This is a genomic window from Marinobacter sp. LM1 (assembly GCF_042763285.1).
GTDB lineage: Bacteria > Pseudomonadota > Gammaproteobacteria > Pseudomonadales > Oleiphilaceae > Marinobacter > Marinobacter nauticus.
Genome location: NZ_CP114373.1, coordinates 2,699,496 through 2,757,166, shown reverse-complemented (window position 1 = coordinate 2,757,166; position 57,671 = coordinate 2,699,496). Strand labels below are relative to the sequence as shown.

The window sequence follows — 57,671 nt, the reverse complement described above, 5'->3', positions numbered from 1 at the left end:
GGTTACCATGACAATGCGGTCTTTCAGAAGATCGGCGGGTGCCTGGTAATCTTGCATAACCTGTCTCCGTAAATCAGGCCGGACCAGGCCTTGCTCAGGCCGGTCGAAAATAATTGGGCGCTATTGTAACAGCTTTGTCAGGTCGCTGACGGTATCGGCAATCCGGTCGGCTTGCCACAGGTCAACCGTCTCCGGTTGCTCTATATAGCCGTAACGTACTGCGATGGTGTGCATTCCGGCGTTCCGGCCCGCTTCAATGTCCCGTTCGTGATCACCGACATAGACAGATTTTATCGGCTCCACCTGAATCTGCCGGCAGGCCAGCAGCAGTGATTCCGGGTGCGGCTTGCGTTCGGCCACGTGGTCCGGGCAAATCAGAGCGGCACAGCGTTGCGCCAGGTCCAGGGCTTCGATCAGGGGCACCGCGAAGCGTGCGGGCTTGTTGGTGACGATGCCCCAGGGAATGCCCCGGCTCTCAAGGCTGCTCAGCAACACGTCCATGCCCGGGAAAAGGGTGGTTTCAACGGCTACACCGAGTTCATAGAGATCGAGAAAGGCTGTGTGCTTTTCCGGATAACCCTCGTGTTCCGGCTCCAGCCCGAATCCCACCCGAATCATCGCCCGGGCGCCATTGGAAACCGAGCGCCGGATCTGTTCTGCGGGCAGTGCCGGCATGCCGTGTTGCTGTCGGAGCTGGTTCAGGCAGCGGATGAAATCCGGGGCGGTGTCGATCAGGGTGCCGTCCAGGTCGAAGAGCACCGCCGCCGGTGTCTGCTCAGTCTTCACGGGTATCCCGGGCATGCATCAGGTAATTGACGTCGACATCCCGCCCAAGCTTGTACACCTTGGTGATGGGGTTGTAAGTCATGCCGGTGAGTTCGCGGACTTCCAGCCCGGCATGGCGAAGATGGTCGGACATCTCCGAGGGGCGGATAAACTTCTTCCACTCATGGGTGCCCTTGGGCAATAGGTTCAGAACGTACTCTGCACCGACAATGGCGAACAGGAACGACTTCGGGTTGCGATTGATGGTCGATACGAACATGTGGCCACCGGGTTTCAGCATGCTGGCACAGGCTCGAATAACCGATGCCGGGTCGGGCACATGTTCGAGCATTTCCAGGCAGGTAACCACGTCATACTGACCGGCATGTTCAGGATCCCGCGCCAGTTCCTCGATGGTGGTCTGGCGATAGTCCACTTTCACGCCGGACTCCAGGCCATGGAGCTTGGCTACCGACAGTGGCGCCTCGCCCATATCGATACCGGTAACATGGGCGCCCCGCAGTGCCATGCCTTCGGACAGCAGCCCGCCGCCGCAGCCAACATCCAGAGCCCGTTTACCGGCCAGCGATACGCGTTCGTCGATGTAATTCAGCCGCAACGGGTTGATGTCGTGCAGTGGCTTGAACTCGCTGGTAGGGTCCCACCAGCGGCTGGCGAGCGCCTCGAATTTGGCAATCTCGTTCTGGTCTACGTTCTGGTTGTTCATGTTCGGGGTTACTCCGGATAATCAGCTGAGAATCTGTTTGCGCCATTCGTTCACCCGCAGAACCAGATCTGGTACGTCGATGCGGGTAAGTCTGCCATCCTGTAATTGTGGTACGCCATGAATCCAGCTGTGGCTTACTGCCCGGCCGTGGTTGCTGTAGACCAGGTGTGAAGCGGGATCGTAGACCGGCTGCAGATAGGGGTCGCTCAAATCAACGGCGATCAGGTCCGCCAGTTTGCCTGCCACCAGGGAGCCGATGTCCTGATCCCGCCCCAGGGCACGAGCACCACTGAGAGTTGCCATCTCCAGCGCCTTGTGAGCCGACAGGGCAGCGGCATCGCCGGCCACAGCCTTGGCTACCATTGCGGCGGTTTTCAGTTCGCCGAACAGATCCAGATCGTTGTTGCTGGCGGCGCCATCGGTACCGATGGTGACATTGATATCGTGATCCAGCAGTTTCTGCACCGGACAGAACCCGCTCGCCAGTTTCAGGTTGGACTCCGGGCAATGGACAACATGGGCGCTGGTCATTTTCAGATGAGCCAGGTCGGATTCGTCGATCTGGGTCATGTGTACGCATTGCGTATTGGCACCGAGAACACCCAGGTCTGCCATACGCGCCAGTGGTCGTTGCCCGCTGGCTTTTACCGCTTCCGCTACTTCAAAGGCGGTTTCGTGCAAATGCAGTTGAATGGCTGCGCCGGTTTGCTGCGCTAATTCCACGGCGGCGCCCAGAGGACCGTCGGAAACGGTGTAAGGGGCGTGGGGCCCAATGGCTGGCATGATGTAGTCATCCCGCTGCCATTGTTCAATTAGGTCCGCACCTTTGCGCAGGTATTCTTCTGGCCCTGAACCCCATACCGTTGGCATATCCATCAGAGGAAAGCAGATCTGTGCACGCATGCCGGTGTCGTGGGCTGCCTGGGCAGTCACTTCCGGGAAGAAGTACATATCCGAAAACGTGGTGGTGCCGGTGCGGAGCATCTCTGCCATGGCCAGGCGCGTGCCGTCTGCCACGAACTGCTCGCTGACAAACTTGCCCTCTGCAGGCCAGATATGATCATTCAGCCAGGTCATCAATGGCAGGTCGTCAGCCAGGCCCCGGAACAGGGACATGGCGGTGTGGCCGTGCAGGTTGATCAGCCCGGGCAGGACAACATGCTGGTTCAGGTCGAGGGTTTCCCGTGTGCGATAACTCTGGTCTGCCTCAGCCTGCGGCACGATCGCCAGAATTCGGCTGCCTTGAAGGATCACGGCCTGGTGTTCAAGGACAACCCCGAAGGGTTCGACGGGAATCAGCCAGCGGGCGTTGATTCGGGTATCGGCTGCGGTGATGGTTTCTGCCGTCATTAACCTGCCTTGCGGGTTCGGGGCACCGGAGGCGCCTTGAAATTCAATGGGCAAGTATAACCAGCGCGGTCAGGCAGAACTACCCCGGTGGCGGCCGCTGCGCTGCGATTTTCCAGACATTCATCAAGCCTCTTCAAATCAGGGCAGTCAATCTGGTTTGATAGGGCTATACTCGCTGTTTTTCTTTGGTTCGGGAGTTGTTTATGGCAGGTCGATCTTCCAATCGTTCCATCGGGACGGTAGCAATGCGCTGGCACGGAGACAGGCTTGAATTGCTGGATCAACGCCTGCTCCCGGCGGAGGAGCACTGGATTGTTGCGGATGGCGCGTCGGCGGTGGCCCAGTGCATAACGGATATGGTGGTGCGCGGGGCACCAGCCATTGGCATCAGTGCTGCCTACGGGGTGGCCCTGGCAGCCCGCCACGCAGGCGGAGGCGATTGGCAGGCCGAGATCAAACAGGCTATTCGAGTGTTGGCGAAATCCCGGCCTACGGCGGTGAACCTGTTCTGGGCGCTGGAGCGCATGGAAAAGGTGTTCCACGCCTGCCATTCTCTGGACGAAGCCACTGATCGGCTGGCGGCAGAGGCTGTTCGTCTGCATGAGGATGACCTGGCGGCCAACCTGGCCATGGCGGATTATGCGCTGGAGGTGATGAATCCCGACAAGCCTATCGCAGTGCTGACTCACTGTAACACCGGTGCACTTGCCACCGGAGGATACGGTACCGCGTTGGGGGTGATTCGCCGTTTGCACGAGGAAAAACTGTTGAAGCGGGTCTATGCCGACGAAACCCGGCCCTGGCTTCAGGGCAGCCGATTAACCGCCTGGGAGCTGACCCGTGACCATATTCCCGTTACGCTCAATGCCGATGGCGCGGCAGCGGCCATAATGGCTTCCGGCAAGGTTAAATGGATTGTGGTGGGCGCCGACCGGATAACCGCCAACGGTGATGTGGCGAACAAGATTGGTACCTATAACCTGGCGGTTCTGGCGCGGCATCACAAGATCGGGTTTATGGTGGTGGCTCCCTCCAGTACTGTCGATATGTCGCTGGAGTCCGGCAAGGATATTCCGATCGAAGAGCGGGAGGGCACCGAGGTTCGTGAAATCCGCGGGATTCCCCTGGCGCCCGCCGGCGTTCAGGTCTTCAATCCGGTGTTCGACGTGACACCGGCCAGCCTGATTGATGCCATCGTGACCGAGAAGGGCGCAGTGCGTAACCCCAACATTACCGGAATGCGCGCGCTGTTTACCTGATATTCCGTTTTGCCCCGGAGCTGGTTGCCGGCTTGTCCGGCGCTGGCCCGGCGGTCTTCATGCCAGCTTTCAGTTCTGCCACTTCCTTTTCCTGCTGTTCTATAAAATGCAGTGACATTTCAAAGCTCTGGCGGGTGAATTCCAGCACTCTGCGGAAGCCTTCATCCGACAGGTTTCTGGCATCGTCGTGCCGGCGGAAGATGTTAATGAATTCCCGTTCCCGCTCGAACTGGAGCGGAATCCGGCCTATGCCCCAATCGTTGAGTATCTGCCACACCTCGGGGTTATAGTTACGGGTGGTGCGCATGATAAACGGGATCGGATCGTTGCGGGCCACCAGGGCGGCGAGTCTCAGAATCAGCTCGAAGGAGAGGGTGGAGGTGCCATTTTCAATGGCTTCCAGCAAAGACTTGTCTTTGAGGTTCAGGGCTTCACTCATTTCCGAGAGCGTGAGGCCCGCAACTTCCCGTATGTCTTTCAGCGATTGGCCGGCTGTCAGCATGGCCCGCAACTGATCCTGAGAATTAATCAGGGCCCGACCGACCCGCAGGGAGGTGTCGGTTGCCCGGGCGCCCAGACGAAGTGCCGAACCCGTCAACCCGGCTATACGTTCCAGCATACCGTCTGGGGTTTTATCTTTCGGGCCAGAGGATTCCAAGCCCTCAGCTTCGTCCATGGAATACATGGCGTGCAGGGCGTCCAGTAGCATGTCCCTGAACACCCGGGCACGCTGTTGGGTACTCTGACCGCTTTCCCCGGACGGCTGCCCAGCCATGATTTATGGTGCCTCAGTCTTGGCCGCAAACTGGGTGGGCATCAGAATGGACGCCATACGTTGATCCAGCTCCAGCAAGTCGGCCATGATGTGTCCGCCTTCCTGGATGACGAAATCCAGTTCTTCGTCAGTGTTGTCCAGATCTGCCGCCTGTTGATCCTGCCAGTCTTCCAGAGCTTCCAGGTCTTCAAACGGTTCTTCGCCTTTCAGTTCCCTGCGGGCATTGGCGATGGTCAGGCGGGTCTGCTCGATCTGGTTGTGCTGGTTCTTGCGCTCGTCCACGTTAAGGCTGACGTAATCCATCTGTCGCTGGCGATTAAGGAACTCGATTTCCTTCTGCAGCAGCTTGAACTCCGGGTTGGTGGCGAACCGCTCTTCGTGGCGATTCCGCAGTTCGTCAATCACGCCGGTAAAGTCGAAATAGCGGGCATGGGGAACGGCCTCAATCTGGTCCCACGGCAGGGCGTGGTCCAGAGCGTCCTCACCAATTCGGGTTTTATCGATGCGCGACGGGATTTCGATGTCTGGAATCACCCCTTTGTGCTGGGTGGAACCGCCGGAAACCCGGTAAAACTTGGACTGGGTGATTTTCAATTGACCGTGGTTCAGTGGCCGAACGGCCTGAACCGTGCCTTTGCCGAAGGTTTGGGAGCCAACCACCAGGCCTCGACCATAATCCTGGATAGCGCCGGCGAAAATTTCAGAGGCGGAGGCACTCATCCGGTTGACCAGCACCACCAGAGGGCCGTCGTAGACCACGGACGGATCCTCGTCTTCCAGTACCTGAACATCGTTGTTGGCGTTACGGATCTGGACCGTGGGGCCTTCGTCGATAAACAGGCCAACCAGGTCGTTGGCTTCGTGCAGTGCGCCACCGCCGTTATTACGAAGATCCATGACCACGCCATCCACGCCGCTGGCCTTGAGTTCCTCAATCAGTTTACGCACGTCGCGGGTGGTGCTTTTGTAGTTGGGATCGCCAGCCTGCATGGCCTGGAAATCGGCGTAAAAGGTGGGGATGTTGATGACACCGATACGATAGGTCTCGCCGTTTCGATCCAGTTCAATCACGTCTTTGCTGGCGCTTTGTTCCTCCAGCTTCACCTCATCCCGCTTGATGGCGATGGTTCGCGTGATGGTCTCGTCACTGGCGTTGGCCGGGATCACTTCCAATGTCACGGTGGAATTGCGAGGGCCGCGGATCAGGTCCACCACCTCGTCCAGGCGCCAGCCGATCACGTTCACTGGCTTTTCATCGCCCTGGGCAACAGAGACGATGCGGTCGGCAGGCTGCAGCTGACCCTGCTTGGAGGCCGGGCCACCGGGTACCAGACGCACTACCTTGGTGTACTCGTTATCGGATTGCAGTACCGCGCCGATGCCCTCCAGCGAGAGGCTCATGTTGATATTGAAGTTCTCGGAGGTACGGGGCGAAAAGTAAGAGGTGTGAGGGTCCCACATACCGGTAAAGGCATTCATGTAAGCCTGGAATGCATCTTCGCTGCGGGCCTGGTAAGCGCGTTTGAGCTGGCCTTCATAGCGGCGGCGCAGCGTCTCTTCGATCGCGTCATCGTCTGCGCCGTTCAGTCTCTGGGCCAGAACCGCGTTTTTAATACGCTTCGTCCAGAGCTCGTCCAGAGCGGCTTGGTTTGCCTCCCAGGGCGCCTCGGAACGGTCGACGCGAATCCTGTCATCGGCAGTGAAGTCGAGTTGCTCAATACCGTTGTCGATGAGCCCCAGGGCGAACTTCAGGCGTTCGATAACCCGCTGTTGAACCAGGTTGTAAATATCAAAGCCCGGCTGGAGTTGGCCGGTTTTGAGCGCTGACCCCAGGTGTTTCTTGACCCGGGAAAGGGCGTCAATGTCTTCCTGGGTCAGGTAGATTCTCTGGCTGTCCAGGTAATTCAGGTAGGCATCGAAAACATCGCCGGACAGTTCGTCGCTGATGCCGAGATTGCGGAAATGAGTGAACTGCAGCTGCCGGGCAATCAGAATATTGGCGCGGGCCTGGTCAATAGTGGGCGCAACCGGCTCATACCTGGCGGAGTCATCAATCTTTGCGTAGGCGCCGGAGACAAGGAGGCCCAGGGCCAGAGCCGTGACCGCGCCTGCTTTCCGGGTGAGGGAAGTCAGGGAAGGGCGCTGCATGGAGTTTTCCGCAATGGTCATAAATGCATACCTGAAGCTGCTGGGAATCGCCACCAATGAAATTGGGGTGAATACCCGTGACTGTTCAATTTATTGTAGGCAACCGCTACACCTGTTGCCATAGGCCAGGGGTATAGCTTCGTGACAATATGTCCATATACGTTTCAGCCTGAGGCTAACTATGGGGGCGTGTGACCGGAAGTAAACTGTCGGGAGTGTGAGGGTAGAGGTGGCCGGAGGGTTTGGGCCCTCCGGCCGGCAGGGTCAGCTAAAGGTTTCGTTGCGTTCGGCTTTCTGAAGCAACAGCGATGGCGGCGTGAATCGCTCACCGTACTGGTCTGCCAGCTGCTGCGCCCGCTCCGCAAAGGCCCGAACGCCATACTGGTTGACGAACTGGATGGCACCGCCGGTCCAGGGCGCGTAGCCAATACCGAAGATGCTGCCAATGTTGGCGTCTTCCACGGTTCTCAGCACACCCTCCTCAAGACAGCGGATGGTCTCGATGGCCTGCATGAACAGGATGCGATCTTTCAGATCCTGCAGCTTCACACGGCGTGCCTTGTCCTGGTCCACGAACAGGTTCTCCAGTTCCGGCCACAGGTATTTTTTGCCCTTCTCCGGATACTCGTAGAAACCGGCACCGGCGGCTTTGCCCTTGCGTCCGTGAGTATCCACCATGGCATCGATGACGGCTTCGGCCGGATGCGGCTGCCAGGTACCGCCGGCGGCTTCCGTGTCTTTCTTGCTTTGGGCGCGGATGTGCTGCATCAGGGTCATGCTGACTTCGTCGGAGATGGCCAGCGGCCCGACCGGCATGCCGGCCAGCAGTCCGGCATTCTCGATGCTTGAGGGGTGAATGCCCTCGGCCAGCATGCTGATACCTTCGTTCACGAAGGTGCCAAATACCCGAGAGGTAAAGAAGCCGCGGCTGTCGTTCACCACAATGGGAATCTTGCCTATCTGCTGCACGTAATCGAACGCCCGGGCCAGGGTGTCATCGGAGGTTTTCTCGCCGACGATGATTTCCACCAGTTGCATCTTGTCCACCGGGGAGAAGAAGTGCAGGCCGATAAAGTTGTCCGGCTTGGCCGAGGCCTGGGCCAACTGGGTGATGGGGATGGTTGAGGTGTTGGAGGCAAAGATGCCGTTAGCGACCATTTTCGGCTCGGATTCCCGGGTAACCTTTGCCTTCAGATCGCTGTCTTCAAAGACTGCCTCGATGATCAGGTCGCAACCTTCCAGGTCGTCGGCAGAGGCGGTGGCGTTGATGCGGGCCAACACTTCGTCTTTCTGGGCTTCGGTCATGCGGCCGCGACTGACTTTCTTCGCCAGGAGATTTTCGGAATAGCGTTTGCCTTTCTCGGCGTTTTCAACCGAGACATCCTTCAGCACCACCTCAATGCCGCGGCTGGCAGTGGAGTAGGCGATACCGGCGCCCATCATGCCTGCACCCAGTACCCCGACTTTCTTGAAGCTTTCCTTTTCTACGCCATCCGGGCGACTGCCGCCGGCCTTGATGGCGTTGAGCTGGAACCAGAAGGTGCCCGTCATGTTCTTGGCCACCTGGCCGGTGGCCAGCTCGGCAAAGTAACGGGTTTCAATCAGGCTGCCATTGTCGAAATCCACCTGGGCGCCTTCCACCGCTGCTGCCAGAATCCGTTCCGGTGCCGGATAGCAGCCTTTGGTCTTCTGTTTGAGCATGGCCGGTGCAATAGCCAGTTTCTGGGCCATGGCCGGATGATGCGGAGCTCCGCCGGGGAAGCGGAAGCCTTTCTGATCCCAGGGTTGCTGGCACTTGGGATTGGCTTCGATGAAGGCCCGGGCCTTGGCGATCATGTCTTCCGGTGAGCTGGCCAGCTCATCCACGATACCGGCCTTCAGAGCGGCTTTTGGATTTACCTTCTTACCCTCCATCAGGAACGGGAAGGCGGCTTCCAGGCCAATCATCCGGGGCAGTCGCTGGGTGCCGCCACCGCCGGGCAGCAGGCCCAGGGTGACTTCCGGCAAGCCCAGTTGGGTCCGGTCATCATCAATGGCAACGCGATGATGGCAGGCCAGGGCGAGTTCCAGGCCACCACCCAGAGCGGTGCCGTTGATGGCAGCCACCACAGGTTTGCCACAGGTTTCCAGCGTACGCATATCGGCCTTCAGGCCGTTGACCATGTCTTCAAACTCTTTGGCCTGTTCGCGGGTCACTGTGTACAGCTCATTCAGGTCGCCGCCGGCAAAGAAGCTTTTCTTGGCGGAGGCAATGATAATGCCTTTGACATTATCCAGGTCGCTTTTGACCTTGTTGACGGTTTCGGTTAGTGCAGTTCGAAACTCGCCGTTCATGGTGTTCGCAGACTGGCCCGGCATGTCGATGGTCAGGGTCAGAATCTGGTCTGAACCCAGGTCGTATTGGATGGCACTCATGGTCGGTTCCTTTTTTTGAAAGTGGTGTTCAGACGCGCTCGATGATGGTGGCAATGCCCATGCCACCGCCCACACACAAGGTGGCCAGGCCGTAGCGCAGTTCACGGCGTTCCAGTTCATCCAGCAGGGTGCCGAGGATGATGGCGCCAGTAGCACCCAGCGGGTGGCCCATGGCGATGGCGCCGCCGTTTACATTCACTTTCTCGTCCGGAACGGACAGTTCTTTCTGGAAGCGCATCACCACCGAGGCGAAGGCTTCGTTCACTTCAAACAGGTCGATCTGGTCCACCGTCATACCGGCTTTCTCCAGTGCCTTGCGGGCAGCCGGGGCAGGGCCGGTGAGCATAATGGTGGGGTCTGTGCTGGTAACCGCAGTGGCAACGATGCGGGCGCGTGGCTTCAGGCCGAGTTCCTTGCCCTTGGCTTCGCTGCCAATCAGCATGGCGGTGGCACCGTCGACAATGCCGGAAGAGTTGCCGGCGTGGTGCACGTGGTTGATCTTCTCCACGTAGTGGTATTTTTCCCGGGCGACGCCGTCAAAGCCCATCTCGCCCATCATCTGGAACGAGGGCTTGAGGCCTGCCAGGGATTCGACGGTCGTGTTGCCGCGCACGTGCTCGTCCCGGTCCAGGATGACAACGCCGTTCTGGTCGGTAACTGGCACGATGGATTTGGCGAAGTACCCCTTTTCCCAGGCATTGGCGGCTTTTTGCTGGGATTTCACCGCAAAGCCGTCGACATCTTCACGACTGAAGCCTTCCAGGGTCGCGATCAGGTCTGCGCCAATGCCCTGGGGCATGAAGCCGGTGTGCAGGTTGGTTTCCGGATCGGTGGCCCAGGCGCCTCCATCGGAACCCATGGGTACGCGAGACATCGCCTCGACACCACCGGCAACCACCATGTCTTCCCACCCGGAGCGCACTTTCATGGCGGCCAGGTTCACGGCTTCCAGGCCGGAGGCGCAGAAGCGGTTCAGGGTTACTCCGGCGACTTTCTCATCCCAGTCAGCGGCCAGTGCCGCCGTCTTGGCGATATCCGCGCCCTGGTCACCCACGGCGGTGACGCAGCCCATGACGACATCATCTACCTGAGAAGTGTCGAGCCGGTTACGCTCTTCCAGAGCCTTGAGCACGGTAGTGAGCAGCGTGATCGGCTTAACGCTGTGCAGTGAGCCATCTTTCTTGCCGCGGCCGCGGGGGGTGCGAACGGCATCGAAAATGTACGCCTCGGTGGTCATATCTGTTCCTCTGATTGTTATCCGGGCTTGATTTCAAAGAGTGATAACCATAGCGGTTCAGTGTAGCCCCCGGTAATGACAGCCGCTGCCAATCCCATTGGCAAAATTGCTCAGGGACAATGACACAAACGCTTGTGACTTCTATCTTGAATAAGGATTGATCCTATAAAGCAGGCAGGTGTAACCATGTCTCTGAGAGATGCTATCGATAATTTCTACGAAAGGCTGGTGCTGGATGCGATCGATGCAACCCGGGAGGAGTCGGACACAGCGGATTATCTGACCGACGTGATGTGTGTGGCTCTGAATCGTTTGCCGGGCAGGTACTATCGGCACACCATCGATATGATGTTCTACCTTGCCGACGAGGAATTAAAGGAAATGAAGGAAAAATCCCTGGCTGCGGTCAGGCAAGCCAGGGATTTTGTACGACAGCACCAGAGAGAATGATGCTTTAGTGCTGCAGGCGGCTTTCCAAAGCCTGAACCAGTCGACCAGCGTGTTCTGCGCTCTGTTCGTTCATCTCCGGGTGCAGGCACCAGAGTGCGATCAGCCTTTCCAGTTCCTGCTCAGGTGAGGTTTGATCGCCACCACCCAGACCTTCGGCCAGACGCTGAACCTGGATTTCCATACGCCGTCCCTGGTCTGAGTCCGGAGTCTCCTGGCCGGCAACGATCTCCGCCCTGATCACCAGGTCTCTACCTGTAAGAGAGGTCGCGCCGTTAACCAGATTCTGCCAGTTTGAAGGAACCTGTTCCGGGGCAAGGGCGCCACTCACACGCTCTTTGATCAGTGTCTTCCAGTTATCGAGTCTGGCTTTCAGCTTTTTGCGCTGCCCCAGCTCTGTCAGATGCTGACGAAGGTCTTGTACTTCGCCCCTAACCGGTCGTGAGAGCGGCATATCGGCTAACGGCTTGAGCTCGGTCTTGGCTTCATTGATCAACGCTTCGTCAGCCTCTGTTCCGAGATCGCGGTACTTGGCAACCACTGCGCGAGCGTCGGCGTCAGCCTTCTCAGTCGCTTGTTGCTGTGCAGACCGCTGGGCATCGCGTCGCTCGAAGATCTGGTCGCAGGCTTGGCGGAACGCCTGCCAGAGCTTGCGATCTTCGCGGTGCCGGGTGATGCCGATACGCTTCCATTCCGATTGCAGGGCTTTGGCCTGATCCATGGCCTCCTGAAGAGGTTCATGGTCAATCAACGCCTGAGCCCGCTCGACAATCGCCTGTTTGGCGGCCTCGTTCTTCTGTCGCTCCTCGTCCAGGGGCCGCTCCAGGTTCTTCAGCAGGTCGTCAAACCGCTTCTGTACCTGCCGGTTATCCCGGAAGTCTACCGGCCAGGCCGCTTTCCATTCCTGACGGGCGGTCTGATGAATCCGTTCGGCACCTTTCCAGTCAATACTGGTCCAGTCTGCCTGCGCGAGGAATCGTTCGAGTTCCTCGCAGATGGCTTCCCGTTTGTGCAGGTTGGCCTGTTTGAGATCGGCTTTTGCCTCGAAGTAGGCTTTGCAGGGCTCATAGGCCTGATCGGACGCTGCTTTGAAACGATTCCAGAGGGTTCGGTCGGACGAGCCACCAAGTTCTCGCCATTCGTTCTGCAGTTCTTTTATTCGCTCTGCCTTGGCCTCCGGCTCCATCGGTTGTTCCGCCAGATATTCCATCTGTTCGCACAGAGAGACCTGTTTGGGCTCGGTGGCGAATCCCTGCCAATCGCTCAGTTCCCGGAACTGGCCGGCAAGTAACTGCATCTTCGCCTGGACGTTCTTGCGGTGACGATCATCAAGCGCCTGAAACTGGTTCTGGGCTGTTTTCAGGAGCTGGCGGGATTCCCGGAACTGCTTTGCTTCCAGCGCGGCTTCCAGTTTGGGCAGGGTGGTATTAAGGGCGGCCACGTTTGCCTGCTGCTGTTCCCGGGTTCCGTCTGACGCAGGCTGTGTGCGTGGCTTACCGGCCAGGGCCCGCAGATCGGCCAGGGCCTGGGGTAGCGGGAATTCCTGAGGCCAGGCCACTTCCTGCAACAGGGCTTTTGCGGCAGCCTGAGCGCTGTCGGTGTCGTTGCTTTCCAGTTCGCTGATTTGCGGCCGCGCCAGGTTCAGGCGCCGCACCGCGCCAAGATAGTTGCGTAGGGCCAGCATGGCTTGCTCGTATTGCTTCTGCTCCTGTTTTTCCACCTGGGTGTCCCGCGTGGCTTCCAGCCATCGGTTTTCCTGGGTTTTCTGCAACGCATCGAGGGCAGATTCCGAGGGAAGTCCAGAGGGCACTGCGGCTTTAAGCTGGTTCAGGGTTTGCTGCAGCAGTTCCAGTGTTTCCTGCCGTTGCTGCTTCTGATCGAGGTGCCGCTGCTCTTCCTGGCGCGTCTCATCCAGTTGCTTCTGGCGTTCACGAATCTGGTGGACCGCTTGCAGGAATTGCTGGGTCTGCTCTGCGCTGGCCTTGTTTTCAACGCTCTGCCAGTGGTCCTGGAGGGCGTTCAACCGGGCTTCGTAGAGTTTGGTGTCTTCGCTTCGGGCCTGGTCCTGTGCCTGGCCAACCAGCTCGGTGATTCGATGCTGGGTGGCCGCTTCGCTGGCTTGCTGTTCCTTCAGAATCTGAAGTGACTGTTTGACAGTCTGGTAAACACTTTTATCGCGGCCTTTTGCCTGTTTCAGCACCGCCTGCAGGTGTTCTTCCTGGTTAAGCTGACTCGCCGCCTGCAGTCGAATGGCGGAAGTCACACCTTCTATGGCCAGCGCTGCGAGTGCCGATGGTTCAGGGCTGGCGCCAAGCTGGCGTTCCTGCTGCTGGCGTAACTGCTGTCGGTTGTCTTCTTCGGTTGGCTGGTTGCTTTGTGGTTTTTCGGATGCCTTCTGGCTTTCGAGTGAGACGGTTTTGCGGTTCTTGAACAATTTCTGAATGAATGCAGCCATAAACGGTATCCTTGGGATTGCAACCAGTTTGCGGTGGCGGCAGAGTATCTCCGCCTTCCGGCCCGATCAGGTGTCTGTTTCGGGTAGTGTGTTTGCGGGGGTGCCCCGGGACGCTAAGTCTATCGTTTTGCAAGTCATCGCGGAAAGGGCCTGTATGGCAAAAGATCAGAAACATGACGATCCGGAATACCAGGCTCGTTCGGTAGCGCTGCGCCTGTTGGCCCGCCGGGAGCACAGCCGGTATGAGCTCGCGATCAAGCTGCGGCAGCGCAAGATTCCACCGGATGTTTTTGATCCGGTGCTCGATGAATATGAGCGTGAGGGCTGGTTGGATGACGACCGGTTCGCGGAGATCTATAGCCGCCAACGCATTGAAGCCGGCTACGGACCACTGCGAATACTGGCCGAGCTGCAGCAGCGTGGTGTGAATCAGGCGCCGGAGTGTCTGTCGTCCGTCGCAGAAGAAGAGTGGTGTCGGAGAGCGGTCCGGGCCCGTGATAAACGGTTCGGGCTGGCGGATGTGCAGGGGGATCTGCCTGAAAAACTCCGCCAGGCCCGGTTTCTGGCCCGGCGAGGGTTTTCATCCTCCCAGTCCGAGCACGCCTTGAGCGCGCGATCGGATGATGTTTGAGTCAGAGTGTTGGTGGTATCAACCGTAATTCCGGAGGCAGGTCTGCGCGCAGATCCGGCTGAGACTCTTTGGCTGGGGCTTCGGGGCCGGCCTCGTTGTCGCCAAGCCAGGCCAGCTGGTCCTCAAGCCCGGATGCCGACGGTGCGTCCGGTTCCGTAATCCGGACCAGGACGTCGTAATACCGCCGGATATTCTGTACGTAGACAACCGGTTCATGCCCGCGTGCGTAACCGAACCGGGTTTTGGTGTACCACTCTTTCTGGGCCAGCAGAGGCAGGAATTCCTTTACATCCATCCACCGATCCGGATCTTTCCCGGCGGATTCCGCCAGGCGTCGGGCATCTTCCAGATGTCCAAAGCCGACGTTGTAGGAAGCAAGCGCGAACCAGGTGCGATCCGGTTCCGGAATTCGGTCCGGGATTCGCCCGTGCACCATCCGGAAATAGCGGGCGCCGCCCTCAATACTTTCCTCGGCATCCAGTCGGTTATTAATACCGATGTAATTGGCGGTGGTGCGGGTGAGCATCATCAGACCGCGAACCCCGGTGGGGGAGACGGCGTTGGGGCGCCAGTGGGATTCCTGGTACCCGATGGCGGCCAGCAGGCGCCAGTCCATACCGGATTCTTGGGCATAATCCTTGAACAGCGACTGATAGCGGGGCAGGCGGTTCTCAACGTGGTGCATGAAGGTGCGGGCGCCAACGTAATTGAGCCGGTCCAGATGACCGTAGAACCGTTCGGCGAGCTGGGCCATGGTCCCGTTGTTGTTCACCCTTTCCATGAAAGCTTCGGCGGCATTCACCAGAGTGTCATCCTGAGCAGCTGGAAATAGCCAGACAAGATCACTGGGTTCGTTCAGTGCGAACGCTTCATAAACCTTTGGGAAGAAGACGTGGTTCAGATCCAGTTCATTGGAGGCCACCGCCGCATAGCCGAATTCCCCGCTTTCCACTCGGGCAAGAAGACCGGCTGCATCCAGGCCGGGATGTTTCTGAATGATAGGGCCAGCCTCATTCGCAGGGTCGGCAATAAGGTGCTCATGGTTGCTGTCGGCCAGCATATGGATGGTTTCGGAAGCCAGATCTTCCAGTGATTCCGGTGCCGGAACTTCCTTGTGGTAGACGATCACCGACTGCGCGGAAACCCCGATGGGCACGGAGCGGTACTGATTGTCAAAGTCCGGACGTTGTGTCAGGCCGGCGAGACCAACGTGAGCGTAATTTCTGGATAGGACAGAGAGGATTTCAGAATTGTCGTCGGCGACCCGAACCCGCAGTTCAACGCCGAGTTCGTTGGCAAACAGTCTGGCCAGTTCGTAATCGTAGCCGGTGTCCTGTTCCCGGTCCTGGTAATAGATAGAAGGCGCAACCCGGGTAATGACGTGCAACACGCCTTCTTCCCGGATTTCCTGCAGCGTGGTGGGCTGCGAGCAGCCGGTGGCAAGGATAACTGCCAACACAATGCTCAACTGCGCACTACTGCTTCGGAAAGTGCTGATAAATCGTGACAAATCCCTGCTCTCCGCTACACGCTCAATGGTCAGGATGGTCCGGGAGGTGCTCCCATGCTCCTGCTTTTTGATGCTTCTTGCTTTCCATGCATAGTTTCAATGATCACTGCTGAGGGCGAAATGGTCAATTGGTCTGGTTAATAACTGTGCAAAAGAATGTCAATTTTACACTGCGGAAAGAGGCCAGCTTCCGCTGTAACCTGAGGTCGGTTTCAAGTATCATTGCGGCCTTTCAGACGTCCCCCGATTCGCGCGATACAGGTTGATATCATGCTTGAACTTCGCGGCGCGCCAGCGCTCTCGCCTTTTCGTTCCCGCAAACTGCATTCCCGTATACAGGAAATGGTGCCGGGTGTAGAACATGTGTATGCCGAGTTCATGCACTTTGTGGATCTTGATGCCGACCTTTCCGATTCGGAACAGGCCATTCTCGATCGGCTGCTCACCTATGGTCCCAGTGTCCAGGTTGAGGAGCCGGATGGAATTCTGTTCCTGGTGGTACCGCGACCGGGCACCTTGTCGCCCTGGTCGAGCAAGGCCACGGATATCGCCCGCAATTGTGGCCTCCGGCAGATCCGCCGAATTGAACGTGGTATTGCCTACTACGTCAAGGCCAGCAAGAAACTGGGTCTGGAACAGCGTGAGCAGATTGCGGCGCTTCTCCATGACCGCATGACGCAGAAAGTATTTCACGAGATGGGCGGTGCGGAACTTCTGTTCAGCCACGAAGAGCCTCGCTCTCTCGGACGGGTGCCGGTGCTTTCGGGTGGCCGGGATGCTCTGGTGGAAGCGAATGGCCGGTTAGGCCTGGCGTTGGCGGACGATGAGATTGACTACCTGGTCAAATCCTTTGTCGGCCTGGAGCGGGATCCGACGGATGTTGAGCTGATGATGTTCGCTCAGGCCAACTCTGAGCACTGCCGCCACAAGATTTTCAACGCGTCCTGGGATATTGATGGGGAAGGCCAGGAAAAGTCCCTGTTCGCGATGATTCGCAATACCTTCGAGATGAATAGCGAGGGCGTGCTGTCGGCCTACAAGGACAACGCCGCGGTGATCGCCGGCAGCGAAGCCGGTCGCTTCTTCCCGAATCCGGACTCGGGTGTCTACGGCTATAACCGGGAGCCGGTGCACATCCTGATGAAAGTGGAGACCCACAACCACCCAACAGCGATTGCCCCTTTCTCTGGCGCGGCCACAGGTTCTGGTGGCGAAATCCGGGATGAAGGCGCGACCGGTCGTGGTTCCAAGCCGAAAGCCGGTCTTACCGGTTTCACCGTGTCCAATCTGAATATTCCCGGTGATGAGCAACCCTGGGAAATTGGCTATGGCAAGCCGGACCGGATTGCCTCTCCGCTGGATATCATGATTGAAGGCCCCATCGGCGGTGCTGCGTTTAACAACGAATTTGGTCGTCCTAACCTGGCCGGTTACTTCCGGACCTTTGAAGAAAAAGTGCCGGGTGCTGCCGGTGAAGAGGTTCGTGGGTATCACAAGCCGATCATGATTGCCGGTGGTCTGGGTAACATTCGCGAGCAGGACGTCGAGAAGGGCAATATTCCGGTCGGCGCCAAACTGATTGTGCTGGGTGGCCCGTCCATGCTGATTGGTCTTGGTGGGGGCGCAGCCTCTTCCATGGACTCCGGTTCCAGTAACGAGAATCTGGATTTTGCCTCGGTACAGCGCGATAACCCTGAAATGGAACGCCGTTGTCAGGAAGTTATCGACCGTTGCTGGCAGATGGGCGAGAAAAACCCGATCTGCTTTATTCACGATGTGGGAGCTGGCGGCTTGTCCAATGCCATGCCGGAGCTGGTCAAGGACGGTGGCCGTGGTGGCAAGTTTGAGCTCCGGGATATTCCCAGTGATGAGCCGGGGATGTCGCCCCTGGAGATCTGGTGTAACGAATCCCAGGAACGTTACGTGATGGCGGTTGCGCCTGAAAACCTGGATCTGTTCGATGCCCTGTGCCGTCGCGAGCGCTGCCCGTATGCCGTGATTGGTGAGGCGACCGAGGAGCATCATCTGGAGCTGGGCGATTCCTACTTCAACGACAAGCCCGTGGATCTGCCGATGGAAGTGCTTTTCGGCAAGCCTCCGCGCATGCATCGCAGTGTCAGCCGTTCCTCCTTTACCAAGCCGATTTTCGATTCCACGAAAATCGATCTTCACGATGCGGTTCGGCGGATTCTGCGTCTGCCGTCGGTTGGCTCCAAGAGTTTCCTGATTACCATTGGCGACCGCACCATTACCGGGCTTGTGGCCCGGGACCAGATGGTGGGCCCGTGGCAGGTACCTGTGAGTGATGTGGCGGTCACCGCAGCATCGTTTGATGTGCGTACCGGTGAAGCTATGGCGATGGGTGAGCGTACGCCGCTTGCAGTGATTGATGCGCCGGCGTCAGGCCGAATGGCCGTAGGCGAAACCATTACCAACCTGGCGGCGGCACCGATTGCGAAGCTGTCTGATATCCGGCTCTCGGCAAACTGGATGGCCGCCGCAGGTCATCCGGGCGAGGATGAGAACCTTTACGAAACCGTTCGTGCGGTGGGTATGGAGTTGTGCCCGGCGCTGGGTATTACCATTCCGGTGGGCAAGGACTCCATGTCCATGAAAACCGCCTGGGAAGAGGACAATGGCGAGCAGAAGAGCGTGACCGCGCCTCTATCTCTGATTGTCAGCGGCTTCGCTCCGGTTACCGACGTTGCCCGCACCCAGACACCTCAGCTGCGCACTGATGCCGGTGAAACGGATCTTATTCTTGTTGACCTGGCCGCTGGCCAGAACCGTCTTGGCGGATCTGCGCTGGCGCAGGTTTATCGTCAGGTGGGTGCTGTGGCGCCGGATCTGGACGATCCCGAGGACATCAAGGCATTTTTCGCGGTTATTCAGGGCCTCAACGACGATGGCAAGTTGCTGGCCTATCATGACCGTTCCGATGGCGGTCTGTTCGTCACCCTTGCGGAAATGAGCTTTGCTGGCAGAACCGGTGTCGATATCAAGCTGGATGGCCTCGCGGAAGACGAATCCCAATTTGCCCGCGAACTCTTCAATGAGGAACTGGGTGCGGTTATCCAGGTGCGCCGTGAAGACACTGATTTCGTTCTCCAGCAATTCTCCGGTGCCGGGCTGGGAGATCACACCAGTGTCATTGGTACTCTGAATGACAAGGATCGGGTTCGGTTGTTGTTTGCCGGAGAGCCGGTTCTGGATGAGGCGCGCACAGATCTGCAGCGCCTCTGGGCAGAAACCAGCTACCGCATTCAGTCTCTTCGCGACAATGCCGACTGTGCCCGGGAAGAATTCGAGAACCTGCTAGATGCCGAGGATCCGGGGCTGAGTGCTGATCTGACCTTTGATCTGAATGAAGACGTCGCGGCACCATTTATCAATACCGGCAAACGGCCGAAAGTGGCGGTGTTGCGGGAGCAGGGCGTAAACGGGCAGGTTGAGATGGCGGCAGCCTTCGACCGAGCAGGCTTTGAAGCGACGGACGTTCACATGAGTGACCTGCTATCCGGTCGCATCAGCCTGGAGAAGTTCCAGAGTCTGGTGGCTTGTGGCGGTTTCTCCTACGGTGATGTGCTGGGTGCTGGTGAAGGCTGGGCCAAGTCCATCCTGTTCAACGACCGGGTGCGTGATCAGTTTGCTGCGTTCTTTAATCGCCAGGATACCCTTGCCCTTGGTGTCTGCAATGGTTGCCAAATGCTATCCAATCTGCACGAGCTGATTCCGGGCAGTGAGGGCTGGCCCCGCTTTGTTCGAAACCAGTCAGAACAGTTCGAAGCGCGCTTGGTGATGGTTGAGGTTACTTCCTCACCATCCGCCTTCCTGGATGGCATGACTGGCTCCCGTATGCCGATCGCGGTTGCCCACGGTGAGGGGAGGGTTGAGTTCGCTTCCGGCACGTCAGCCAAGGCGCTGTCGGATAACGAATTGGTTGCTCTCCGATATGTCGACAACCGTGGCCGGGAAACGACCCGTTACCCCTATAACCCCAACGGTTCAGAGTCTGGTATTACCGGTATTACCACACGGGATGGTCGCGTGACCATCATGATGCCCCATCCAGAGCGGGTGTTCCGGGCCGTTCAGCACTCCTGGCGCCCGGATACCTGGCAAGAAGATGGTCCCTGGTTGCGCATGTTCCGCAACGCCAGAAAGTGGTTTGGTTGATTCGCTGAATCGCAGCTGAAAAGAGAAGTGAAAAGCCAGCCTCCGGTCTCTGTTTCCAAGAGAGTCGAGGCTGGCTTTTTTTATTGTAGATTGGTTAAGCCTGTACCTTTGATGTCAACCCCAAATTCAACCCCTGATGCCCTAAAATAGTCTGTAAATTTGCTGTCTCGGGGCTTGACTAGACAACTTTATGCACATTTCCGGTGCCGCCCTGGCCGTTCTGTGAGCAAACATTGAGAACTAAGTTCAGTTTTTGTGCGAAACCTTTAACTTGTTGATATTAAAGGGAATAAAATCATGGGTGAAAATGTCGGCAATTTAAGAGAAGTCCAGTATTCATGGGGCTTGGGGGGCGATTCCCAAAAACTTTCCCCAGAGTTATCCACAGAATCTGTGAGTAAGTTTGAATTCTCTAATGCTGGGTGATATTTGATCAGTCAGGGAGGTGTCCGTGTATAAGTTTTGCTACTTCGTACCCGAGAGTCATCTGGAACAAACCAAGCAGGCACTGTTCAATGTTGGTGCCGGAAAAATCGGAGAATACGACAGTTGTGCCTGGCAATGTGAAGGCCAGGGGCAGTTCCGGCCGCTGGCGGGAAGCGATCCGTTTCTGGGGCAACAGGGGCAATTAGAAACGGTGCGGGAATATAAAGTGGAGTTAGTGTGCGACGACAGCCTCATAAGAGATGCGCTAGCCGCACTGAAGCAAGCACATCCTTATGAAGAGCCCGCTTATGAGGTTTTTCGGCTGGTTGATCTTTGACGGCGGGTCAGGCCTTTTTCCCCATGGGGTGGCGGATATCACTGACGTGAACGCCAAACCGCTCTGTCTCCATATCGATAAGAAAGAGCTCAAGGGTTTTGCGTACGGTTGGAAATGATATCTCGTCCCATGGAATCTCGCCGGGGGAGAAAAGGCGGGACTCAAGGGATTCCTCTCCGGCGCCGAATTGCCCGTCTTTAAGGCTGGCGCGATAGAACATGTGAACCTGGTTGATATGCGGCACATCGATGATGGAATAAAGGCCTTCGATGGTGACGTCGGCAAGGGCCTCTTCCAGCGTTTCCCTCGCTGCAGCCTCAATCGTTGTCTCAGCATTTTCCATGAAACCGGCGGGAAGGGTCCAATAGCCGTAACGGGGCTCGATCGCGCGCCGGCATAAAAGTATCTGGCCTTCCCAGACCGGAACCGTACCCGCCACAATCCTCGGGTTCTGGTAATGTATGGTCTCGCAGCTGACACATACGTAGCGGTGCCTGTTGTCACCCTCCGGAATGCGTTGTTCGACCGGATGGCCGCATGTGCTGCAATACTTCATTAGTTTCCCCGTATACTGAGTATCTGTTGATGATCAGTTTAACGATCCCGGCTGTCTGTGTCTCATGCAAAATCGGGATGCCACTGGAGTAGCGAGTGCGAGACCTATTAACTGAAAAATTATCCAATTATGCCCCGCGACAGTTGGCACTGGATTATCCGGAAGCCGGTATTCTGGTGCCGGTAACGGATGATGAAAACAATCCGGAAATGATTTTTACCCTGAGGTCTGCCAACCTGAAAACCCACCGTGGCCAGGTGTCTTATCCGGGCGGCAAGCGGGATCCCGAGGATTCGTCGCTTGCGGCCACTGCGTTGAGAGAGACCCATGAAGAAATCGGGTTGCCTCCCGACCAGGTGGACGTCATCGCACCATTAAGCCAGGTAATGTCGCGCTACGGCATTCTTGTAACACCCTACGTAGGGGTTGTTCCAGGCGATCATCCGGTGGTGCCCAATCCCTATGAAATAGAAAGCGTGTTCCGGGTACCGCTTTCCTTCTTTCTGGAGGACAGGAGGGAACGCACCGATGCCCTCAGTTTTCTGAACCACACCTTTTATGTGCCCTGTTACCGCTGGGAGCGTTACCAGATCTGGGGGCTCTCCGCGGTTGTTCTGGTCGACTTTATGAACGCCGTGTACGATGCCGGAATCGATCTGCTCGAACCCCCTCAAGGAGGCTGATATGTTTTACGAGCTCGAAGACAAGCGCCCCCAGGTAGTTGGCGATGGTCAATTTGTTGCTGCAAACGCCGTTATCACTGGCAATGTCCGCTTGCTGGAGAAAAGTAGCGTCTGGTTTAACGTGGTTATTCGCGGCGACAACGAGTGCATCACGGTTGGTCCTGAATCCAACGTTCAGGATGGATCGGTGCTTCACACCGATCCGGGGCTGCCTTTGACCATCGGCCGGGGTGTTACTGTCGGGCATAAGGTGATGCTGCACGGCTGTGATATCGGCGATTATTCACTGATTGGCATAAACGCAGTGGTGCTTAATGGGGCAAAGATCGGCAAGCATTGCCTGATTGGTGCCAATACGCTGATTCCTGAAGGTATGGAAATACCGGATGGTTCGATGGTTGTGGGTTCTCCCGGCAAGATCAAGCGTGAATTGAACGACAATCAGAAGAAAATGTTGGAAATGAGCGCGGCGCATTATGTTCAGAATGCCACGCGTTACCTGGAGAAACTTAAAGTCTGTGATCCGGAGCAGAAATGAACAGGGCCGATCGGGTGCGCTCACCCTGCGTAAGCGTGTGCGCTTTAGACGAGAACGATGTTTGCATCGGGTGCCATCGTACCAGTGACGAGATTCTTCACTGGACTCGAATGACAGACGATGAACGCCGAGAAGTTTTGAAACTGGTGGCAATACGTGAACAAAAGGTAGCTCTATAAGATGACCGATAACACCAAGACCAGCGTCAGATTGGGTACACCTCTTAAAAGCAACGCATTCCGGGTGCTTTTTTGCGGTTCCGGGGAGTTGGGCAAGGAAGTTGTGATTGAACTGCAGCGCTTCGGCGTTGAAGTGATCGCCATTGATCGATATGCCGATGCACCGGCAATGCAAGTGGCCCACCGTTCCCATGTGGTCGACATGCTGGACCCTGTGGCTTTGCGGAGCGTTATCGAGAAGGAGCGCCCGAACCTGATTGTTCCGGAGATAGAAGCTATTGCTACCCCGGAGTTGGTCAAGCTCGAGCAGGAAGGTTATCGGGTGATACCCAGTGCGCGGGCGGTCAACCTGACGATGAATCGTGAGGGTATTCGTCGGTTGGCTGCGGAAGAGCTCGGGTTGCCAACGTCACCTTATCGGTTTGCGGGTACGCGGGAAGAATATTTGCAGGCGGTTGCGGAAGTCGGGCTTCCCTTGGTGGTAAAACCAGTGATGAGTTCGTCTGGCAAGGGGCAAAGCACAGTAAAGACCGAAGCCGATATTGAAAGAGCCTGGGAGTACGCACAAACCGGAGGCCGGGCAGGAAAGGGCAGGGTAATCGTCGAAGGCTTTGTCGATTTTGACTATGAGATTACTTTGCTGACTGTGAGGCATAAAGAGGGGGTAACCTTCTGCGAGCCCATTGGCCACAGACAGGAAGATGGTGATTATCGCGAATCCTGGCAGCCGCAGCCGATGAATGACCTGGCATTACAGCGTTCAAAAGAGATCGCCCGTGCTGTGGTGGAAGATCTCGGCGGTTACGGCATCTATGGTGTTGAACTGTTTGTGAAGGGTGAGAATGTCTGGTTCTCGGAGGTCTCACCTCGCCCCCATGACACGGGACTGGTCACACTTGTATCCCAGGACCTGTCCGAGTTTGCTATCCACGCCCGGGCCATACTGGGTGTTCCCGTTCCTGTTGTTCGACAGAATGGTCCCAGTGCGTCGGCGGTCATTCTGCCGGAGGGAACCTCCACAGAAGTTTCCTATACCGGCCTGGAAGAAGCCCTGGCACAACCGGGAACCCAGCTACGCCTGTTCGGAAAACCGGAATTACAAGGCAAGAGGCGAATGGGGGTAGCGCTGGCGTTGGGTAGCTCCTTAGAGGATGCCCGGGAGAAAGCCCGCACTGCAGCAAGCTCTATAAAGGTCGAATTCTGAAAGCCTGATCTCTGAATCCATGGTGAGGGGTGAAAATCCGGGTGATTTTTAGTCGTTCTGGTTGTATTCTGAACAGCTCGATAGGTGGAAACCGAAGCCCGGTAAAAAAATTGAAAATGGGCGTTGACAGTTTTCCTGAGGGCTGTAGAATGCGCACCACTTCTGAGGGACACGGCAGACAACGCCGGTTCACGAGGGATGCAACTACTTGAAAGTGTTCGAAAATTTGCTTCAAAAATTCTTCGAAAAAAGTGGTTGACAGGGCAGCGGAACGATGTAGAATACGCGGCCTTGATTGAGCAACAGCTCAAACGCTCTTTAAAAAGTTAACCAAGTAATTCGTGTGGGCGCTGGCCGAGGTATTTCGGACACGAAATATCAGGACAGTGACTCGTCGAAATTGAGTTTTGTCTTGAGCAAGAATTAAGAACTTTCGGGTTCTTGTATGATTTAAACTGAAGAGTTTGATCATGGCTCAGATTGAACGCTGGCGGCAGGCTTAACACATGCAAGTCGAGCGGTAACAGGGGAAGCTTGCTTCCCGCTGACGAGCGGCGGACGGGTGAGTAATGCTTAGGAATCTGCCCAGTAGTGGGGGATAGCCCGGGGAAACCCGGATTAATACCGCATACGTCCTACGGGAGAAAGCAGGGGATCTTCGGACCTTGCGCTATTGGATGAGCCTAAGTCGGATTAGCTAGTTGGTGGGGTAAAGGCCTACCAAGGCGACGATCCGTAGCTGGTCTGAGAGGATGATCAGCCACATCGGGACTGAGACACGGCCCGAACTCCTACGGGAGGCAGCAGTGGGGAATATTGGACAATGGGGGCAACCCTGATCCAGCCATGCCGCGTGTGTGAAGAAGGCTTTCGGGTTGTAAAGCACTTTCAGTAGGGAGGAAAACCTTATGGTTAATACCCATGAGGCTTGACGTTACCTACAGAAGAAGCACCGGCTAACTCCGTGCCAGCAGCCGCGGTAATACGGAGGGTGCAAGCGTTAATCGGAATTACTGGGCGTAAAGCGCGCGTAGGTGGTTTGGTAAGCGAGATGTGAAAGCCCCGGGCTTAACCTGGGAACGGCATTTCGAACTGTCAGACTAGAGTGTGGTAGAGGGTAGTGGAATTTCCTGTGTAGCGGTGAAATGCGTAGATATAGGAAGGAACACCAGTGGCGAAGGCGGCTACCTGGACCAACACTGACACTGAGGTGCGAAAGCGTGGGGAGCAAACAGGATTAGATACCCTGGTAGTCCACGCCGTAAACGATGTCAACTAGCCGTTGGGACTCTTGAAGTCTTAGTGGCGCAGCTAACGCACTAAGTTGACCGCCTGGGGAGTACGGCCGCAAGGTTAAAACTCAAATGAATTGACGGGGGCCCGCACAAGCGGTGGAGCATGTGGTTTAATTCGACGCAACGCGAAGAACCTTACCTGGCCTTGACATCCAGAGAGCTTTCCAGAGATGGATTGGTGCCTTCGGGAACTCTGAGACAGGTGCTGCATGGCCGTCGTCAGCTCGTGTCGTGAGATGTTGGGTTAAGTCCCGTAACGAGCGCAACCCCTATCCCTGGTTGCTAGCAGGTAATGCTGAGAACTCCAGGGAGACTGCCGGTGACAAACCGGAGGAAGGTGGGGATGACGTCAGGTCATCATGGCCCTTACGGCCAGGGCTACACACGTGCTACAATGGCGCGTACAGAGGGCTGCCAACTCGCGAGAGTGAGCCAATCCCTTAAAACGCGTCGTAGTCCGGATCGGAGTCTGCAACTCGACTCCGTGAAGTCGGAATCGCTAGTAATCGCGAATCAGAATGTCGCGGTGAATACGTTCCCGGGCCTTGTACACACCGCCCGTCACACCATGGGAGTGGATTGCACCAGAAGTAGTTAGTCTAACCTTCGGGAGGACGATTACCACGGTGTGGTTCATGACTGGGGTGAAGTCGTAACAAGGTAGCCGTAGGGGAACCTGCGGCTGGATCACCTCCTTAAACGAAGCCGAATGCTTCGGTCAGAGTCCACACGAATTACTTGGTTGGCTAATAAAGAGAGCAGATGGGTCGTTGCAGGCCCGTGTTTTGGGTCTGTAGCTCAGGTGGTTAGAGCGCACCCCTGATAAGGGTGAGGTCGGTGGTTCAAGTCCACCCAGACCCACCAGAATTGTTCAGCTCGTCGTTGTCGAAGTACTTGCATAGCAGGCTATGCGGCGCACTTCGACGCCTAGATCTGATCAATTCTTGTAGATAGCTTCTTGGGGCTATAGCTCAGCTGGGAGAGCGCCTGCCTTGCACGCAGGAGGTCGGCAGTTCGATCCTGCCTAGCTCCACCAAACTTTACTGACTAACTTCGGTTAGCAGTGTACAGAAACGAATGTTTCATATCGATGAAGCCTTCCTTTCTGATCACTGGGTCAGATTTGCTCTTTAACAAATTGGACGAGATAGAACACGAATATTTTTCTCTCATTATCTCCGAGAGAAAATGTTCAAAGTGATAGCGATTTCAAGCGTTATCCGGTGTTGTCGTTGAAGTGGTTGTTCTATTGCTTCAAGTGACTGTCTCGAAGATGCCTCGGAATCAGGCTTGCCTGGTGATGGGTGTGACTTCGCGATCAGTTGTCTTGGGGTTATATAGTCAAGCAACTAAGCGCATACGGTGGATGCCTTGGCAGTCAGAGGCGATGAAAGACGTGGAAGCCTGCGATAAGGTTCGGGGAGCTGGCAAACGAGCTGTGATCCGGACATCTCTGAATGGGGAAACCCACCAACCTTCGGGTTGGTATCTTACACTGAATCCATAGGTGTAAGAGGCGAACCAGGGGAACTGAAACATCTAAGTACCCTGAGGAAAAGAAATCAACCGAGATTCCCTAAGTAGCGGCGAGCGAACGGGGACCAGCCCTTAAGCTGAACAACTGGTAGGAGAAGGCTCTGGAAAGTGCCGCCATAGTGGGTGATAGCCCCGTATCCGAAACCTGAGTTCAGTGAAATCGAGTAGGTCGGCGCACGAGAAACGTTGACTGAACATGGGGGGACCATCCTCCAAGGCTAAATACTCCTGACTGACCGATAGTGAACCAGTACCGTGAGGGAAAGGCGAAAAGAACCCCTGTGAGGGGAGTGAAATAGACCCTGAAACCGTATGCGTACAAGCAGTCGGAGCAGACTTGTTCTGTGACGGCGTACCTTTTGTATAATGGGTCAGCGACTTATGTTCAGTGGCGAGGTTAACCGTTTAGGGGAGCCGTAGGGAAACCGAGTCTGAATAGGGCGAATTAGTCGCTGGGCATAGACCCGAAACCGGGCGATCTATCCATGAGCAGGTTGAAGGTGCCGTAACAGGCACTGGAGGACCGAACCCACTGTCGTTGAAAAGCCAGGGGATGACTTGTGGATCGGAGTGAAAGGCTAATCAAGCCCGGAGATAGCTGGTTCTCCCCGAAAGCTATTTAGGTAGCGCCTCGGACGAATACCACAGGGGGTAGAGCACTGTTTGGGCTAGGGGGTCATCTCGACTTACCAACCCCATGCAAACTCCGAATACCTGTGAGTACTATCCGGGAGACACACGGCGGGTGCTAACGTCCGTCGTGAAGAGGGAAACAACCCAGACCGCCAGCTAAGGTCCCCAAGTACCAGTTAAGTGGGAAACGATGTGGGAAGGCTCAGACAGCTAGGAGGTTGGCTTAGAAGCAGCCACCCTTTAAAGAAAGCGTAATAGCTCACTAGTCGAGTCGGCCTGCGCGGAAGATGTAACGGGGCTCAAACTGGTCACCGAAGCTGCGGCTGCATACATTGTATGCGGGGTAGGGGAGCGTTCTGTAAGCCTGCGAAGGTGTGTTGAGAAGCATGCTGGAGGTATCAGAAGTGCGAATGCTGACATGAGTAACGACAATGCGGGTGAAAAACCCGCACGCCGGAAGACCAAGGGTTCCTGCGCAACGCTAATCGGCGCAGGGTGAGTCGGCCCCTAAGGCGAGACCGAAAGGTGTAGTCGATGGGAAACGGGTTAATATTCCCGTACCTTGGATAGCTGCGATGGAGAGACGGAGAAGGCTAGGTGAGCCGGGCGACGGTTGCCCCGGTTTAAGCATGTAGGGAGTGGACTTAGGCAAATCCGGGTCCACAATCCCGAGACGCGACGACGAGTGCCCAAGGGCGCGAAGTCATTGATGCCCTGCTTCCAGGAAAATCTTCTAAGCTTCAGGCTATTCGAGACCGTACCCCAAACCGACACAGGTGGTCAGGTAGAGAATACCAAGGCGCTTGAGAGAACTCGGGTAAAGGAACTAGGCAAAATGGTGCCGTAACTTCGGGAGAAGGCACGCCGGTGTGTACGTGAAGCCCCTGCGGGTGGAGCGGAAGCCGGTCGAAGATACCAGGCCCCTGCGACTGTTTATTAAAAACACAGCACTCTGCAAACACGAAAGTGGACGTATAGGGTGTGACGCCTGCCCGGTGCCGGAAGGTTAATTGATGGGGTTAGCATTCGTGCGAAGCTCTTGATCGAAGCCCCGGTAAACGGCGGCCGTAACTATAACGGTCCTAAGGTAGCGAAATTCCTTGTCGGGTAAGTTCCGACCTGCACGAATGGCGTAACGATGGGGGCGCTGTCTCTACCCGAGACTCAGTGAAATTGAAATCGCCGTGAAGATGCGGTGTATCCGCGGCTAGACGGAAAGACCCCGTGAACCTTTACTATAGCTTCACAGTGAACTTTGAGCATGCTTGTGTAGGATAGCTGGGAGGCTTTGAAACCGGGACGCCAGTTCCGGTGGAGCCAACCTTGAAATACCAGCCTGGCATGTTTGAGGTTCTAACTCTGGCCCCTTATCGGGGTTGAGGACACTGTGTGGTGGGTAGTTTGACTGGGGCGGTCTCCTCCCAAAGCGTAACGGAGGAGCACAAAGGTGGGCTAAGCACGGTCGGACATCGTGCGGTTAGTGTAATGGCACAAGCCCGCTTGACTGCGAGACAGACACGTCGAGCAGGTACGAAAGTAGGTCATAGTGATCCGGTGGTTCTGTATGGAAGGGCCATCGCTCAACGGATAAAAGGTACTCCGGGGATAACAGGCTGATACCGCCCAAGAGTTCACATCGACGGCGGTGTTTGGCACCTCGATGTCGGCTCATCACATCCTGGGGCTGAAGCCGGTCCCAAGGGTATGGCTGTTCGCCATTTAAAGTGGTACGCGAGCTGGGTTTAGAACGTCGTGAGACAGTTCGGTCCCTATCTGCCGTGGACGTTGGAGATTTGAGGAAAGCTGCTCCTAGTACGAGAGGACCGGAGTGGACGAACCTCTGGTGTTCGGGTTGTCACGCCAGTGGCATTGCCCGGTAGCTATGTTCGGACAGGATAACCGCTGAAAGCATCTAAGCGGGAAGCCCCTTCCAAGATGAGATCTCCCCGAGGCCTCGAGCCTCCTGAAGAGCCGTTCAAGACCAGGACGTTGATAGGTCGGGTGTGTAAGCGCTGCGAGGCGTTGAGCTAACCGATACTAATTGCTCGTGCGGCTTGACTATATAACACCCAAGACAATTGCGGATGACGCAACGAAATCAACATCACTCAGTTCCATCTCGTCCCCCAGTGATCAACCGTTTTGCCTGACGACCATAGCGGTCTGGAACCACCTGATCCCATCCCGAACTCAGAAGTGAAACAGACCTGCGCCGATGGTAGTGTGGCGTTGCCCATGTGAGAGTAGGTCATCGTCAGGCTCCTAAATAAACAAGCCCCAGCATCCTTGATGCTGGGGCTTTTTTATTTCTGCCTTTATGGTCACTATCGACCGATTAATTCAATAACGCCGCCAACAATGCTATGCAGCAAACTGAATTGTTCATCGGTGCGCGCAATATACTCGTCCAGAACCCCTCCCTGCCATGTCACAAGCCAAACCAGTGCCACCAGACCCGCAATGGATAAGCCGCCCAGCCAGCGCATTTGCCGTCGTTGCTGGTCTAACTTCTGAACCTGTTGTAGCTGACATTCGGTAAAGGCAGCGCGCAATTCACGGATTTCTTCCTCGAGCTCTTCATAGGCAATTTCCAGTGTGGACAGGCGCCCGGTCATGCCCCGGGAGTTCTGTTCCGTTGCTTCCAACCCGTGATGTCCTCCTTCCTCAACGGCCAGGCGGATGGCTTCACTTTGTTCCTGATCAGGCACGTTAGACAGAATGATATCCAGAGTTCGCATCAGCTGGTCCCGGTCAACCTGCTTGCGAATGACACCGGCAGCACCGAGGGCTCTGGCTTCCTGTAGGTAACGTTCTGCGTTCTGGGAGGTATACATGAATACCGGGATGTCCCGCGTCTCCGGCTGCTGCTTGAGTCTCTCCAGTGCCTGAAAGCCATTCATACCCGGGAGGAGATGATCAAGGAAGATAAGGTCGAAATGTTCCTGCTGAAGCAGGGGAAAGGCCTGCTCTGCAGTGGCAACCCCTTTGGTAGAGATATCCGCCCGTTCAAGCAGCCGGGACAACAGAATACGGGCCGTTGACGAGTCTTCGATGATCAGTGCGTGCCCTCGCGGCATGAGAGAGCTCCTCCCTGGAAGTGACAGACGTTGTTACGCTGTGATGAATCAGTCCGAAAGACTCGGGCACTATAAGTGCAGCTCAGAAAATATGCAGTGGGTTGGCGGGCCCGGGTTCCGTTTTTGAGACTCCCATTTCATTTTTGCGTCAGGGCAGCCAGATTTCGAATACACCCCCACCCAGGCTGCCGCCGTTGTGCAGTTTGATGGAGCCGGTTCGCTCGCCTTCGCTATGCAGTGCGGCCACAGACGAGGCGAAGAACAGCCCCAGGCTGGTACTGCCGGTATTGAAGTCCAGCGACTTGAAACTCAGGGTACCAGTATGTTGCATGCTTTCCGGGTAGCCCTGGCCATCATCTTCAACCCCCAGCACCAGATAACCGTCTTCTTCGCGCGCAATAAGCCGTATCTGGCTTTTGGTATAACGGATGGCGTTGTTGATGGTGTTGTTGAGTACGCCGGTCAACAGGTCCTCGTCGAAAAAGCCATTGATGTCATCTGCGGCAATTGAATATTTGAGCCCGAGTCCCTGCAACAAAGGGATGTGCCTGGCGAGATGCTCCTCCAGGAAATCTGGCACAAAATGCTCGTCAATGTGCGCAGAGAGATTGTTTTCTCCCAGGCGATAGATACCCAGTAACTGAACCAGATCGTTATGCATACGCTCGGCTTCGTACTGGAGCATGTTGAATTTGTCGGAGCCAGCAAGGGATTGCTCATGTTCACCACGAAGTTCGTCGAGGCTGTTCAGTAACATGCCGAGAGAATTTTTCATGTCGTGCACGGCAGAGGCCAGCACCATCGAAAAGTCGATGTTTGGGTCGGTCATGCGGTCAGTCCTTTCAGTTTTCGGGTTAGGGCCAGGTATCGACGGTGTTGACGATGCTGCTCCGGCAGCTTGTTCAGACGATCCAGGCGCTGTTGGCAGGCAGCCAGTAACGCAGGCTCCGGGTTCTGGTCATATTGCTTCATCAACACCTGAACCAGATTCAGGTTCAGGGCAGCATGGTCCGGAACGATCGCCAGGGCTTTGTTGAAGGCTTCCACTGCAGCATCAAGGTCGCCTGCCTCAAACGCTTTGATGCCATCCCGGTTCATGCTGCGTGCTTCCAGTTTCTGACGGAAGCCAACGGGCTCGTCCAGGAGGTTTTCAATTTTCTGCAAGGTGTCGGGGTCGTTATCAAATCGTGAGGCCAGATCGCCGAGGATTCTCTTGGCTTGATCTTCCCGGCCCATCCGGAACAGGGTTTTTGCGAAATCCAGCCCCATATCGGCCGGGAGTTCCTCCAGGCTCTCGAGCTCCGAGCTGACCGCGGTAAGAATCTTTTCGGCCTCCCGGTGGCGGCCCTGGCCGGTATGGAGACGGCACTGCACGATCCGGCTTTTGAGCCCGATGGTTTCATCGCTGTCGAAGCGTTTCTCCATTTTCGTAAGCACAGAGAGGGCTTCTGACGAGCGCGCCGCGCCTTCTTCGTCCAGATCGCCCTCGCTCAGATCGGACAGGCTCTGGGCGAGCGACAGGTAATGCTCTGCATTGTCGTGTATGGAATAGGTGCCCAGAGACACCGTCTGTCGCCACGCCTGGGAGGCGGTGTCAATATCCTGGTTTGCGCCGGCAAGTTCAGCGAGATGCTTCTGGCGGAGCAGAGCGTTGGGGGAATGTTCAGCCGCTTTCTCAAGAACCTGTTGGGCCTGGGCCGATCGTCCCTGTTTCTGAAGGCCTTCGGCCAGCAGGTCGTAGGCTTCCATATAGTCCGGGTGTTTTTCAATCAGAGCCTTGAGGCCGTCGACGGCCTGATCAAAGTTCCGGTTGGCGAGCAACACCTTACACCGGCCTAGCCGGGCCCAGGACAGCTCCCGCTGATTCAGAACATCATCGTAGACCTTCTGGGCGTGGGCCAGGTCGCCGACCATGAAGTAGAGTTCCCCGAGTGTCTTCATCAGCCAGGTTTTGTAGCGGGGCTGTTTGGGCAGGGTTTGCAGGCAAAGACTGATGGCTTCCGGGTAGTTTTCCCGGTCGATCTCCCGGGTGATGGGGAGCAGGGCATTGCGCTGTTTGATCAGGCTGCCCAGACGTTGCTCCAGCATGGCACGGTTAATGGGCTTTGTCAGATAGCCGTCAGGCTGATATTCCCGTGCCCCCATGACCATTTCCTTGGAGGTTTCCGCGGTTACCATCAGGAACAGCGATGAGCGTTTGAGGAGTTTCTTGTGCCTCAGCTCTTCCAGTACGTGCTGGCCGTTTTTGCCTTCCCCCAGATTGTAGTCGCACAGCACGACATCTACGTGATTGTAGGTACAGTACTGGATGGCGGGCGTGGCGTGAGCAACCAGTTCAATCTTGTCGGCACCACAACTGCGGAGCATCTGCCGCATGGATAGCCGAAAGTTCTCGAAATCGTCGACAACAAGAAAAGTAAGCTTGCCAAACGGATTTACTGCGTCTTTCCGGTCGGATGGATTCATGGCCGCTTCTGTTTAAGTAGTTTGTTTACGAGCGCTCGCAGGGCTGCAGGCTTCACTGGCTTGTACAGTACCTGGTAGCCCCGGTTGCCTGCGTCGTCACGTACCTCCGGCGCCATATAGCCGGTAATGAGGATGCCGGGAATATCGCTTCCCAGATGTTCCCTTATGCTGTCCATGGCATCCAGTCCATTGCGGTTATCATCCAGCTGATAATCAGCAAGTATAATATCCGGCCTGCGTCCGTCCAGTTTGTCCAGCGCATCGTCCAGGCTTTCGGCGGCAGTGACATCACACTGCCAGTTGCCCAGCAACGCGACCATGCCTTGCAGAATGGCTGCGTCATTGTCGATGCACAGAACGTGAAGGCCCCCGAGATTGGATACCCGTCTTGAACTGCTGCCGCTTTTCTGGGAATCCAGCCGGCTTTGATCGGCCGGGGCGACCGGAACCGTGATCCCGAATACGCTGCCTTTGCCCTGGATGGAGTGCACGGTGACGGGGTGGTTAAGCATGCCGCTGATACGATCAACAATGGCCAGGCCAAGCCCCAGCCCCTTCTTGTCGCGACCATGCTGGAATCGGCGAAACTCCTCAAAGATGTGATTAAGCTGGTCATCTGACATACCCGGTCCGGTGTCCCAGACTTCAATGCGCAGATAGCCTTTCAGGCGTCGGCAGCCCATCAGAATCTTGCCGCTTGCGGTGTAGCGGATGGCATTGGAAAGGAAGTTCTGTACCACACGACGCAGAAGTTTCGCATCGGAACGGACCCAGGCGGTACTGGGGACTACATGCAGTTCCAGCCCCTGATCCTTGGCGATGGCTGAAAACTCGGTGGCCAGATGCCTGAGCAGCTCGTTGACTGGAAACACGCCGATATCCGGCTCAAGTGCCCCGGCATCAAGCTTTGAAATGTCCAGCAGTGTACTGATGATCTCCTCGGCCGCGCCCAGCGAGCTGTCGATGTGGTCTACCAGATCCCGGGTTTCGCCCTCGTTCACTTTGCCGGACAACGCGGAGGTAAAGAGTCTTGCTGCGTTCAGGGGTTGCAGCAGGTCGTGGCTTGCAGAGGCAAGGAAGCGGGTTTTACTCTGGTTCGCCTGCTCGGCTACCGACTTGGCCTTGAGCATCTGCTCATTGATCACCTGCAGTTCCTGGGTGCGCTCCCGGACCCTTTGCTCCAGATAGATGTTGGTTTCCTTCAGGGCCTGCTCGGTCCTGCGCATGGCGGTAATGTCCTGGAATGTGGTGACATAGCCGCCGCCTGGAATCGGACTGCCATCCACCCGGACGACCGTGCCATCGGGGCGCTGACGCTCGTAAGACATGGGTTTGCCTTCACGCATGCTGTTACAGCGGTTCTCGACGATGTCGTCAATTCGACGGGCAGACAGGTTGGCGTTGGTGAGGTTATAGCGCATCAGGTCTTCAACCGGCCGGCCAACCCGGACAAAGCCCTTGGGATAGTTGAACAGCTCGAGATAGCGATGGTTCCAGACGACAAGTTGCTGCTGATGGTTGACCACGGACACGCCCAGGCTGATGTTCTCGATGGCAGACTGCAGTAACTCCCGGCTGAAGGTCATGGCCTGGGAGGCTTCATCGACAATGCTGACCACGTCCTCGATCTGCATATCGCGGCCAGTCAGGGTCGACTCCAGAACCACGCGGGCCGTGGAGGCTCCAATCACCGATGCCAGCTGGCGCTCTATGTACTTCATCAGGTGGGTGGAAGCTGGCCGCTGAGGATAGAGCCGGATGGCATTACGTCGTTCGTAGTTCCTGAAAATGCTTTCGGAACGTTCTTCCCCCATGAACCGGTCGGTCAGGGCCTGCAGGTCGGAGGTAAGAATCTCACCCTGCCAGCTCTGGTGCTGGGCATTCTCGGCTTTGGGCTGAGCATCGTGGAAGAACGCGGCAATCTGAATCTTCTCGCGAATACGTTGCCGGGTAATCAGGGAGAGCAGAATATAGGCCCCGGTGTTTATCCCCAGACTCCAAAGAATGCCATGGCTAATCTGGTCCAGGTCGGAACCGAACAGGGCCGTTGGTCGGGTCCAGTTCCAGCCAAACAGGCCGTGCTCAATCAGGGTATCCGCAACCCACCCGGTGGACACCAGCGCGGGCAACAGCAGGGTGTAACACCACATCAGGAAGCCCAGCCCAAGGCCCCAGGCAGCACCGGTGAAGTTACCCTGGCGCCAGAGAATACCGCCTACGAGCGCGGGGCCAAACTGGGCCGCTGCGGCAAAGGACAGTAAGCCAAACGCCGTCAGGCTGTAGTCTTCGCCAGCCATGCGGTAGAAGCCGTAGGCGGTCAGCAGTACTACAAAGATGGCAACCCGCCGGATCGTCAGCAGCAGGAAGCTGAGATCAGTTCGTCGGTTCATGCCTGGTCGGAAGAACTTGAGCAGGCCTGGCATGATGATTTCATTACTCACCATGGTGGCTATGGCGACGGAACAGACAATCACCATGGCGGCCGCCGCTGATCCACCGCCCAGAAACGCCAGTACGGCAAGCCAGTGTTCCCCTGCCATGATCGGCAGTTGCAGGATGACGATGTCCGGATCGCTGCCCGCCAGGTGAGTGCTCAACAGTCCGGCTGCGGCAATGGGAATGACGAATGCGCTGGCGATGATCAGATAGATCGGCATCGCCCAGCGAGCGACCTCAAAATCCCGGTGATCGGTGTTCTCCACCACCATCACGTGAAATTGCCGTGGCAGGCAGATGATGGCCAGCATGGCAACCAGCGTCTGTGTGAGGAACGCAGGGGCTTCCAGCGACTCTGTGGTAAGCGTGCCCATCAGGTCAGCTTCGCGGACTCGGGTAAACAGGTCCCCGAAGCCATCGTACAGCCCGTAGCCAACAAACAGCCCCACCGCCACAAAGGCGATGAGCTTGATCAGTGATTCAAAGGCAACGGCCTGGATCATGCCCCGATGATGTTCTGTGGACTCCAGGTGCCGGGTTCCGAACAGCACGGTAAAGACCGCCAGAGCCAGGGTGATGTACCAGGCAGAGTCGTTCCAGGCCGCTGTACTCAATTCCTGATAACTGTCACCGGTGCCCGAGAGGACATTAAACCCCAGGGCAATGGCTTTGAGCTGAAGGGCAATGTAGGGAACGCTGCCGATCAGGGCAAAGATGGCCACCATGGCCGCCAGCACCTGGGATTTGCCGTAACGCGAGGCAATAAAGTCGGCAATGGAGGTGCTGTTGTTGCGTTTACTGATGTAGATGATGCGCCGGAGCAGCGGCGCAAAGAAAATGAATACCAGTAACGGGCCCAGGTAGATGGGGAGAAATGCCAGACCTTCCTGGGTGGCCCGACCAACTGCGCCATAGAAGGTCCATGACGTGAAATAGACGGCCAGGGACAAACCGTAAATATGGGTTCTGGCCAGACGGCGCTTGTAGAGCCCCGGGTGCCGGTCACCTGCCCAGGCGATCAGGAACAGCAGTGAAATGTAAGTGATCGATATAAGGACAAGCAGCCAGGCGCTAATCATGGGGTCTTGTTATCCGCTCCTGTGGTCTCAGCTTCTGCAAATGATGGTATAGAGTGGATCGTCGCTCTCCAGCAACTTCATGTTATCTACTCTCGGCGCCCCGTCGGAACCCAGTGGTACCAGCTCCCGGCTGCCACAGTTAATGAGATGAATCCGGTGCGAAACCGCATCGGTGACCGTCTGCTCGAAACGGTAAAGGGTGAAGCGAACAATGTTCTGATCACCGGTATCACGGCTGATACTTTCCTTGTCGACCGCAGAGAATGAGGTCACGTAGGGAAACACAAAGGTCCAGGGGCGAAAGAAAATTCTCTCCTGTTCGGTGGCCACAACCACAGCTTCTTCCGGCAGCATGGCTCGTTTGTGGTCATACCAGGTGTATTCTCCATAGATCAGATAACCCAGCATGCCCGCACCGGCAAAGACCGGAATCAGCCACTTCGGGGCTTTTTTGGCGGTGGCCGCGCGAATACCCATGGCGATGCCAGCGGCACCAAGACCGCAAAAAACGGTGGCTACAAATGTCCAGAACATACAACGGTTTCCTCAAAAAAGAACGGGCTCCCTCACTGAGGAAGCCCGTTCGGTTTCAACCTGTCATCAGGTGCGATGAATCAGATTGTCTTTCGCTTCAGTGATCCTGGGCAGTACCGGCACCACGCGGGTAGCGGACGCTTTCAACCAGTTCCTGAATTTCAACGGGCGGCTCTGCAGTCACCTTGGATACTGCGAAGGCTACCGCAAAGTTGACGATCGCACCAATGGCACCGATAGACAGCGGGGAAATACCCAGCACCCAGTTCTCGGGAGTGTCTGCCAGATTGTTGGTGCCCGGGATGAAGAACCAGCCTTTGTACACGAAGATGTACACCAGAGTGAAGATCAGGCCGGACAGCATGCCCAGAGTCGCGCCCACGTTGTTTACGCGTTTGGAGAAGATACCCATCATCAGTGCCGGGAACAGCGAGGCAGCCGCAATACCGAAGGCAAGGGCAACCACCTGAGCCGCGAACCCTGGCGGGTTTGCACCGAGATAGGTGGCGACAACAATGGCAACGGCCATGGATATCCGGGCAGCCATCAGTTCGCCCTTATCACTGATACTGGGGTTGAATCGTCCCTTGATAAGGTCGTGACTCACCGCCGAGGAAATCGCCAGCAGCAGGCCGGCGGCTGTCGACAGCGCGGCTGCAAGACCACCGGCTGCGATCAGGCCAATGACCCAGCCTGGCAGGTTGGCGATTTCGGGGTTGGCCAGTACCAGGATGTCACGGTTAACCACCAGTTCGTTGCCGTTCCAGCCGCGGGCCTGGGCTTCAGCTTCAAACGCAGGTACGTCGTTGTAAAGCTGGATACGGCCGTCTTCGTTTTTGTCGGTAAACTGAATCAGACCCGTTACTTCCCATTCCTTGACCCAGTTCGGGCGCTCATCATATTCGATGGGAGCGGCCTGGGTTCCGTCCGGGTAGATAGTGGTCATCAGGTTCAGGCGAGCCATGGAAGCGACAGCAGGAGCCGTCAGGTACAGCAGGGCAATGAAGACCAGAGCCCAGCCGCCAGACCAGCGCGCGTCAGCCACCTTGGGCACAGTGAAGAAACGAATGATAACGTGTGGCAGACCGGCAGTACCGATCATCAGGGACAGTGTGAACAGAACCATGTTCAGTTTGTTGTCCACATCAGCGGTATACTCGTTGAAACCGAGATCAGTGATGACCTGGTTCAGCTTCTCAAGCAGCGGCAAGCCAGAGTCGGTATGGGTAGAGAACATGCCCAGGCCCGGAATCGGGTTGCCTGTCAGTTGAATGGAAATGAATACTGCGGGAATCGTGTAAGCGACAATCAGTACACAGTACTGTGCTACCTGGGTGTAGGTAATGCCTTTCATGCCACCGAGTACCGCATAGACGAATACAACAACTGCTGCGATGATCAGGCCGGTGGTGGCATCCACTTCCAGGAAGCGGGAGAAGGCCACACCAGCGCCAGCCATCTGGCCGATAACGTAGGTTACCGAGGCAACGATCAGACAGATAACGGCTACCAGTCGCGCGTTTGCGCTGTAGTATCGATCCCCGATGAACTCCGGAACCGTAAACTTACCGAACTTCCTCAGGTAAGGAGCCAGCAGCATGGCCAACAGGACGTAGCCACCGGTCCAGCCCATAAGGAACGTGGAGTTGGCATAGCCACCGGCCGCGATCAGACCAGCCATGGAGATAAACGAAGCGGCAGACATCCAGTCAGCACCGATTGCGGCGCCGTTGGTGATAGGATGCACACCACCGCCCGCAACGTAGAAATCGCTGGTACTGCCGGCCTTGGCCCAGACAGCGATGGCGATGTAGAGGAGGAACGAGCCCCCTACGAACATAATGTTGATTGCAAATTGGCTCATTTGTCCTTACTCCTCATGCACGCCGAATTTTTCGTCGATCTTGTTCATGCGCCATGCATAGTGAAAGATCAGAACAATGAAGGTAAGGATGGAGCCTTGCTGGGCAAACCAGAAGCCCAGATCGGTGCCGCCTACGGGGATTCCCGCCAGCATCGGGCGTAACAGAATAGCGAAGCCGTAAGATACCAGGGCCCAGATAATCAGGCTCCCGAATATCAGGCGTAGATTCGCCTTCCAGTAGTTTTCAGCGTCGTAGCTATGACCTGACATACAATCACTCCTGTATTGTTGTTGTGGAGATTGGGTGTTTTTTTGGTGAGGTGTTGCGGATAGAGAATTTATTATTCATGTAGTACTTCTCCGACTTGTTGTCTCCTCCGACTTTACCGGTCAATGGATTTATGGATATTGGCAAATGGTCTAACTCTCAGTAACTTGCCTTGTATTTGGTCAAGGACATCGCCAGTAGATCCTGTTCCGCTAATAGCGGTGCATATGCTGTAAACGGCGTTGATAATGCAGCTTTTCACTGAGTTCTTTGAGAGTTTTGACGTCGTTTTTCCGGGCTTTATTGAGGGCTATCAGTGCCAGTTCTGCGGTAACCAGCGCGTCGGCTGCGGCGTGATGGCGTTCACTGATTTCCAGGCCAAATACATCCGCCCAGTCGTCCAGACCGCGCCCTTTGATCGTTGCTTTCGGGAAGAACGCCGGCATCAGCTCGGCAACATCCATCCAGACGTGGGGCAGGGTGTAGCCCAACTGGCTTTTCAGTGTCTTTTCGAGGAACTTCTGGTCGAAGGCGGAGTGGTAGGCAAGAATCGGGTCCCCGTTCATCCATTCCAGAAGGTAGAGCAGTGCATCCTGGGTTTCGTAGCCCTGAGTCAGGGCTTCTGGGCCGATGCCATGGATCAGCACGGTTTCCCGAATGTCCAGTTCAGGGCGGCGCAGTATCAGGTCAAACTGGTCATTCAGGTGGATGACACCACCTTCGATGGCAACCGCTCCGATGGCAATCACTTCATCTTTGGACGCGTTCAGGCCGGTGGTCTCAAGGTCAAGGACAATCAGCCGGCTCCGGGACAAGGGCTGGTCGCCAACCGTTTTCGGGCTGGGCAGATTGGCGGCATCGTGTTCGCCGACCGTTCCACCGCGCCTTCTGGCCAGCCACTGTTTGATGTATTCCAGCATGATCTGTGCGCGGGCCTATAGTTGATACGTAACTTCGAGTTTCTGCTGGAGCCGCTGGGCCTGGCGGAAAGACTCGCGAAGTATGCGCCGGTCCAGAGGATTCAGGTCGTCCGGATCGATGTAATTGGTCAGATCCTCGCCCCGGTCGAGCATCTCCTGATGAGCACGCATACGGATGGCCTGAATCAGGCTGTAGGCTTCCTTCCAGGCGTTGGCGTCCTTGGCGTCAAAGATGTCTTTTCTGGCCAGGGCGTCAATGCGCTCCAGGGTATTGGCGGCTTCCACCCCATGGGCCAGTGCGAACACCCTTACGGATTCCACAAATGGCGCCAGGCCCTGACGTTTCAGATCCAGCGAGTGTTTCTTCTCGTCGTTCAGATAGCGGAAGTTCCGGAACATGGTCAGGGGCGGTTTTCGCTGCAGCGCGTTGCCAGCGAGCATTTTCTGGAACAGGGCGTTCTTGCGGATGCGTTGGAGCACCTTCTCCAGCAGACGATGGAGTGGCTCAGTGGGGCCGAAGACCGCTCTCATATCCAGGAATATCGACGAGTAGACCAGGTTCTGGGGGGTTGAGGCATCAATAAAGCGGATAAACCAGTCGTCCCATTCCCGGTCACTCAGGCAGAGTTTGGGGTTGCTGGCCATAATGTTGCCTTTGCACAGGGTGAACCCGCACTCTGCCAGTTCGTCGTTGACCTTGCGGGCAAAGGGCAGCAGTTTCTCACGCACCTGGTCTTCGGTCATGCCCTCCGGTGTCTCGAACAGAATACCGTTGTCCTGGTCGGTCAGCAGTGTTTGCTCCTGGCGGCCCTCACTGCCAAAGGTAAGCCAGGTAAACGGAATGCCAGGGTCGTTCTTCTTGAGGTTAAGTTCGAGTACCCTGCGCACGGTGACATCGTTCAGGGTGGTAATGATCTTCACCACCTGGCCCGAATCCGCGCCGTGGGCCAGCATGGCGTCGACCAGCCTTGAGACATCGGAGCGAAGGCTGACCAGGGTACGCAAGTGGGTGGCAGTGCCGATGGTTCGAGCCAGGTTGACCAGGTCTACCCGCTGAAGAGAAAACAGATCCCGCTCGGATACCACGCCAATCAGGCGGTCCTCTTCGTCGACCACACACAGATGGGCAAAATGGTGTTCCGCCATCAGCATTGCCGCCTCAAAGGCGTCCGCTGTGGCGGGCAGGCGACAGGGATTGCCTGTCATCACCTGACGAATGGGCGTGTCGAGGGGGCCCTTTTCCTCAGCGATCATGGTGCGCAGGTCGCGCAGCGTGAAAATGCCGGTGGGATGGCGATTGTCATCGGTGATGATGATACTGCCCACATTATTCTCGTGCATCCGGGCTACGGCCTTGCGAACCGGCAGATCCGGCGAGCAGACAATCGGGTTGCGCAGCGCGTAGCGCTCCAGGGGGGTGTCGAGGCTGTTGCTGGAGCCAATGGAAGCCATGGCCTTGGACTGGATGCGCTGATTGACCTGGTCCAGCAGGCTGCTCACGCCCCGCAGACAGAAATCGCGAAAGGATTCGCTTTCGGAAAACAGGGTGATGAAGGCGTTCTGTTCAATACTGAGGCAGAAGGTATCGCCGGAAGCCCTGTGTAGCGTTCGGGTCGGGCGCTCGCCAATCAGTGCCGCAAGCGGAAAGCACTCACCCTGGCTGATTTCAAAGGTGGTTTCTGCCCGGTCTTCTTTTTCATTGTGGCGCTCACCCCGGATACGTCCCTGCTTGACCACATAAAACCGCTTGACCACTCCATCGTCGGGCGAGAGCACTTCGTCGCCATCGGCGTAAAACCTCAGGGTCGCATGCTCAGCAAAATGGGCCAGATGGGTGTCGTCCATGCTGGAGAACGGGGCATGTTCCCTCAGGAATGACATAATCGCTCGGGTGTTCTGAGGGCGGGTAGTGTCCTGATTTGCTGCGGCCATATCGTGATCCGTAAGCTTGGGAGCCAGGTACGGGGAGCTCCGTCATTATTATTCTCCGCTTGCAGTGTAGTTCAGCGGAACCCGGAGGGGCTCTACGATTTTCGTCGCAGAGCTTTTCTTTATGGTAGACCGGTGCGGTGATAGAGTTCTGATACTCGTCAAACCGGAATCAGTTAGTGTCATGACCAGTAAAGATGAACGCCTTGCCTTCCTCGAAGAAATGAAGGATGTGCAGCGGATACGCAAACCCAATCGGGCCGAAGTATCGGTGCCCAAGGAGCTGACGCCCGGGCACCTTGAACGCCAGAGGGCGGCGGTTGAAAAGCCGGTGCGAGACCTGAACCCACTGACGTCCGATATGGTAGAGCCGCTAACGGCACACGACATTCTCAGCTGGCAGCGCCCAGGCGTGCAGCATGGGGTTTTCCGCAAGCTGCGTCTTGGCCAGTACCCGATCGAGGCCCGGCTGGATCTGCATCGCATGACGGTGGAGGAAGCCCGCCGGGAAGTGTTCGGTTTTATCAACGACTGCGTACATTACGGTTTGCGCTCGGTGATCATCCTGCACGGCAAGGGAGAACGCAATCCTGATGGCATCGCCCAGCTCAAGAGCTACCTGGCGAAGTGGTTGCCGGAGCTGGACAACGTTCTCGCTTTCCATTCGGCAAAGAAACACCACGGTGGCACCGGCGCGGTTTACGTAATGGTCAGGAAAAACGATCGGGAAAAACAGCATAATCGGGAGATCCATGGTTCCAGATAAGGAATCGTCTGGATCATTCGCTACGACGGAAACACCGAATCGGGAGAATTAAGATGCGTTTGATTTTTGTGGCTTTGATTTCTGTACTGACATTGGCCGGCTGTAAAGACCGGGTAATCTGGAACGATAACGGCAAAGTGGAAAGTGCCACCCAGAACCGTGAAGTGTGGGATTCCAACGGCAAGCTGGAAACCGGTGAGCGCAAAATCTGGGTAAACAAGGATGGTGAAGACGTCGTCAAGTAAAGGCGTGGCGGTAAAACGCGCCGAACCTGCCAAAACAATAACATGATGAGGAGCACGGAATGGCTTTCACGCTGACTGTGAACGGTCGCCAGCATTCGCTGGATGTCGAACCCGATACCCCGTTGTTATGGGTGCTGCGGGATGAACTTGGGCTCAAAGGGACCAAGTTTGGCTGTGGTGCAGGCCTCTGTGGCGCCTGCACTGTGCACCTGAACGGTCAGCCCGCCCGTTCCTGCTCTACGCCGGTGGAGATGGCTGAAGGTGCCGAAATCACCACCATCGAAGGCCTGTCCGCTGATGGCGAGTTGCATCCGTTACAGAAAGCCTGGGTGGAACAGGGGGTGCCCCAGTGCGGTTATTGCCAGTCTGGCCAGATCATGACGGCCGCGCACCTGCTGGCCAACAACCCCTCTCCGGATCGCGAACAGATCGTCACCGCCATGACCGGCAACCTGTGTCGCTGCGGCACCTATACTCGCATTGTGGCTGCGGTTGAGTCCGTCGCCGGTGGTGTGGGTCAGTACCAGCCGGCCGGGGAGGATGCGTAATATGGCGATGAATCGACGGGATTTCCTGAAGGTCAGCACCTCGGCTTCCGGTGGACTGCTATTGGCGCTGAATCTGCCTGGTTGTGCCTCCGTGCAAACCGGCTATGAGCCTGAAACCGGTGAATGGAAACCGAACGCCTGGCTGGAACTCACCCGGGACAACGACATTATTTTCACCCTCGATCGGGTTGAGATGGGCCAGGGCACCTACACCGGTCTTACCACTTTGATAGCGGAGGAGCTGGATGTAGCGCCGGAGGCCATTCGCGTGGAATTTGCCCCGGTTGCTCCGGAGTACCGTAACCCGTTGTTCGGGCTTCAGCTTACCGGTGGCAGCACCAGTGTCGCCTCCAGTTGGCAGCCCCTGCGGGAGGCCGGAGCTTCGGCGCGACTGATGCTGGTGATGGCCGCCGCCCGGGTTTGGCGGGTCGAGCCGGGACAATGCAAAACGGAGGGCGGGTACGTACGCCACCCCAACGGCCTGGATTCCATGCCCTATGGCAAACTGGTGGAGTTGGCGGACAAAGAGGTGATTCGTGGTGATGTGCCACTGAAACCCCGTTCCCAGTGGAAATACATCGGCCGACAGGCCGGAAGGCTGGATGCCGAGGCCAAGTCCACCGGCCAGGCGATGTACGGGATAGACGTAGAGCTGCCGGATATGGTCTATGCCGTTATGACCCGGAGCCCCCGCTATGGCGGACTGGCGGTCAGTTTCAACCGCGATCAGGTTCGGGCCATGCCGGGCGTGCTTGATGCCTTCATCACCGAGCGCGGTGTGGCCGTAGTGGCAGATCGCTACTGGCGAGCCCGCAAGGCTCAGGAAGCGCTGGCGGTTGAGTGGGATTTTTCCGAGGCCGTCGGGTTATCCAATCCGGACGTGTTCAAACACTATCGTCAGGCCGCCGGTGACGATCCCGGCGAGGACGAACGGGTGGACGGTGACCCCGAGGCTGTTCTGGAGAAAGCGGGTACCCTGGTGGAGGCTGAATATGAGCAGCCGTACCTGGCCCACGCCACCATGGAACCAATGAATGCGACCGCCTGGTATCGGGACGGTGGCATGGAAGTCTGGGCGCCGACCCAGGCGCCGGATCTGGGCCGCATAGCCGCCGCGCGACACACCGATCTCTCTCCGGATGACGTGACTATCCACACGACCTTTCTTGGCGGTGGCTTCGGCCGCAGGTTGACTCAGGACTACATTGAGGAAGCGGCCCTGGTCGCCTACCGGGTGAAAGTGCCGGTCAAACTGATCTGGTCCCGGGAAGAAGACACCCGCCATGGCTTTTTCCGCCCGGCCATGTTGCATCGTATGGCGGCCAGTCTGGAGGATGGGCAGTTGACGGGCTGGGATCATCAGATTGTTGGCCCGCAGATACTTGACTGGTACGTCCGGAACGCTGCACCAGCCCAGTACCCCTGGGCACCAAAATTACTGTACGGAACATTGGGCAGGGTTGGCCTGATGGTTGAAGGTATCGCAACCCCGAAAGACATTTCGGCCATTGAGGGGGCTATTGGCTATCCCTACGCGGTACCCAATGTCCGGGTTCGGCATACCCATACTGACCCGGGCGTGCCAATTACCTGGTGGCGATCCGTGGGCTATTCCCACAATGGTTTCGCGGTCGAGACCTTTATGGATGAACTCGCCAGCCAGGCCAACGAAGATCCGGTCAGTTTCCGGCTGAAACTGCTGGAGAGTGAGCCCCGTCATCGGCGGGTTCTGGAGCGGGCTGCCGAGCTGGCGGGCTGGAACCAGCCGGTGCCAGAGGGCAGGGCGCGCGGAGTGGCTTTGTTCAAGAGCTTTGGTACCTATGTTGCCCAGGTGGTGGAAGCCAGTATTGAGCAGGGCGGAATTCGCGTTCACAAGGTCACCTGCAGCGTGGACTGTGGTCAGGTGGTGAACCCGCGAATTGTCGAGGATCAGATGACCGGCGGCATTGTCTTTGGCCTGACGGCGGCGCTGAACGGGGAAATTACCCTGGACGGCGGCGAGGTGCAGCAAAGTAACTTCCACGATTATCGTCTGCTGCACATGCATCAGGTACCGGAGATGGTGGTGGATATTGTCGACAGCGAAGAGCCGCCCACCGGCGTTGGGGAACCTGGCGTCCCGCCGGTGATTCCGGCCCTGGGCAACGCCTTGTTTGCGCTGACCGGCAAGCGCCAGCGCCGTCTGCCCCTTAAAGCCTGAGCGGAATCGGTTTTACCCGGGCTTGGGTGGTTCTATAATGGCGCCAGATTCGCGCCCGGGCAGGGCTCGTACCAACCCGGAGGATGCCTGTGTTTGATGTAACCCGCTACGCCACCGCCGCCCAATCCATCGTCGAGGCCGGCCGCTTTCTCTACGACCGCGGCTGGTCGCCCGCCACCAGCAGTAATTATTCGGCCCGTATCGATGGCGACCATGTGGCGATTACGGTATCTGGCCGGCACAAGGGCCAGTTGGGCGCAGGCGACGTCATGGTGGTGGATCTTCATGGCCAGGCGGTGCAAAGCGATTGCCGCTCGTCGGCAGAAACCCTTCTGCACACGGTGATCTATCAGCTTTATTCCGAGGTTGGCGCCGTTCTGCATACCCACTCGGTCAAGGCTACCGTGCTTAGCCGCCTGATCCCGGCGGGGCAGGCACTGGAGCTTGAAGGCTATGAGCTACAGAAAGCCTTCAATGGCGTGCAAACCCATGAGGGTAAGCTGATTGTTCCCGTGTTCGACAACACCCAGGATATTCCGGCACTGGCTGAGGAAACCCGGGACTGGTTTGCGCGGCACCCGGAACAGCCTGGATACCTTATCCGCGGCCATGGTCTTTACACCTGGGGCCGCACCATGGCCGATTGCCTGCGCCATATTGAAGCGTTTGAATTTCTTTTTGAATGTGAACTCGAAACCATGAGGGTACGCCGATGACCACCCTGAGCATTTTTCATCAGAACCAGCCCGAGCAGGCCCAGACGGTCGTAACAGACCCGGACACCATCCGGAATAAACTGAGTGCCCACGGTGTGCATTTCGATCGTTGGGCAACCCGCGATCTGCCGGCCGATGCCACTCAGGAGGAAATTCTTGAGGCCTATGCCGACGAAGTGGCACGGCTCAAGCAGGATTGGGGGTTTCAGACCGCAGATGTGGTCAGCCTGACCGCGGATCATCCCCAGAAAGACGCGTTCCGGCAGAAGTTTCTGGATGAGCACACCCACAGCGAGGACGAAGTGCGCTTCTTCGTTCGTGGTCAGGGGTTGTTTTACCTGCACTTCGGTGACCAGGTATACGCGCTGCTGTGCGAGAAGAATGACCTGATCAGTGTGCCTGACGGCACCCGGCACTGGTTTGATATGGGGCCGGAGCCTGAATTCACCTGTATCCGGTTATTCAGCAACCCGGAAGGCTGGGTTGCGAGCTTTACCGGTGAGGATATCGCTTCCCGGCTGCCACGTTATGAGAGCCTGGCGGGAGGGGCCTGATGATTCGAGTGATCCTGACGGACATCGAGGGCACCACCAGTTCGATCTCCTTCGTACACGATGTCCTGTTTCCCTACGCCAGCGAGCACTTGCCGGAGTTTATCCGGGCCAACCATCAAACCTTGCCGGCGGTGGCGGAACAGCTGGCTCGGGTGGCAGAGATCAGCGGTACCGACCGGAAAGATATCGATGGCCTCATCAATGTGCTGCAAGAGTGGATTGCCGAAGACCGCAAGGAGGGGGCGCTAAAGGCGCTGCAGGGCATGGTCTGGGAGCAGGGGTACTACAGCGGTGAACTGAAAGGCCATATCTATCCGGATGCCGCGGATTATCTCAAGCGCTGGCATGATCGGGGCCTGAGACTGTTCGTATATTCCTCCGGGTCCGTCAAGGCCCAGAAGCTGATCTTCGGTCATAGCAATGAAGGCGACTTCACAGTTTTCTTCTCTGGTTATTTCGACACGGCCGTCGGGGGCAAAAAGGAGTCCCAGTCCTATCGCAACATTCTTGCGGAGCTGGGGGTAGACGCGGGCACAGTGCTGTTTCTGTCCGATGTTGAGGAAGAGCTGCGTGCCGCCGAGGAAGCCGGCCTGAAAACCGCCTGGCTGGTACGAGAGGGCGAACTGCCGGATACCGCTCGGGTCGTGGCCAGGGATTTTTCGGAGGTTGATGCGCTGTTGCGCAAACGATAGGAGGTGATTCATGCCCGGGCGCCGCTGGTATTCATGGCTGGTACCGGCTGTGTGTGCACTGAGCCTGCTCGGGTGCAATCCCTTTTCAGACGCTGAATCCCTCACCGATGAGTACCTGGAACGTTTGGCCCGGGTACTCGATACCGCGCCCGTTCCCAGGGCCGAGCTGCCCGCCGCCTCCATTCCACCCAGGCGGAGAGAACGTATACTTGCCCTGCCGGAGCTGGATCTGGGCATGCTGGATTTTCTGTCGCTGTACGGCTGCGAGCTTCAGTATGTGGTGGGCGAACGCAATTCCGTGATGGGCAAGGTGATGCAGCCCATCAATCAGTTACGCTATGAGATTCGTTTTATCCGAGCTGCGGAGGCCTGTCTGCCCCAGGTAGACGACGAGGAACTCACAGAAGCTCTGGAATCCGCCATTGAAAGCAAACGGGACAGTCTGCCGCTGGCGGTCTGGAATGCCACCTGGGGGACCGAAGAGGTGGAGCGCCAGTTTACCCTGTCTAAAGGCTATTATCCGGTGGCGGAAGCGGGTAATCCCGCGTCGGATCTGGTCAGGGATCTGCAGCAGTTGAACCGCCAGGTGGAAGCCATACTGGCTGATAAGCTTGAGCTATCTCTGGAGAACCTCGGCCAGGTTCATCAGCGCTGGCAGGCGGATGTGCTGGCGGGCCAGACTATTAACAGCGCGCGCTTGCTGATCAGCACCCTGAATGCCGGCACCGAGCTGCTCGGCACTCGATTGGAGGGCAGGCCGCTGTGTCTCAACGGCCAGCCCAATAACCAGTCGGAAATTGTTCAGAACTTCTTCCTCAGTATCTATATCGGAAAAATCCAGCCGTACATGAGTGATGTCAGCCGGGCACGGGATTCGCTGATTGCAGGCTTTGCGGAACTCGCCAGGCAGCAGCAAGCCGTGATGCCTGAGAGTTTTACGCCCTGGTACCAGCGCCATCTGGCGGCTGATACCAAGAATAGCCTCTGGCAGGAACTGGATCAGGCCATGATGCGCCATACCCGGCACTGGCAGGATCTGTTGGGGCAGTGCGGGCTTCGTCCGGGCGCCTGATTGTCCGTTTTACTCAGAGTTGGCTTTCCGGCGTTACTCTCAGAATTTCCTCCACCGTGGTCAGTCCCGCTGCCACTTTCTGGGCGCCATTGAGCCGAAGCGACTTCATGCCTTCTTTGTAGGCATCCAACCGAAGCTGTTCCAGCTCGCAGCGATCGGTGATCTGGCGGGTGAGTTTGTCTGACAGGGCCATAATCTCGTATACCCCGGCTCGGCCCATGTAACCGGTGTTCCGGCATTCCAGGCAGCCGACAGGCTGGTAGAACTGCCGGGGCAGCAGTGCCTTCCACGGCCGGGTCAGCGTCTGCCAGGCTTGAGCATCCGACTCCCCGGGCTTCTTGCAGTGAGGGCAGAGTGTACGCGCCAGTCGCTGAGCCATCACGCCGAGTACCGTGGCCCGGATCAGATAGGGCGGAATGCCCAGCTCCATGAGGCGGGTGATGGCGCTGGGGGCATCGTTGGTATGCAGCGTTGAGAGAACCAGATGCCCGGTCAGCGCTGCCTGCACTGCCATTTCAGCCGTTTCCAGATCCCGGATCTCACCGATCATGATGATGTCCGGGTCCTGCCGCAGCAGGGCGCGAACACCGTGGGCAAAGGTCAGGTCGATATTGGTTTGCACCTGCATCTGGTTGAATGAGGGCTCCACCATCTCGATCGGATCCTCAATGGTGCAAATGTTGAGCTCCGGAGATGCCAGTTGTTTGAGCGTGGAATACAGCGTGGTGGTTTTACCGGAACCGGTGGGCCCGGTTACCAGCACGATACCGTGGGGCCGCGAGGTCATGGTTTGCCAGCGTTCCCGGTCTTCCTTGCTGAAGCCCAGTTGCTCGAAGGATTTGAGCAGTACCTCCGGGTCAAAAATCCGCATCACCATTTTTTCGCCGAACGCCGTTGGCATGGTGGCCAGGCGCAGCTCCACTTCGCTGTTATCGGGTTTGCGGGTCTTGATGCGGCCGTCCTGGGGCCGTCGTTTCTCGGCTACGTTCAGGCGCCCGAGGATTTTCAGGCGGCTGGTCACGGCCACGCCAACGTGTTCCGGGAATTCGTAGACATTGTGCAGCACCCCGTCGATCCGGAACCGCACCTGGGTAACCGTGCGCCGGGGCTCTATATGAATGTCGGAGGCTCGCTGCTCGAAGGCATATTGCAGCAGCCAGTCAACGATTTTGACCACATGCTGGTCGTTGGCGTCCGGATTTTCGCTGGCGCCCAGGTCCAGTAACTGTTCAAAATTCTGATTGCCGGCACTGCCTGACGACTGGCCGCCACTGGCCTTGCTGACCGAGCTTGCCAGTTGATAGAACTCCACCGTGTAACGGCGGATATCCTCCGGATTGGCGACCACCCGGCGAATGTCCTTGCGTACCGCCTGGCGGAGGTTGCTTTCCCATTCCCGCTTGAAAGGTTCGGTGCTGGCAATTACGACTTCATCCGGTGTGATCTCCACCGCGAGAATGCCATGGCGTTGTGCGAAGGCGTAGGACATCACCCGCGCGATGGCCGGCGTGTCGATCTTGAGCGGGTCTATATGGTAGTAGTCCTGACCACCCCAGCGCGCAAGCCAATGGGTCAGCCGCTCCAGATCAAGAGTTCGGCCGTTCCGCTGGCTGGTCAGTGCGGCAATCGCCACCAGTTCAAGAGGATGCCGCTGTGGCGTATGGCCGGCACCGGAGGCGGCGCCGAGATTGGCCGTCAGTACTTTTTCAGCATCCTGCTGGGTGATCTCGCCGCTCTCCACCAGCGCTGAGCAGATGTCCCTCAGGGTCAGGGTCTGGCGATGCGGCGGTGCCGGCATGGTCACGGTGTCATTCGCCATCTATGTGCCTCCGGGAGCCATCAGCATCAGTTTGCGACCGGTCGATTGACCTTGAGGTGCACCATGGCAACGGTAAACAACAGGAACGTCAGGATAGTCAGTGTCACAGGACCGGCGGCGCCCTCCGACAGCCAGGCTGAAACCACGGCCTGAGTGAAGTAGAAAATCACCACAAACGCCAGCCAGATATAACCCCGATTGTGACCCCGGAAAACCGGTACCGCGAACGCTAGCAGCGGCAGGAGTTTGACGGTCAGCATCAGGGGTATGGAAACACCCTCCACCGGTGCGGGCCAGAACGTAGTGACCAGCAGGGTGGCGAGCACGGCGAGGTAAAGGGCGATGGTCAGGCGTGCGGTATTTCTGGCTTTGTCGTTGTGGAGCATGGAGCAGTCCGCATTAAGGGTTGTTTGAAAGTTTGGTCCAGTTTAGTTGGCCAGTTTCAGGGCCAGTCTGGCGAGGCGTTCACCGAAGGCCTGGCACAGGGTTTTCTCATGGTCACTCAGGGCCTGCTGTTCACCGGCGCCGGCCCAGTGGGAGGGGCCATACGGTGTGCCTCCGGTGGCGGTCTCGTTGAGCGCGCTTTCGGAATAGGGCAGGCCACACAGTACCATGCCGTGATGCAGTAACGGCATCATCATGGTCAGCAGGGTGGTTTCCTGGCCCCCGTGCAGGCTGCCGGTGGAGGTAAAGGCGCCTGCCGGTTTGCCGGCCAGTTTGCCGTTGAGCCAGAGGTCGCCGGTGCCGTCCAGAAAGTGCTTGAGTGGCGCTGCCATGTTCCCGAAGCGGGTCGGGCTACCCATGGCCAGCCCGGCGCACTCCGCCAGGTCGGCTTTGGTGGCATAGGGGGCTCCCGCATCCGGAACCGGGGGCAGGCTGGCGGCGGTATCCGGGGAAACCGGCGGAACCGTCCGGATTCTGGCTTCTATTCCTGCCACTCTGGCAACGCCGCGGCCGATCTGTGTGGCCATCTCGGCGGTCTGTCCGTTGCGGCTGTAGTAGAGCACCAGCACATAGGGAGTTGTTTCTGTCATGGGTGGCCCTGGTAGTCAGAGAATGTCCAGTACGTTTTCTGGAGGCCGGCCGACGGCAGCCTTGCCATTGGCCAGTACAATCGGGCGCTCAATCAGCTTCGGTGTGTTTGCCATGGCACGTATCAGGGCTTCTCGGCTGAGATCCGGGTTGTCCAGCCCTTGTTCCCGGTATTCGGCTTCCTTGGTTCGCATGAGTTCCCTGGGTTCGCAACCAAGCAGATCCAGAATGTGTAGAAGTTCCTGCTCTGTCGGTGGCGTCTCAAGGTAGCGTATAATCACCGGTTCGATGCCCTTTTGCTGCAACAGTTCCAGGGTCTGGCGTGATTTTGAGCACCTGGGGTTATGGAAAATACGGGTAGCTTCTGTCATGGTCGTGGCCGTTTAACCTATTGATTGCAGACTTTTCCGGGGCGTTAGTCTAACAGGAGGATAACCCTTGCAGTACCCTCAGTCCGGGCTCTTTTGTAGTGGCGCACGTTGGCTGGCATGGCCGGTACTCATGCTGATGCTGTTGTTGGTCTCAGGTTGTGAAAAGATCGAGCTGGAACGGGCCGACGGCACCCTGGCCAACTGGAACAAGTACCGCGGCCAATGGGTACTGGTGAATTACTGGGCGGAGTGGTGCAAACCCTGCCTTGAGGAAATCCCCGAGCTGAACGAGTTGGACAAGGCTCCGGATATTGCGGTGCTTGGGGTTAATTTTGATGGCGTTACGGGTGTGCCGCTGGTTGAACTCGGCGAACGTATGGGGATTGAGTTTACCATGCTGGCCTCTGATCCGGGGCCCGGGTTCGGTTGGCAGGTGCCGATGGCGCTGCCTGCCACTTTCGTTGTGGATCCTGAAGGCACCCTGATTGAGGCCCGATTCGGGCCCCAGACCGAAGAAGACATCCGAGCACTGATTGGCGAATGACCATGGCAAACACCTTTGTACACCTGCGCGTTCACTCCGAATACTCCATGGTGGATGGCCTGGTTCGGGTCAAACCGTTGATCAGCCGGGTCGCGGAACTGGGCATGCCGGCGGTTGGCCTGACCGAACAGTCCAACATGTGCTCACTGGTACGTTTCTACAAGGCCGCCATGGGCGCGGGCGTCAAGCCCATTATCGGTGCCGATATCTGGCTGGAGAATCCGGATGAGCCCGAAACCCCGTTCCGGCTGACCTTGCTGGCCCGAGACAACGATGGTTACCTGAACCTGACGGAGATCATTTCCCAGGGCTATACCGAAGGCCAGCGCTACGGCAAGCCGATTGTCCAGAAAAGCTGGCTGGAATCCCGTGCCAAGGGCCTGATTGTGCTGTCCGGCGCCAAGATGGGGGACGTTGGCAAGGCCTTGCTGGCGGGGAAGCCGGAACTGGCCAGGGAGCGTGCAGACTACTGGCGAAACCTCTATCCCGACAGTTATTACCTGGAGCTGCAGCGCACAGGGCGGGCCGGTGACGAGGATTGTCTGCACATGAGTGTGGAGTTGGCGGCTGAACTCGGTTTGCCGGTGGTGGCGACCAATGACGTTCACTTCCTTGAGGCGGATGATTTTGAAGCCCACGAAGCCCGGGTCTGCATCGGAGAAAGCCGGACTCTGGACGATCCCAGGCGGGATCGTCGGTTCAGCGACCAGCAATATCTTCGCAGCGCCGAGGAAATGATCGAGCTGTTCTCGGACATTCCGGAAGCCGTGGAAAACACCGTGGAAATCGCCAGGCGCTGTTCGGTGAAGGTCCGGATGGGCGAATACTTTCTGCCTAATTACCCCATTCCGGACGGTATGACCATGGACGAATATTTTCGCCATGTGTCGGAAGAAGGACTGGAAGCCCGGCTGGCGAAGACCCTGAGCAAGGACGATCCGGAGTATGATCAAAAGCGTGAAGAGTATTACAAGCGCCTGAAGTTTGAGCTGGATATCATTATCCAGATGGGGTTCCCCGGCTACTTCCTGATCGTAATGGACTTCATCAAATGGGCCAAGAACAACGGCGTTCCGGTAGGGCCGGGCCGGGGTTCCGGTGCAGGCTCGCTGGTGGCGTATGCGCTGCTGATCACGGACCTGGATCCATTGGAATACGACCTGCTGTTCGAGCGGTTCCTTAACCCGGAGCGGGTCTCCATGCCGGACTTCGACGTCGACTTCTGCATGGAAGGCCGGGACCGCGTCATCGACTACACCGCCCAGAAATACGGCCGGGAAGCGGTTTCCCAGATTATTACCTTCGGTACCATGGCCGCCAAAGCGGTGGTGCGGGATGTGGCCCGGGTGCAGGGAAAATCCTACGGTCTGGCAGACAAACTCTCCAAATTGATCCCCTTTGAAGTGGGCATGACCCTGAACAAGGCGATCGAGCAGGAGCCCCAGCTCAAGGAATTCCTGGAGCAGGATGAAGAAGCCCAGGAAATCTGGGAGATGGCTCTGAAGCTGGAAGGCGTGTGCCGCAACGCCGGCAAGCACGCCGGGGGCGTGGTGATCGCACCCACCAAGATCACCGATTTTTCGCCGCTTTACTGTGATGACGAAGGCGGCAGTCTGGTGACCCAGTTTGACAAGGGCGATGTGGAAGACGCCGGCCTGGTGAAATTTGACTTTCTGGGCCTGCGAACCCTGACCATCATCAAATGGGCACTGAACATGATCAACCCGCGCCGGCAGCAGCGTGGGGAAGGCGAGCTCGACATCAGCGCGATTCCGCTGGACGACAAGCCCTCTTTTGACATGCTCAAGAAGGCAGAGACCACGGCGGTATTCCAGTTGGAATCCCGGGGTATGAAAGATCTGATCCGCCGCCTGCAGCCGGATTCCCTGGAAGACATGATCGCCCTGGTTGCCCTGTTCCGGCCGGGCCCGCTGCAGTCCGGCATGGTGGATGACTTTATCGACCGGAAGCACGGCCGTCAGCCGCTGTCTTACCCGCACCCGGATTACCAGTATCCGGGCCTGAAGCCGGTTCTGGAGCCCACCTACGGGGTTATCCTGTACCAGGAGCAGGTCATGCAGATCGCTCAGGTGATGGCGGGCTATACCCTTGGCGGCGCCGACATGCTGCGCCGGGCCATGGGTAAGAAAAAGCCTGAAGAAATGGCCAAGCAGAAAGCCATCTTCCTGGACGGTTGTGAAAACAACGGCATAGACAAGACCCTGGCGGAAAACATCTTTGACCTGGTGGAGAAATTCGCCGGTTACGGCTTCAACAAATCCCACTCCGCCGCCTACGCGCTGGTGTCTTACCAGACTCTGTGGCTGAAAGCCCACTATCCGGCCGAGTTTATGGCCGCGGTACTCACTGCCGATATGCAGAACACCGACAAGGTGGTGACGCTGGTGGAAGAGTGCCGCAACATGAAGCTGGACTTGCTGGTGCCGGACGTCAGCCGGTCGGCCTATACCTTTACCGTTAATGATCAGGGGCAGATTGTCTACGGTCTGGGCGCGATCAAGGGTCTCGGTGAAGGGCCCATCGAGAGCATTGTAGAAGCGGCCAAAGAAGGCCCCTTCCAGGATATCTTTGATTTCTGCCGCCGGGTGGATCTGAAAAAGGTCAATAAGCGGGCCATGGAAGCCCTGATTCGCTCTGGCGCCATGGATAAACTGGGCGCCGACCGCGCCAAGCTGATGGCCAGTATCGACAAGGCCATTCAGCAGGCGGATCAGCAGTCCCGCAACGATGCCGCCGGCATGGTGGACATGTTCGGAGAGATGCTTGAGGGCGGTGGCGATGATGAAGACACCTATGCGGACGTTGCCCAGGTTCGGGAGTGGCCGGAGAAAGAGCGCCTGAAAGGTGAAAAGGACACTCTGGGTCTCTACCTTACCGGACATCCCTTTGACGAATACGAACGGGAAGTACGCCGTTTTGTCCGTTGCTCCATCGCCGATCTGAAACCCAATAAATCGCCCCAGCGGGTGGCCGGGCTGGTGGTGGCCCAGCGCACCATGAAGACCAAGACCGGCTCTACCATGTGTTTCATTACCCTGGATGATCGCAGTGCCCGGATTGAGGCTACCCTGTTTTCCGAGGCCTTCTTCGAGAACCGGGAGTTACTGCAGTCGGATCAGGTGATTGTGGTGGAAGGACAGGTCAGCCACGATGACTACTCCGGCCAGATGAAAATGCGGGTCAGTAGTGTGATGGATGTGGCCACTGCTCGTCAGCAGTTCAGCCGGGGTATCAAACTGGCGTTGCGCTCAGAGCAGTTGCAAAATGGTCTTCTGGACAAGCTGGATGATACTCTCAGACCGTTTCGTAACGAAGGCAGTCCGGTCTGGATTGAGTACCGCAGTGCCGAGGCCAGCACACGTATCGAACTGGGTGAAAGCTGGCGGGTACAGCCAGACGACACGCTGTTGTTCGAGCTGAAACACCTGGTGGGCGACCAGTCTGTGGAACTGGTCTATGATTAAGACCAATGTCCGCTTTAGCCGTGCCGGCAGCGCTGCTATCTTTGTCCCAAATTCTGGTTTTGGCGGGTTTCGGCCCGCCTGGCAATAAAATGATGGAACATCATGAACCCTAACTACCTGGATTTCGAACAGCCGATCGCCGACCTGGAAGCCAAGATCGAAGAGCTTCGCATGGTGGGCAATGACACCGATATCAATATCACCGACGAAATCAGCCGCCTGAAAAAGAAGAGCATCAGCCTGACGGAGTCGATCTTCTCAGACCTTAAGTCCTGGGATATTGCTCGTCTGGCACGGCATCCACGCCGGCCCTATACCCAGGATTACATCGACCTGATCTTCGAAGACTTCGATGAACTACATGGTGACCGACGCTACGCCGATGACCTGTCGATCATTGGCGGCACGGCCCGCCTGGACAACACGCCGGTCATGATTATCGGTCACCAGAAGGGTCGTGAAGTGCGGGACAAGGTCAAGCGCAACTTCGGGATGCCTCGTCCGGAAGGTTATCGCAAGGCTCTGCGCCTGATGGAAATGGCTGAACGTTTCAAAATGCCGATTCTGACCTTTATCGATACCCCGGGCGCTTATCCCGGTATCGGTGCCGAAGAGCGCGGACAGAGTGAAGCCATCGCATTCAACCTCGCGGTGATGTCGAGACTGAAAACTCCGATTATCTCTACCGTGATCGGCGAGGGTGGTTCCGGTGGCGCACTGGCGATCGGTGTCTGCGACCAGCTCAACATGTTGCAGTACTCCACCTACGCCGTTATTTCTCCGGAAGGCTGCGCCTCCATCCTCTGGAAGAGCGCCGAGTACGCTGCTCAGGCGGCTGAGGCCATGGGCGTTACCGCCGATCGTCTGAAAGAGCTGGGTGTGGCGGATCACGTGATCGATGAGCCGCTGGGCGGCGCTCACCGTAATCCGGAAAAAATGGCGGAAACCCTGAAGACGTCGCTGGCCCAGGGCGTGGCTGAGCTGAGCCGATTGCCGCTGGATGAACTGGTTTCCCGCCGGTACGAGCGTCTTACCCGCTATGACGGCGGGCGGTAACACCGCTCGCCGGGATACCTGGCCCGAAGACCTGATCGGGCCGGTTCAGAAACTTCCCGCCTGTGATGAACTCTGGGTCGCCCTGAGCGGCGGCCTGGACTCATCCCTGCTTTTGCATGTCGTTGCGGCCGCCCATCCGCGCGTCAGAGCGTTGCATATCAATCATCAGTTACAGTCCAATCACGATCAGACGGAGCGCGCCTGTATCGATCTCTGTGCTGGACTGGGCGTCGAACTCCAGGTGCGTCGAGTGAATGTAGCTGCGGGCGCGGGGAGCCTCGAAGAGTCAGCAAGAGCGGCGCGCTACGAGGTCTTCAGGAAGGTTCTGGGAGACAACGACCTTCTACTGATGGCGCACCATGCAGACGACCAGGCAGAAACGGTTCTGTTCCGGCTGCTGCGTGGTACTGGCGTAAACGGTCTGGCCGGAATGCCTGCTGCCCGGTCGCTCGGGCTGGGGCATCTCTACCGGCCCTGGCTTGACGTATCCCGCAGTCGATTGGAGCAGGTGGCGCGTGAGCAGGGGGTAAGCTGGGTAGAAGATCCCAGCAACCAGAGTGAAGTACACGACCGCAATTATCTGCGGCACTCGGTAATGCCGGGCCTTAAACAGCGTTGGCCGGGTTTGTTGAGGCGCCTTGCTCATAGTGCCCGGGCCTGCGCCGAGAGTGAAACCCTGAGTCAGCGGCTGGCGGAGTTGCAATGGCAGAGTTGCG

At 57.2% G+C, this 57,671-nt stretch carries 45 protein-coding genes, 2 tRNA genes and 3 rRNA genes (2 of these 50 cut by a window edge); 26 read left to right on the top strand and 24 right to left on the bottom strand.

Translation table 11 applies throughout. The features are described from left to right. From OZ656_RS12950 to OZ656_RS12935, 4 genes are all read right to left on the bottom strand, one after another. Window positions 1-57, bottom strand: partial view of a YciK family oxidoreductase gene (locus OZ656_RS12950; RefSeq protein WP_011785956.1) — the start only. The gene continues 696 nt to the left of window position 1, outside the view; 57 of the gene's 753 nt are visible here — the first part of the coding sequence; its start codon is at window positions 55-57; its stop codon lies beyond the left edge, outside the window. 63 nt (window positions 58-120) lie between these two features. Continuing rightward, the gene (gph, locus tag OZ656_RS12945) at window positions 121-801 is read right to left on the bottom strand and encodes a phosphoglycolate phosphatase (RefSeq protein WP_085987369.1); all 681 of its coding nucleotides are present in this window, start codon (window positions 799-801) and stop codon (window positions 121-123) included. Next, entirely contained in the window at window positions 776-1,492 is a 717-nt protein-coding gene (gene ubiG / locus OZ656_RS12940) for a bifunctional 2-polyprenyl-6-hydroxyphenol methylase/3-demethylubiquinol 3-O-methyltransferase UbiG (RefSeq protein WP_011785954.1), read from the bottom strand. Before ubiG ends, gph begins: the two co-directional genes overlap by 26 nt. A 21-nt stretch (window positions 1,493-1,513) precedes the next feature. Next, a complete protein-coding gene (locus OZ656_RS12935) occupies window positions 1,514-2,842 on the bottom strand; it encodes a TRZ/ATZ family hydrolase (protein ID WP_011785953.1) in 1,329 nt (442 codons plus the stop codon). A 203-nt stretch (window positions 2,843-3,045) separates the two neighbouring features. Between OZ656_RS12935 and mtnA the strand changes: the two genes are divergently transcribed. Continuing rightward, entirely contained in the window at window positions 3,046-4,101 is a 1,056-nt protein-coding gene (gene mtnA / locus OZ656_RS12930) for an S-methyl-5-thioribose-1-phosphate isomerase (RefSeq protein WP_011785952.1), read from the top strand. On the opposite strand, the gene OZ656_RS12925 is transcribed toward mtnA, so the two are convergent. The 4 genes from OZ656_RS12925 to OZ656_RS12910 all read right to left on the bottom strand — a co-directional run bounded on the left by OZ656_RS12925 (window position 4,094) and on the right by OZ656_RS12910 (window position 10,676). Then, window positions 4,094-4,876, bottom strand: a complete 783-nt coding sequence (locus OZ656_RS12925) for a helix-turn-helix transcriptional regulator (RefSeq protein ID WP_011785951.1) — start codon at window positions 4,874-4,876, stop codon at window positions 4,094-4,096. The two genes, mtnA and OZ656_RS12925, sit on opposite strands and share 8 nt — an antisense overlap. Before the next feature lie 3 nt (window positions 4,877-4,879). Continuing rightward, window positions 4,880-7,045 carry a carboxy terminal-processing peptidase gene (locus tag OZ656_RS12920; RefSeq protein ID WP_011785950.1) on the bottom strand — a complete coding sequence of 722 codons (2,166 nt, stop codon included), beginning with the start codon at window positions 7,043-7,045 and terminating at the stop codon, window positions 4,880-4,882. 243 nt (window positions 7,046-7,288) lie between these two features. Further along, complete coding sequence (locus OZ656_RS12915; protein ID WP_011785949.1) at window positions 7,289-9,439, bottom strand: 3-hydroxyacyl-CoA dehydrogenase NAD-binding domain-containing protein; 2,151 nt, start codon at window positions 9,437-9,439, stop codon at window positions 7,289-7,291. Window positions 9,440-9,467: 28 nt separating this feature from the next. Next, window positions 9,468-10,676, bottom strand: a complete 1,209-nt coding sequence (locus tag OZ656_RS12910; RefSeq protein ID WP_011785948.1) for an acetyl-CoA C-acetyltransferase — start codon at window positions 10,674-10,676, stop codon at window positions 9,468-9,470. A 186-nt stretch (window positions 10,677-10,862) separates the two neighbouring features. On the opposite strand from OZ656_RS12910, the gene OZ656_RS12905 reads away from it, so the two are divergent. Next, a complete protein-coding gene (locus OZ656_RS12905; protein WP_011785947.1) occupies window positions 10,863-11,126 on the top strand; it encodes a late competence development ComFB family protein in 264 nt (87 codons plus the stop codon). Between the two features lie 4 nt (window positions 11,127-11,130). Here OZ656_RS12905 and OZ656_RS12900 read toward each other — a convergent pair whose 3' ends face one another. Next, a complete protein-coding gene (locus OZ656_RS12900; protein ID WP_011785946.1) occupies window positions 11,131-13,578 on the bottom strand; it encodes a DUF349 domain-containing protein in 2,448 nt (815 codons plus the stop codon). A gap of 154 nt (window positions 13,579-13,732) precedes the next feature. Here OZ656_RS12900 and OZ656_RS12895 point away from each other — a divergent pair, with 154 nt between their 5' ends. Next, complete coding sequence (locus tag OZ656_RS12895) at window positions 13,733-14,209, top strand: regulatory protein RecX (RefSeq protein ID WP_041656412.1); 477 nt, start codon at window positions 13,733-13,735, stop codon at window positions 14,207-14,209. Window position 14,210: 1 nt separating this feature from the next. On the opposite strand, the gene mltF is transcribed toward OZ656_RS12895, so the two are convergent. Continuing rightward, complete coding sequence (mltF, locus tag OZ656_RS12890) at window positions 14,211-15,719, bottom strand: membrane-bound lytic murein transglycosylase MltF (RefSeq protein WP_011785944.1); 1,509 nt, start codon at window positions 15,717-15,719, stop codon at window positions 14,211-14,213. Between the two features lie 270 nt (window positions 15,720-15,989). Between mltF and purL the strand changes: the two genes are divergently transcribed. Together purL and OZ656_RS12880 are read left to right on the top strand one after the other, a co-directional pair. Further along, window positions 15,990-19,895 carry a phosphoribosylformylglycinamidine synthase gene (gene purL / locus OZ656_RS12885; RefSeq protein ID WP_379944556.1) on the top strand — a complete coding sequence of 1,302 codons (3,906 nt, stop codon included), beginning with the start codon at window positions 15,990-15,992 and terminating at the stop codon, window positions 19,893-19,895. 451 nt (window positions 19,896-20,346) lie between these two features. Next, window positions 20,347-20,658: a YqfO family protein gene (locus OZ656_RS12880; RefSeq protein ID WP_199452010.1), complete on the top strand. Its 312-nt coding sequence runs from the start codon at window positions 20,347-20,349 to the stop codon at window positions 20,656-20,658. 7 nt (window positions 20,659-20,665) lie between these two features. Here the strand turns inward: OZ656_RS12880 and OZ656_RS12875 are convergent, their stop codons facing one another. Then, window positions 20,666-21,214 carry an NUDIX hydrolase gene (locus tag OZ656_RS12875; protein WP_011785941.1) on the bottom strand — a complete coding sequence of 183 codons (549 nt, stop codon included), beginning with the start codon at window positions 21,212-21,214 and terminating at the stop codon, window positions 20,666-20,668. Window positions 21,215-21,309: 95 nt separating this feature from the next. Between OZ656_RS12875 and OZ656_RS12870 the strand changes: the two genes are divergently transcribed. From OZ656_RS12870 to rrf, 9 genes are all read left to right on the top strand, one after another. Next, a complete protein-coding gene (locus OZ656_RS12870) occupies window positions 21,310-21,897 on the top strand; it encodes a CoA pyrophosphatase (protein ID WP_022992909.1) in 588 nt (195 codons plus the stop codon). Between the two features lies 1 nt (window position 21,898). Then, entirely contained in the window at window positions 21,899-22,435 is a 537-nt protein-coding gene (locus OZ656_RS12865) for a gamma carbonic anhydrase family protein (protein ID WP_199452011.1), read from the top strand. Next, the gene (locus OZ656_RS12860; protein WP_011785938.1) at window positions 22,432-22,614 is read left to right on the top strand and encodes a DUF1289 domain-containing protein; all 183 of its coding nucleotides are present in this window, start codon (window positions 22,432-22,434) and stop codon (window positions 22,612-22,614) included. The genes OZ656_RS12865 and OZ656_RS12860 overlap by 4 nt, the downstream gene beginning before the upstream one ends. A 1-nt stretch (window position 22,615) precedes the next feature. Continuing rightward, window positions 22,616-23,818 carry a formate-dependent phosphoribosylglycinamide formyltransferase gene (gene purT, locus OZ656_RS12855; protein ID WP_199452012.1) on the top strand — a complete coding sequence of 401 codons (1,203 nt, stop codon included), beginning with the start codon at window positions 22,616-22,618 and terminating at the stop codon, window positions 23,816-23,818. Window positions 23,819-24,270: 452 nt separating this feature from the next. After that, window positions 24,271-25,811, top strand: a 16S ribosomal RNA gene (locus tag OZ656_RS12850). 89 nt (window positions 25,812-25,900) lie between these two features. Beyond that, window positions 25,901-25,977: transfer RNA gene (locus OZ656_RS12845), tRNA-Ile, on the top strand. A 96-nt stretch (window positions 25,978-26,073) separates the two neighbouring features. Beyond that, window positions 26,074-26,149 (top strand) — tRNA-Ala (locus OZ656_RS12840). 303 nt (window positions 26,150-26,452) lie between these two features. Continuing rightward, window positions 26,453-29,344, top strand: a 23S ribosomal RNA gene (locus OZ656_RS12835). Between the two features lie 83 nt (window positions 29,345-29,427). Next, window positions 29,428-29,542, top strand: a 5S ribosomal RNA gene (rrf, locus tag OZ656_RS12830). The 16S, 23S and 5S rRNA genes sit together here with 2 tRNA genes alongside, the layout of an rRNA operon. A 64-nt stretch (window positions 29,543-29,606) precedes the next feature. Here the strand turns inward: rrf and OZ656_RS12825 are convergent. From OZ656_RS12825 to OZ656_RS12785, 9 genes are all read right to left on the bottom strand, one after another. Then, complete coding sequence (locus OZ656_RS12825) at window positions 29,607-30,359, bottom strand: PleD family two-component system response regulator (protein ID WP_114435090.1); 753 nt, start codon at window positions 30,357-30,359, stop codon at window positions 29,607-29,609. A gap of 148 nt (window positions 30,360-30,507) precedes the next feature. Beyond that, the gene (locus OZ656_RS12820) at window positions 30,508-31,188 is read right to left on the bottom strand and encodes a sensor histidine kinase KdpD (RefSeq protein ID WP_014421940.1); all 681 of its coding nucleotides are present in this window, start codon (window positions 31,186-31,188) and stop codon (window positions 30,508-30,510) included. Continuing rightward, window positions 31,185-32,825: a tetratricopeptide repeat protein gene (locus tag OZ656_RS12815; RefSeq protein WP_379944555.1), complete on the bottom strand. Its 1,641-nt coding sequence runs from the start codon at window positions 32,823-32,825 to the stop codon at window positions 31,185-31,187. Before OZ656_RS12815 ends, OZ656_RS12820 begins: the two co-directional genes overlap by 4 nt. Continuing rightward, a complete protein-coding gene (locus tag OZ656_RS12810; protein ID WP_226611730.1) occupies window positions 32,822-36,340 on the bottom strand; it encodes a PAS domain-containing hybrid sensor histidine kinase/response regulator in 3,519 nt (1,172 codons plus the stop codon). The genes OZ656_RS12815 and OZ656_RS12810 overlap by 4 nt, the downstream gene beginning before the upstream one ends. 27 nt (window positions 36,341-36,367) lie before the next feature. After that, complete coding sequence (locus OZ656_RS12805) at window positions 36,368-36,874, bottom strand: hypothetical protein (RefSeq protein WP_014421937.1); 507 nt, start codon at window positions 36,872-36,874, stop codon at window positions 36,368-36,370. A 97-nt stretch (window positions 36,875-36,971) separates the two neighbouring features. After that, window positions 36,972-38,738, bottom strand: coding sequence for a sodium:solute symporter family protein (locus OZ656_RS12800; RefSeq protein ID WP_022991676.1), 1,767 nt, complete (start codon window positions 38,736-38,738; stop codon window positions 36,972-36,974). A gap of 6 nt (window positions 38,739-38,744) precedes the next feature. Continuing rightward, on the bottom strand, window positions 38,745-39,008 hold the full coding sequence (locus OZ656_RS12795) for a DUF4212 domain-containing protein (RefSeq protein WP_011784417.1): 264 nt from the start codon (window positions 39,006-39,008) through the stop codon (window positions 38,745-38,747). A 210-nt stretch (window positions 39,009-39,218) separates the two neighbouring features. Then, window positions 39,219-39,926 carry a PolC-type DNA polymerase III gene (locus OZ656_RS12790; protein ID WP_121208670.1) on the bottom strand — a complete coding sequence of 236 codons (708 nt, stop codon included), beginning with the start codon at window positions 39,924-39,926 and terminating at the stop codon, window positions 39,219-39,221. Window positions 39,927-39,941: 15 nt separating this feature from the next. Continuing rightward, entirely contained in the window at window positions 39,942-41,858 is a 1,917-nt protein-coding gene (locus tag OZ656_RS12785; RefSeq protein ID WP_199451751.1) for a putative nucleotidyltransferase substrate binding domain-containing protein, read from the bottom strand. Between the two features lie 181 nt (window positions 41,859-42,039). Here OZ656_RS12785 and smrA point away from each other — a divergent pair, with 181 nt between their 5' ends. The 8 genes from smrA (at window position 42,040) to OZ656_RS12745 (ending at window position 48,648) form a co-directional block, all read left to right on the top strand. Continuing rightward, window positions 42,040-42,621 carry a DNA endonuclease SmrA gene (smrA, locus tag OZ656_RS12780; protein WP_014421934.1) on the top strand — a complete coding sequence of 194 codons (582 nt, stop codon included), beginning with the start codon at window positions 42,040-42,042 and terminating at the stop codon, window positions 42,619-42,621. A 53-nt stretch (window positions 42,622-42,674) separates the two neighbouring features. After that, window positions 42,675-42,866 (top strand): hypothetical protein, encoded by a 192-nt coding sequence (locus OZ656_RS12775; protein ID WP_023011386.1) that lies wholly within the window; start codon window positions 42,675-42,677, stop codon window positions 42,864-42,866. Window positions 42,867-42,925: 59 nt separating this feature from the next. Beyond that, window positions 42,926-43,414 carry a (2Fe-2S)-binding protein gene (locus OZ656_RS12770; protein WP_023011385.1) on the top strand — a complete coding sequence of 163 codons (489 nt, stop codon included), beginning with the start codon at window positions 42,926-42,928 and terminating at the stop codon, window positions 43,412-43,414. Window position 43,415: 1 nt separating this feature from the next. After that, the gene (locus OZ656_RS12765) at window positions 43,416-45,614 is read left to right on the top strand and encodes a xanthine dehydrogenase family protein molybdopterin-binding subunit (RefSeq protein WP_121208673.1); all 2,199 of its coding nucleotides are present in this window, start codon (window positions 43,416-43,418) and stop codon (window positions 45,612-45,614) included. Between the two features lie 89 nt (window positions 45,615-45,703). Continuing rightward, on the top strand, window positions 45,704-46,330 hold the full coding sequence (locus OZ656_RS12760; RefSeq protein WP_014421930.1) for a methylthioribulose 1-phosphate dehydratase: 627 nt from the start codon (window positions 45,704-45,706) through the stop codon (window positions 46,328-46,330). Next, on the top strand, window positions 46,327-46,884 hold the full coding sequence (locus tag OZ656_RS12755) for an acireductone dioxygenase (RefSeq protein WP_011784424.1): 558 nt from the start codon (window positions 46,327-46,329) through the stop codon (window positions 46,882-46,884). The genes OZ656_RS12760 and OZ656_RS12755 overlap by 4 nt, the downstream gene beginning before the upstream one ends. After that, the gene (gene mtnC / locus OZ656_RS12750; RefSeq protein WP_273031831.1) at window positions 46,884-47,576 is read left to right on the top strand and encodes an acireductone synthase; all 693 of its coding nucleotides are present in this window, start codon (window positions 46,884-46,886) and stop codon (window positions 47,574-47,576) included. Before OZ656_RS12755 ends, mtnC begins: the two co-directional genes overlap by 1 nt. A 10-nt stretch (window positions 47,577-47,586) precedes the next feature. Then, on the top strand, window positions 47,587-48,648 hold the full coding sequence (locus tag OZ656_RS12745; RefSeq protein WP_199451756.1) for a DUF3080 domain-containing protein: 1,062 nt from the start codon (window positions 47,587-47,589) through the stop codon (window positions 48,646-48,648). A 13-nt stretch (window positions 48,649-48,661) separates the two neighbouring features. Here OZ656_RS12745 and OZ656_RS12740 read toward each other — a convergent pair whose 3' ends face one another. From OZ656_RS12740 to arsC, 4 genes are read right to left on the bottom strand one after another with little or no spacing between them, the layout of a single operon-like run. Next, a complete protein-coding gene (locus OZ656_RS12740; RefSeq protein ID WP_286895482.1) occupies window positions 48,662-50,467 on the bottom strand; it encodes a GspE/PulE family protein in 1,806 nt (601 codons plus the stop codon). Between the two features lie 26 nt (window positions 50,468-50,493). Then, window positions 50,494-50,853, bottom strand: a complete 360-nt coding sequence (locus tag OZ656_RS12735) for a DUF2069 domain-containing protein (protein ID WP_014421925.1) — start codon at window positions 50,851-50,853, stop codon at window positions 50,494-50,496. A gap of 42 nt (window positions 50,854-50,895) precedes the next feature. Next, window positions 50,896-51,501: an NAD(P)H:quinone oxidoreductase gene (gene wrbA / locus OZ656_RS12730; RefSeq protein ID WP_273031838.1), complete on the bottom strand. Its 606-nt coding sequence runs from the start codon at window positions 51,499-51,501 to the stop codon at window positions 50,896-50,898. A gap of 15 nt (window positions 51,502-51,516) precedes the next feature. After that, window positions 51,517-51,870, bottom strand: coding sequence for an arsenate reductase (glutaredoxin) (arsC, locus tag OZ656_RS12725; RefSeq protein ID WP_014421923.1), 354 nt, complete (start codon window positions 51,868-51,870; stop codon window positions 51,517-51,519). A 67-nt stretch (window positions 51,871-51,937) separates the two neighbouring features. On the opposite strand from arsC, the gene OZ656_RS12720 reads away from it, so the two are divergent. The 4 genes from OZ656_RS12720 to tilS form a co-directional block, all read left to right on the top strand. Further along, window positions 51,938-52,414: a TlpA disulfide reductase family protein gene (locus OZ656_RS12720; protein ID WP_014421922.1), complete on the top strand. Its 477-nt coding sequence runs from the start codon at window positions 51,938-51,940 to the stop codon at window positions 52,412-52,414. Window positions 52,415-52,416: 2 nt separating this feature from the next. Further along, on the top strand, window positions 52,417-55,899 hold the full coding sequence (dnaE, locus tag OZ656_RS12715; protein ID WP_228285445.1) for a DNA polymerase III subunit alpha: 3,483 nt from the start codon (window positions 52,417-52,419) through the stop codon (window positions 55,897-55,899). Window positions 55,900-56,001: 102 nt separating this feature from the next. Then, window positions 56,002-56,955, top strand: coding sequence for an acetyl-CoA carboxylase carboxyl transferase subunit alpha (accA, locus tag OZ656_RS12710; protein WP_011784433.1), 954 nt, complete (start codon window positions 56,002-56,004; stop codon window positions 56,953-56,955). Next, window positions 56,939-57,671, top strand: the 5' portion of a protein-coding gene (tilS, locus tag OZ656_RS12705; protein ID WP_199451759.1) for a tRNA lysidine(34) synthetase TilS. Its footprint extends 605 nt past the window's final position; 733 of the gene's 1,338 nt are visible here — the first part of the coding sequence; it begins with the start codon at window positions 56,939-56,941; its stop codon lies beyond the right edge, outside the window. The genes accA and tilS overlap by 17 nt, the downstream gene beginning before the upstream one ends.

Coding starts and splice junctions, on each gene's coding strand:
- gph (WP_085987369.1), bottom strand. CDS start 801: ATGCCCGGGATACCCGTGAAGACTGAGCAGACACCGGCGGCGGTGCTC.
- ubiG (WP_011785954.1), bottom strand. CDS start 1,492: ATGAACAACCAGAACGTAGACCAGAACGAGATTGCCAAATTCGAGGCG.
- OZ656_RS12935 (WP_011785953.1), bottom strand. CDS start 2,842: ATGACGGCAGAAACCATCACCGCAGCCGATACCCGAATCAACGCCCGC.
- mtnA (WP_011785952.1), top strand. CDS start 3,046: ATGGCAGGTCGATCTTCCAATCGTTCCATCGGGACGGTAGCAATGCGC.
- OZ656_RS12925 (WP_011785951.1), bottom strand. CDS start 4,876: ATGGCTGGGCAGCCGTCCGGGGAAAGCGGTCAGAGTACCCAACAGCGT.
- OZ656_RS12920 (WP_011785950.1), bottom strand. CDS start 7,045: ATGACCATTGCGGAAAACTCCATGCAGCGCCCTTCCCTGACTTCCCTC.
- OZ656_RS12915 (WP_011785949.1), bottom strand. CDS start 9,439: ATGAGTGCCATCCAATACGACCTGGGTTCAGACCAGATTCTGACCCTG.
- OZ656_RS12910 (WP_011785948.1), bottom strand. CDS start 10,676: ATGACCACCGAGGCGTACATTTTCGATGCCGTTCGCACCCCCCGCGGC.
- OZ656_RS12905 (WP_011785947.1), top strand. CDS start 10,863: ATGTCTCTGAGAGATGCTATCGATAATTTCTACGAAAGGCTGGTGCTG.
- OZ656_RS12900 (WP_011785946.1), bottom strand. CDS start 13,578: ATGGCTGCATTCATTCAGAAATTGTTCAAGAACCGCAAAACCGTCTCA.
- OZ656_RS12895 (WP_041656412.1), top strand. CDS start 13,733: ATGGCAAAAGATCAGAAACATGACGATCCGGAATACCAGGCTCGTTCG.
- purL (WP_379944556.1), top strand. CDS start 15,990: ATGCTTGAACTTCGCGGCGCGCCAGCGCTCTCGCCTTTTCGTTCCCGC.
- OZ656_RS12875 (WP_011785941.1), bottom strand. CDS start 21,214: ATGAAGTATTGCAGCACATGCGGCCATCCGGTCGAACAACGCATTCCG.
- OZ656_RS12865 (WP_199452011.1), top strand. CDS start 21,899: ATGTTTTACGAGCTCGAAGACAAGCGCCCCCAGGTAGTTGGCGATGGT.
- OZ656_RS12860 (WP_011785938.1), top strand. CDS start 22,432: ATGAACAGGGCCGATCGGGTGCGCTCACCCTGCGTAAGCGTGTGCGCT.
- purT (WP_199452012.1), top strand. CDS start 22,616: ATGACCGATAACACCAAGACCAGCGTCAGATTGGGTACACCTCTTAAA.
- OZ656_RS12825 (WP_114435090.1), bottom strand. CDS start 30,359: ATGCCGCGAGGGCACGCACTGATCATCGAAGACTCGTCAACGGCCCGT.
- OZ656_RS12820 (WP_014421940.1), bottom strand. CDS start 31,188: ATGACCGACCCAAACATCGACTTTTCGATGGTGCTGGCCTCTGCCGTG.
- OZ656_RS12815 (WP_379944555.1), bottom strand. CDS start 32,825: ATGAATCCATCCGACCGGAAAGACGCAGTAAATCCGTTTGGCAAGCTT.
- OZ656_RS12810 (WP_226611730.1), bottom strand. CDS start 36,340: ATGATTAGCGCCTGGCTGCTTGTCCTTATATCGATCACTTACATTTCA.
- OZ656_RS12805 (WP_014421937.1), bottom strand. CDS start 36,874: ATGTTCTGGACATTTGTAGCCACCGTTTTTTGCGGTCTTGGTGCCGCT.
- OZ656_RS12800 (WP_022991676.1), bottom strand. CDS start 38,738: ATGAGCCAATTTGCAATCAACATTATGTTCGTAGGGGGCTCGTTCCTC.
- OZ656_RS12795 (WP_011784417.1), bottom strand. CDS start 39,008: ATGTCAGGTCATAGCTACGACGCTGAAAACTACTGGAAGGCGAATCTA.
- OZ656_RS12790 (WP_121208670.1), bottom strand. CDS start 39,926: ATGCTGGAATACATCAAACAGTGGCTGGCCAGAAGGCGCGGTGGAACG.
- OZ656_RS12785 (WP_199451751.1), bottom strand. CDS start 41,858: ATGGCCGCAGCAAATCAGGACACTACCCGCCCTCAGAACACCCGAGCG.
- smrA (WP_014421934.1), top strand. CDS start 42,040: ATGACCAGTAAAGATGAACGCCTTGCCTTCCTCGAAGAAATGAAGGAT.
- OZ656_RS12775 (WP_023011386.1), top strand. CDS start 42,675: ATGCGTTTGATTTTTGTGGCTTTGATTTCTGTACTGACATTGGCCGGC.
- OZ656_RS12770 (WP_023011385.1), top strand. CDS start 42,926: ATGGCTTTCACGCTGACTGTGAACGGTCGCCAGCATTCGCTGGATGTC.
- OZ656_RS12765 (WP_121208673.1), top strand. CDS start 43,416: ATGGCGATGAATCGACGGGATTTCCTGAAGGTCAGCACCTCGGCTTCC.
- OZ656_RS12755 (WP_011784424.1), top strand. CDS start 46,327: ATGACCACCCTGAGCATTTTTCATCAGAACCAGCCCGAGCAGGCCCAG.
- mtnC (WP_273031831.1), top strand. CDS start 46,884: ATGATTCGAGTGATCCTGACGGACATCGAGGGCACCACCAGTTCGATC.
- OZ656_RS12745 (WP_199451756.1), top strand. CDS start 47,587: ATGCCCGGGCGCCGCTGGTATTCATGGCTGGTACCGGCTGTGTGTGCA.
- OZ656_RS12740 (WP_286895482.1), bottom strand. CDS start 50,467: ATGGCGAATGACACCGTGACCATGCCGGCACCGCCGCATCGCCAGACC.
- OZ656_RS12735 (WP_014421925.1), bottom strand. CDS start 50,853: ATGCTCCACAACGACAAAGCCAGAAATACCGCACGCCTGACCATCGCC.
- wrbA (WP_273031838.1), bottom strand. CDS start 51,501: ATGACAGAAACAACTCCCTATGTGCTGGTGCTCTACTACAGCCGCAAC.
- arsC (WP_014421923.1), bottom strand. CDS start 51,870: ATGACAGAAGCTACCCGTATTTTCCATAACCCCAGGTGCTCAAAATCA.
- dnaE (WP_228285445.1), top strand. CDS start 52,417: ATGGCAAACACCTTTGTACACCTGCGCGTTCACTCCGAATACTCCATG.
- accA (WP_011784433.1), top strand. CDS start 56,002: ATGAACCCTAACTACCTGGATTTCGAACAGCCGATCGCCGACCTGGAA.